Genomic DNA, 44,470 nt, shown 5'->3' on the forward strand with positions numbered 1-44,470 from the left:
ACCGGGACTGCCAGCAATGCTAAGGCCACAATATGGTCATACCAACGCAGCGCGCCCTCACGCCGCTGGTAATACCATGCCAGCATTAATGGCATCGCAATTTTCATGATTTCGGAAGGCTGAATCACCAACCCAAGATTGATCCACCGTTGCGCGCCTTTGCGTATCAGGCCAAAGAGTGCAACGGCAATCAGTAAACTAATACCGAACGTATATAAAGGAACCGCCAAACGGCTTAACACTTGGGGCGATAAATTGGCAATTCCCCACATTAGGACGAAGGTCAGTAAAATGTTGCGCAATTGGTCTTGCACACGACCTGGCATATTAAAGCTAGCGCTATATAAGGTCAGCATGCCGACCGCAATTAAGGCTAAAACAAACAGGAAAAAAGGCCGGTCAAAACCGACGAAAAGCGGTTTAATGCGTTTTAAATAAATTTTAATCGACATTCTAGTCCTCAAGCCAAGAGCGCTAGCTGTGGCTCATTATTGTTTGATGGCACGTTTTTCAATGGCGGTGACAGACGTGGCTGGTATTGCAGCAGCGCTGGTTTTGGGCTTGAGACGATCCACCAAATAGTAATCAAGCAGTTTGCGTACAATCGGCGCCGCAGCTTTCCCACCCCAACCACCATTTTCGACAACTAAAGCAAGCGCAATAGATGGCTTATCAGCAGGTGCGTAAGCAATAAATAATGCGTGATCGCGCCGATTCTCGGCCAGCGTATGCGCACGATATTTTGCGCCTTGCAGCGAGAACACCTGAGCTGTACCGGTTTTACCGGCGGCTTGATAGCCGGCCCCTCTAAAAGCATTCGCCGCAGTACCTTGGGCGATAACTCCGACCATCGCGCGCTTAATAAAATTAATATCCTGCTGGTTCACATTGACCTGATAACTGGCGCTTGGCACAGTCAGACGGGTTTCATGCGTGAGCGGATGCTCGATTTCTTTTACCAGATGAGGCTTCATCACCACGCCATTATTAGCCAGTATCGCGGTTGCATGCGCCATTTGCAAAGTAGTAAATGAGTTATAACCTTGCCCGATCCCCAAATTAATGGTGTCGCCGTCGTACCATCTTTGCAAATCAGAGCGCCGGTAGGCCTTCTTTTTCCAGCCGGTCGAAGGCAATACGCCTCTCGTCTCACCGTCAATATCAATGCCGGTTAACTGACCAAAGCCCCATGGCGCCATAAACTCAGCCATTGCATTCACGCCCAGGTCACGCGCCAACATATAGTAATAAGTGTCGCACGACAGCACAATGGAGCGATACATATCAATCCAGCCATGCCCCCCGGGCACATCATCGCGGAAAGTGTGCCCCCCTAGGGTATAAGACCCAGGATCCTGAAAACCCCATTGCTGGGTACGCTTACCCAATGCTAACGCGGCCAGCGCAACAAAGGGCTTATAGGTTGAGCCTGGCGGATAAGCGCCTTGCAATGGACGATTCAAAAGCGGCCGATCGGTTGACGTATTGAGTTCATCCCAGGTTTGCTGATCAATCCCATCAACGAAAGCGTTGGGATCAAAACTAGGGGCGGAAACGAAAGCCAAAACATCGCCACTCGCAGGCTCGATCGCCACCAGCGCCCCACGCCGGCCGGCAAAGGCTTGCTCGGCAATTTGCTGCAGATTAATATCCAGTGAGAGCACCAGGTTATTGCCCGCGACTGCCCGGCTATGCGACAAAGTGCGTACTCGGCGTCCACCCGCGGTCACTTCGACCTCTTCAAAGCCCGTCTGGCCGTGTAGCTCAGTCTCGTAGCTTTGTTCAACACCAATTTTGCCGAGATGGTCAGTGCCTTTATAATTATTTGCATCAAGCCGCGGATCATAAGGTTTAAGCCCGCTATTATTGAGCTCGCTTGCGTTCCGAATGCGCTCCTGGTCACGCTGCGAGAGCCGGCCAATATAACCAATCACGTGCGCCGCAGTCGTGCCAAGTGGATATTGGCGAAACCAACGAATCCGCACTTCAACGCCAGGAAACCGAAAGCGCTGCGCTGTGAACCTTGCCACCTCGGTATCGGAAAGGCGGATACGCAATGGCAAGCTTTCAAAATTTTTTGAATCTTCTAACAGCTTTTTAAAGCGGCGCCGATCCCGTGCATCAACCACTACAATTTGCGACAGGCTATCGACCACTTCGTCTAGTGTGCCATTAATTTTTGAGGGCGTAATTTCAAGCGTGTAAGCGGAGTAATTTTTGGCCAACACAATACCGTTGCGATCGGTAATAATGCCGCGGTTTGGCATAATTGGCGCAACCGCAATACGGTTTTCATCCGCCTGTAATGAATATTGTCCGTAGCGCCAGATTTGCAAATATAGAAAACGTCCCGCCAATAGCGCAAAACACAAAAACACAAATATCGCGGCCGCTGCCACGCGCAAGCGGAATTGCTGTAGCTGCTGCTCGGTATCTTTGAATTCAGGCATGAATTTAGGCCCAAGCGGCTAATGAGCCCAACTTAAAGGCGCGTAAAAGCCCTAACCCGCCAACCGATATCCGCTTTATGATAAAACTAAATCGCTTTATCATATTGGACGCGTATCATCAGTATTGGCTGAGCGCTTTTGCGGGGCGAGCAGGAGGACACTGGCCACTGGCCATAGCGCCGCTTCGACCAAACCGTCTACCAAATATCCCCACCCCGGAAAAGCAGCGCCGGTCATCAAGCGAATCGTAAAGGGTACGATTTGTGCCAGCAGAAGTAACGGCAAGACATGCAGCGCTTGCCCTAGCAGGGGAGACCACAAGACGCGGCGATGAATCATAATGGCGCCATATGAAAGCAAGGTATAGGCAAGCGCATGCTCACCCAACAAGCTGGCATCATGTACGTCCATCAATAGGCCCAAGCCAAACGCAATCCCCATGCCAACTTTGCGCGGCTGATGGATATTCCAAAATAGTACAACCAACGCGACAAAATCCGGCATTCCCATCAGCCGCCCCCAAGGCAGCAGATTTAATACAAAAGCAACGATCAGGCTAAACGCAATAAATAACGGATTCACCGGCAATAAGATGTGATGCAAGCGGTTCATTGCGGGCCCTGGTTTGTCGTATCTGGCGCTGGAGCACTCTGGCTTTTGGCGCTAGTTTTCGGTTTTATATTTTTACGCTGAACAGAATTCGTGGGCGTCGCGCTCGCGGTTGCTTTAGCTTTAGCACCGGCATTGTTGCCAGCTGCATTCAAGGTATTTTTTGCCGCGTCATTTAACTCAAGTGGCGGCGGGTTTTCATAATGCAGCACCAACAACTGGCGTGTCCCTCGGACCGGAGTGTAAGGTACGCAAATGACCCGGACGAATTCAGCGCCCTCTTGACGCTCAACCCGCAGCACCTTTGCTACCGGCAAACCTGGTGGAAAGACCCCATCTAGACCACTGGTGACTAATTGATCATCCACTTGGATATCCGCACTGACTGGGATATAGCGCAACTCAAGCAAATCGCCGCGAGGCGTACCAGAAATAATACTTCTAACCCCCGTGCGCACCAATTGTACAGGCACCGCCTGATCTTTATCCGTCAATAGAGTCACTTCTGCTTGCAGTGGATAAACCCGGGTTACTTGACCAATCACGCCCTCTTCATTGACCACTGGCGCGCCGGCTTGCACGCCCTGCCGCAGGCCACGGTCAATGACCACTTTTTGCGTAAAGGGATCATGAGCATCATATTGAATTTCAGCGAGCACCGTACCCACTGTTTCGCGTGGTTCAAATTGTAGCAATGCGCGCAGATGGGCATTTTCAGAGCCAAGTTGAACCGCTTGTAACGCTTGCAGTGCGAGTTTTAAGTTGCGTGTTTTGAGCTCCTGGTTTTCAGCCCGCAAGGTGGTCAGCGTGACAAAGAACCCTGAAATACCACGCACCAGATCACGCGGCGCAAGCGCTACGCGTTGTAACGGATAAAGCCCAGTGCCAATAACTTGGCGTAGCGTTTCAAGCGTACGATAGCGAGCATCGGAAATCAGCAAGCCGAGCGCTAGCGCAACGAAAACAATCAATCGCGCAAATGCAGACGGCCCCTGCTTGAAAAGTGGCGGCGGACTGTATTCCATGGTCGGCGCCAATCATTAGTTATTCGTGTCGTGCCGTCGCGGCACCGACACGCTCTGGTTTATCAATCATGCGAAAAAATGCTGCCCAATTTATCCATCCGCTCTAGCGCCATGCCTGAACCGCGCACCACGCAGGTGAGCGGATCTTCGCCAATTAGAACGGGTAACCCTGTTTCTTCAGCAAGCAGACGATCGATATCATGCAACAATGCCCCGCCACCCGTCAGCATCATGCCACGTTCGGCCACATCCGCGCCGAGTTCAGGTGGCGTTTGCTCCAGGGCGATTTTGACTTGCGAGACAATTTGATTCAAGGGCTCAGTCAGCGCCTCAAGAATTTCATTGCTAGAGACCGTAAAGCTGCGCGGAATGCCCTCTGATAAATTGCGCCCTTTGACTTCCATTTCTTTAACTTCAGAACCCGGAAAAGCCGAACCAATTTTCTTTTTAATCGTTTCTGCGGTTTGCTCGCCAATTAACATACCGTAATTGCGACGGATATAATTGACAATAGCCTCATCGAACTTATCGCCGCCAACGCGTACCGATCCTTTATAGACAATACCGCCGAGCGAAATGACGCCGACCTCAGTCGTGCCACCGCCAATATCTACCACCATCGAACCGGTGGCCTCAGAAACCGGCAGGCCTGCGCCAATGGCGGCGGCCATGGGCTCCTCGATCAAATAAACTTGAGAGGCGCCAGCGCCGTGCGCAGCTTCTTTGATGGCCCGGCGTTCAACCTGAGTTGAGCCACACGGCACGCAGATAATGATCCGCGGCGAAGGCGACAACATGCGCGACTCATGGGCCATTTTGATAAACTGCTTAATCATCTGCTCGGTGACCGTAAAATCCGCGATCACCCCGTCCTTCATTGGGCGAATGGCCTCAATATTGCCCGGCACCTTGCCAAGCATTTGTTTGGCCTCCTTACCGACGGCTTGGATGGTTTTTTTGCCATTTGGCCCGCCTTCTTGGCGAATTGCCACTACCGACGGCTCATCTAAGACAATGCCTTTGCCGCGCATATAAATTAGCGTATTCGCGGTACCCAGATCAATCGCCAGGTCATTAGAGAAATAACTACGCAGAAAACCAAACATTCAAGGATCCTAACTGACTCAATAAAATAGCTAATCATACCTTATAATTTGCCTTTACTTGCAGGAAAACTCTTTTTGTGCTGCAAATTGATTTTCCACAAAACTTCGCTTTTCTATTTAGTTTTTCTGGTTAATCCACTTCTTTTTCGTTATTTTTATGGCTTTGACCTTAACTGATGTAAAAAAAATCGCTCAGCTTGCCCGGCTGGAGCTAGCTGCTGGCGAAGATGAGCACACGCTGACTGAGCTTAACCATTTTTTTGATCTGGTCGCTCAAATGCAGTTGGTCGACACAACCGGGGTCGAACCCCTGGCTCATCCAATTGAACAAATTCAAGAAGCGCGCTTGCGCTTGCGTGATGATGCGGTGACTGAAACTCCGGCCCGCGATGAATATCAGCGCAATGCGCCCGCCATACAAGACGGCCTTTACCTAGTACCCAAAGTGATCGAATAGCCGCCACCCAGCCTAAAAACGATGACGTTATTTCATCTCTTTATTCACTGCGTTTGCTTTTTTCGGAAAACCGCACGATGCATCAAAAGAATTTAACTGAGCTGCGCCTAGCGCTTGATACCAAAGCCGTGTCAGCGGTCGAACTCGCGCAGCACTTTCTAGCACGCATTAAAGCTGCTAGTGCGCTGAATGCCTTTCTTGACATTAACCCGGAGTGCACGCTCGCATCTGCAGCGCAAGCCGATATAACGATTGCCAACGGACACGCGGGACCTTTAACCGGCATTCCGATCGCCCATAAAGATGTTTTTGTGACCCGCCACTGGAAATCTACCGCTGGCTCAAAAATGCTCGCTCACTATAAGAGCCCGTTTGAGGCCACCGTAGTTGAGCGGTTGGCCAATGCCGGTATGGTTTGCGTTGGCAAAACCAATATGGATGAATTCGGCATGGGGTCTTCCACTGAAAACTCCTTTTTTGGTTCGACCCAAAATCCATGGGATCTTAGCGCGGTGCCAGGCGGCTCATCAGGCGGCTCGGCCGCCGCCGTCGCGGCTCGGTTAGTGAGTGCGGCCACCGGCAGCGATACCGGCGGTTCGATTCGCCAGCCCGCCGCGTTCACTGGCGTGACGGGCATTAAACCAACCTATGGCCGCGTTTCACGACACGGCATGATTGCGTTTGCCTCGTCACTTGATCAAGCGGGTCCAATCGCGGTCAGCGCAGCAGATTGCGCGCTCCTTCTCAATGCCTTGGCAGGCTTTGATCCACGCGACTCAACCAGCCTTGAGCGTGAGACCGAAGATTTCAGCCGCTACCTCGGACACTCATGGAGCGCTCAGGTCCATGCCAGTCAGCCAACGCCAACTCGACAAGAGCAGCCTAATTTAAAAGGTCTACGCATCGGTTTACCCAAAGAATATTTTGGCGCCGGTTTAGCCGCTGATGTACGCACGGCGATTGAAGCTGCGCTTAAAGTATATGAATCATTAGGGGCGACGCTGATTGAAATTTCATTGCCTAAGACCGAGCTCTCCATTCCGGTGTACTACGTACTGGCCTCAGCTGAAGCGTCCTCTAATTTGTCGCGCTTTGATGGCGTGCGCTACGGACACCGTGCGGCACATTATCGCGACCTTGCCGATTTGTACCAAAAAACGCGTACTGAAGGGTTCGGGGCAGAAGTTAAACGGCGCATTCTGATGGGTAGTTACGTGCTATCGCATGGCTATTACGATGCATATTATGTTCAAGCACAGAAAATTCGCCGTATCATCGCCCAGGATTTCCAGCAAAGCTTTGCTCAATGCGACGTTATGATGGGGCCTGTGGCACCGACTGTCGCCTGGAACCTAGGTGAAAAAACCGATGATCCTCTGCGCATGTACCTAGCAGATATTTACACTCTATCTATCAGTTTAGCGGGCCTACCTGGGATGAGCGTACCCTGTGGTTTTGGCAGTGGGGATACCCCTTTAAGGCCGGTTGGCCTACAAATCGTTGGCAACTATTTTAGTGAAGCGCGCATGCTGCAAATTGCGCACGCTTTTCAACAAGTGACAGATTGGCATACCCGTATGCCAGCGGGAGTTTAATTATGCAATGGGAAGCCACTATCGGCCTTGAAACACACGCACAACTCACTTGTGTTTCGAAAATTTTCTCTGGCGCCTCAACGCAATTTGGGACGCCCCCTAATACGCAGGCCAGTCTGGTAGATCTTGCGCTACCAGGCGTTTTACCCGTCATGAATCGGACCGCAGCTGAGCTCGCGATTCGTTTTGGTCTGACGATTGGCGCCACCATCACGCCGCGCAGTGTTTTTGAGCGCAAGCATTATTTTTATCCAGATCTACCCAAAGGCTATCAAATCAGCCAATACAAACTTCCTGTCGTACAGGGCGGCACCTTGGCAATCCATGTCCCAGCGCACGAAAAAACCAAACAAGCCGCCTACCAAAAAACCATCCACCTCACCCGCGCGCATCTTGAAGAAGATGCCGGCAAATCATTGCATGAAGATTTTTCTGAGATGACCGGCATTGATTTAAATCGCGCTGGCACACCCTTACTCGAAATTGTGACCGAGCCCGATATGCACAGCGCCGCCGAAGCGCTGGCCTATGCCAAAACCTTGCATACGCTGGTGGTATGGCTTGGTATTTGCGATGGCAATATGCAAGAAGGGTCATTCCGCTGCGATGCCAATGTATCCGTGCGTCCAATCAACCAAGCCGAGCTTGGCACCCGCACTGAAATCAAAAATCTCAATTCTTTCCGCTTTTTGGAAGAGGCGATTAATTACGAGATACAACGCCAAATTGAGTTGCTTGAAGATGGCGGGGTGGTTAAACAGGAAACACGTTTATATGATCCCGAACGGCGCGAGACACGCCCGATGCGCAGTAAAGAAGATGCGCATGATTACCGCTATTTTCCTGACCCAGATTTGATGCCGTTGGTGATTGATTCCGCGTGGATCGAACGCGTGCGCAGCACCTTGCCAGAACTACCTGCCGCCATGCAAATACGCTTAATTGAGCAATATGGGCTTAGCCCCTATGATGCCGCTGTGTTGACTTCGTCAAAAGCGCTGGCAGCCTATTACGAGGGCGTCGTTACGCAAATCAGCGCACTGCAAAAAAACCAAGCAATTGATCCAAATTTAGCCAAAGCCGCGGCCAACTGGGTGATGGGTGAACTCAGTTCACAACTCAACCGTGACAGCATTGAAATCAGCGCGTGCCCGGTCTCCGCTAAGCAACTCGCGCGGCTACTCGTGCGCATTGCCGATGGCACACTCTCAAACAAACTTGCCAAAGAAGTATTCCAAGCGATCTGGGATGAGAAATCTAATGATGAGCAGGCAGCGGACCGCATCATCGAAGCCAAAGGATTGCAACAAATCTCCGATACCAGCGAGCTCGACGCAATCATAGAGGCGGTGCTCACCGCCCATCCAAAATCCGTCGAGGAGTTCCGTGCGGGTAAAGAAAAGGCGTTTAACGCGCTGATCGGCCAAGCGATGAAAGCCACCCGCGGCAAAGCCAACCCGCAACAAGTCAATGAGATTTTAAAGCGAAAACTAGCTTGATCATTTCCCGATAGGACGCATCGGCTAGTTTATGGATATTCTAAACAATAGGATCGTGATTTAACTCAAATGTTACGCATCATTAGTGCCAACCTGAACGGCATCCGTTCAGCGGCAAAAAAAGGCTTTTTTGACTGGTTCGGCAAACAACAAGCCGATATTGTCTGCGTGCAAGAGTTAAAAGCGCAACCAGACGATATGACACCTGATTTTCTAGCACCGCATGGTTATCACAGCTGTTTTCAGCATGCCATTAAAAAAGGCTACAGCGGAGCGGGTCTCTATATGCGACACGAACCCGATGACTGCATTATCGGCTTTGGCAACCCTGAATTCGATGCTGAAGGGCGTTACGTTGAGATTCGTTACGGCACGCTATCGGTCGTGTCCGTCTATGTGCCCTCTGGCTCCAGTTCGGATGAGCGGCAACAAGCAAAATTCCGCTTCATGGACGCTTTTATGCCGCATTTGATTGAATTAAAGCAGCAACGCGAAGTTATTTTATGCGGCGATATCAATATTGCGCATACGGAAATGGATATTAAGAACTGGAAGGGCAATCTAAAAAATTCCGGTTTTTTGCCAGAAGAGCGCACTTGGCTTACCAAGCTTTTTGATGAAGTAGGATATGTGGATGTTTTTCGTAAACTTGATCCACGTGCTGATCAATACACTTGGTGGAGCAACCGCGGACAAGCCTATGCAAAAAATGTCGGGTGGCGCATTGATTATCAGCTTGCAACGCCGGCGATTGCCGCACAGGCCATCAACACTTCAATCTTTAAAGAGATCAAGTTCAGCGATCATGCGCCGCTGACCATCGATTATGCGTATACATTGAAATAGGATCGCATTTTTTAGGTCTGCCGAGTTTTCCAAGGCGCAATCCAAGGCAACAATAACATGCCTGGCAGGGCCAGCGCGGTACATACAAAGAAGAATTCAAACCAGCCGACCTGCTCAACGATATAGCCAGCACCTGCATTAGCAAAGGTGCGCGGCACAGCGGACAAGCTGGTAAAGAGGGCAAATTGAGTCGCCGTGTAACGTGGATTCGTAGTCTGCGCGATATAGGCAATAAATGCGGCTGTACCAAGCCCGGTAGCAAACATCTCACAAGCAATCACCACCGCCAGCCAAAACTCCACCGGCCCCATATGCGCAAGCCAAGCAAAGCTTAAAATGGCCACCATTTGCGCCACACCAAACAACCATAAGCCACGTGCGATGCCCAGTTTCAGCAGCGACACGCCACCAACAATGCCACCGCTAATACTCGCCCAAAGTCCAACCGTTTTGGCGATCATCCCGATCTCGGTTTTAGTGAACCCCAGATCCAGATAAAAAGCCGTGGCCAGCGAAGTCGCCATACTATCGCCCAGCTTGTACAAAAACATAAAAGCCAGAACCAGTACAGCATGCCGCCAACCATTACGCATCATGAATTCTTGCAAGGGTAGTACGACCGCATCTCGCAATGTTTTGGGGGGCATGATGTGCACATTGGGTTCGCGCACGATACAGGTCAAGATAATGCCTGGCAACATAAAAGCCGCCGTAATCACAAAAACTTCCGACCATTGAAGGAGGTCTGCCAAAATCAATGCTAATGCGCCGGGTACCAAACTGGAAATTTTATACGCATTGACATAAATCGCTGTGCCAAGCCCTTGTTCCTGATCATTTAATAGTTCCCGGCGATAAGCATCCAGCACAATATCTAGGCTCGCACTAAAAAATGCGAGTGCTGCAGCCAGTGCAGCAACCGCCCACAAGGTATCATGAGGCGAAACAAAACCGAGCGCAGCGATGGTGCCGGCCACCAATAATTGCGTACAGAGCATCCACGCACGCCTTCGCCCTAACTGCACGCCGGGCAGCTTGGGGATAAAGCGATCCATCATCGGCGCCCAGATAAATTTCCAGGTGTACGGAAATTGGATCAATGCAAACAGCCCAATTGACTCCAGATCGATTTTTTCAGAACGCAGCCATGCTTGCACCAAATTAAGCAAAACGAAGAGCGGCAAACCCGACGTGAAGCCTAAAAAAAAGCAAATCAGCATGCGCGTGTTGAAATATACGCCCCAGCCGTGCTTAATCATATAAAAAGCCTATAATCAGTTTGCGATTCCTAGTGTGCTAGATGAGCCGGCATGCGGCCACCCAACACAGCCTCTGACAAAATTTTCGCTGTACGGTGAATGGTTTGGCTGTGACAATACCAACCGATGATTTCAGGCTAACTGAGATAGGCCGCCTAATGTAGTGAGGTTACACCAACCCCGTGCGCTTGAGCAGCTTAGCTTGCAGCAATTCAATGCGAGCGAATCACTGTGCCAAGCGATTGCTCAGTCAATATTTCAAGCAGTAACGAATGTTCGATGCGGCCATCCATAATATGCACCGACGGCACACCGCTTTTGGCCGCATCAAGGGCAGCATTGATTTTAGGCAGCATCCCGCCAGAGATGGTGCCATCTGCAAATAGCGCATCAATTTGGGAGGTGCTTAAATCGGTCAGCAGCGTGCCTTCTTTATCCATCACTCCAGCAATATTTGTCATGATCACTAATTTTTCCGCATTGAGTATGGTGGCCAGTTTGCCCGCGACCCAATCTGCATTTAAATTATAAGAAACACCATCACCGTCAAAGCCGATCGGCGAAATTACTGGAATGAAAGAACTCCGTTGCAAAGCCTTGACGACGGCCGGATTAATTGCCTCAACCTCGCCCACTTGGCCAATATCCAGGAATTCGCCCACACGTTCCCGATCCGGCACCCGCATCCGGTGCGCCCGAATCAAACCACCGTCTTTGCCGGTCAAGCCGACCGCCTGGCCGCCATAATGGTTGATTAATGAGACAATTTCTTGCTGAATTTCGCCGGCCAAGACCCATTCGACGACACTCATCGTTTCTGCATCGGTGACACGCATGCCTTGTAGAAAGACGCGTTGCTTACCGACTTTTTGCAAAGCCCGATCGATTTGCGGCCCACCGCCATGGACCAAGACTAAATTAACCCCGAGCAGCTTGAGCAATACCGCATCGCGCGCAAAACCTTGCTTGAGATGCTGTTCAGTCATCGCGTTACCACCATATTTGATGACCACAGTTTTACTGTGATAGCGTTGAATATGGGGCAGCGCTTCCGCGAGAATATGAGCCTTTAATTCACTCGATATTAACGATAAATCAAGTTGTTTGGACATAGCAGCAATAACTCAGCAGTAAGGGTTGTAAGGTGCATAAACTCCAATCAATACGCTTACAAAATATAACGCGATAAATCTTCGTTTTTAGCAACATCGTTGAGTGCCGCATCCACATAAGCCGCATCAATTTTTACTTGTTGCTTGCCTTGGCTGCCCGCCACGAAGGCAATTTCTTCCAGCAATTTTTCAATCACGGTATAAAGCCGGCGCGCACCAATATTCTCGGTTTTTTCATTCACTAAAAAGGCAATTTCTGCCAAGCGACGAATGCCATCTTTAACAAAATCCAGCTTTACGCCATCCGTCCCTAAAAGCGCTTCATATTGCTTCACTAAACTTGCGTCAGTGCCACTCAAAATAGCTTCAAAATCTTCAACGGAGAGTGAATCGAGCTCAACCCGAATTGGAAAGCGTCCTTGTAATTCAGGAATTAAATCACTCGGTTTAGATAGATGGAAAGCACCACATGCGATAAACAAAATGTGATCCGTTTTAACCATGCCATATTTAGTGCTCACGGCGGTACCTTCAACCAGTGGCAATAAATCACGCTGCACCCCCTGGCGCGATACTTCGGCTCCGCTGGCTTCACTGCGCGAAGCGATTTTGTCGATTTCATCGAGAAATACAATGCCGTTTTGCTCAACGCTCTGCACGGCTTTTGATTTGACCTCGTCGTCATTCAGCATCTTCGCCGCTTCTTCATCGGTCAAAAGCCTCATCGCTTCTTTAATGCTAACCTTGCGTCGCGTTTTACGCCCACTCCCCATACTCGAGAGCATACTGCGAATTTGCTCCGTCATTTCTTCCATCCCGGCCGGCCCCATAATATCCATCGTGGCCGCCGCCGACTCTAAATCGAGTTCAATCTCTTTATCATCGAGTTTGCCTTCGCGCAAACGCTTACGAAAGGTTAGGCGCGTTGCATTATTTTTTTTATCATTGTCAGCTTTGTCGTCCGCCTCTTGATGCTCTGGCTCTAGCGCGTCAGGCGATGCGTTGGCCGCTAACGAACGTGGCGTCGGCAATAAGATATCGAGGACCCGCTCCTCAGCAAAATCCTCTGCTTTAGTAAGCACCTTACGCATTTCAGATTCGCGCGTTTGCTTAACCGCAATCTCGATCAAATCACGCACAATGCTATCAACATCGCGGCCGACATAGCCCACTTCAGTGAATTTAGTGACTTCAATTTTGATAAAAGGCGCCTCCGCTAACTTCGCCAGACGGCGAGCGATTTCGGTCTTGCCTACGCCAGTTGGGCCAATCATCAAAATGTTTTTAGGGGTAATTTCCTGGCGCAATGGCTCTGCCACTTGCTGCCGGCGCCAACGGTTGCGTAGCGCAACGGCTACCGCGCGCTTGGCTTTATCCTGGCCAATAATATGCTTGTTCAGTTCCGAGACGATTTCGGCGGGGGTCATATTGCTCATATCAGAGTGCTCAGTCGAGGGTCTCGATAACAAAATTGTGGTTAGTATAAATGCAGAGATCGCCAGCAATGCCAAGTGACTTTTCAACGATCTCGCGCGGCGCTAGCTCGGTATTTTGCACCAGCGCGCGAGCTGCTGCCTGCGCGTAAGTCCCCCCCGAACCAATCGCACAGATACCGCTTTCAGGATCAAGCACATCACCGTTACCGGTTAAGACCAGCGTTGTTTCCGCATCAGCTGCGATCATCATCGCTTCTAAGCGACGCAACATCCGATCGGTACGCCAATCTTTAGCAAGCTCAACGGCGGCGCGCATTAAATTGCCTTGATACTTCTCAAGTTTCCCCTCAAAGCGGTCCAGCAAGGAGAATGCGTCAGCCGTGCCGCCCGCAAAGCCGACCAGTACTTTATTGTCATGAATGCGGCGAATTTTTCTTGCACTGCCTTTCATAACGACATTGCCCAAGGTAACCTGACCATCTCCGCCGACAGCTACGTGCTTGCCGCGCCGCACCGAAACAATGGTGGTGCCGTGATACTGTTCCATATAGATTCCTTCTGAAAACGCTACGCCCTCAACTGACTGCATCTCATGGCTGAGAACAGACACATAGCAAAACAACAACGGGGGCCGAGCGAGCTAACCTTAAGCGTGAATGCCATTATTTTAGGGCGCCGCCCTGATTATCAAGGGCAACGCAAAACACTTTTCGATACGTTATGGGTATTTAATTAATGCTTGGACCTAACAGCAAAACACGGCGTATTCTGGCTCTAATCAATCGCCAAAGAGCTTTTGACGCAGCTCCCGACGCTCTTGCGCCTCGAGCGACAATGTAGCAGTAGGCCGAGCAAGTAAGCGCGCAAGACCAATCGGTTCGCCCGTTTCCTCACACCAACCATATTCGCCCGACTCAATCCGTGCAAGTGATTGCAGAATTTTTTTGAGTAATTTTCTTTCTCGATCGCGAGTACGCAATTCCAGTGCATGCTCCTCTTCAATGGTAGCGCGATCAGCCGGATCGGGTACAACCACCGTTTCACGCAAATGCTCGGTAGTTTGACCGGCGTTATGCAAAAGCTCTGCTTGCAACTGCTCGAGCTTACGCTTGAAAAAATCGCGCTGCTCGTCGTTCATATAATCCTTTTCGCCCATCTTTAGGATTTCAGCTTCAGTCAAAGATTTTTTCGTGCTCATTTAGCGGATGCTTTCGATAGTAATACGGTGTGGATCATAGCCCGCCTGCCCGGCGCCATGTACAAAACAGGTAGACTGCGGCAGTCTTTTGGCAGAGTAACACGCGTTGCGCAGCAGGCCTTGCGATAAGGCGGTTGTCATTTTACCTCAACTTTTCCCAAACTGACGCCCAAATTCAAACCGCCTTTGACCTAGAAAATTTAGCTATACAGATTGACAAAGCTTTCTCGCCTCGCCGATTTATTCGGACGGCGCGCCCGCCAGCACCCACACCACAATCGTTTGTGCATCAACTTCGCTTAAACGAGGATGTGATGGCATTGGAACGGCCCCCCATGCCCCCGCGCCCCCTTTTTTTATTTTTTCGACTAGTTTTGCCAAGGCATCAGGCTTATCCCTGTACCTCGCCGCGACATCCCGATAAGCAGGACCGATTCGTTTCTGGTCAGCCGTATGGCAGCTGATGCATGCATTGCGCCGAGATAATAACTGCGCATGAACTGCATCGACTGCATGCGCCGCGAGACTATTCACAACGCATGCAGCAATACCTAGAAAAATAACCGACTTGCGTATGATTTGGCGCAGAATTTTATCCAAATTGTCGGTAAACACTTCGTTTGAAATGAGCGCAGCTTACGGTTAATGCGACGACGTAGGCAATTGTTTATTTACCGTGGCAGGTGCGTGACCAGGCTGCGGTGGCGTGCCAAGCGACAGTTTTTTAGCCTCTGGTTCAGAAATATATTGGAACGCTTTGACGACTTGCAATACACCAGGTACACGGCCGGCGAGCTCAGCTGCACGATCGCCCTCGCTTTTTGTCACTAAGCCCATCAGATACACGATGCCGCGCTCGGTTACCACTTTTATAAAAGCCGCGGAGATGTCAGACGCATGGACATGCGATGCTTTGACTTTGGCCGTCAGGTACGAATCATTTGAACGCGAGCCAAAGGAACTTGCGCCCTGAATGACAAGCTCGTTGACAACCTCTTGCACATTGGCAACAGTGCGCACGATAGTTTCAGCTTTCAGCTTGACCACTAGATTTGGCACCTCACCGGTTAACAACACACGCCGGTTAAATACCGTGGTACTAACATGCGCCTCATCAGCTAGATCACGTTTGAGAAGGGTCGCCGCTTTGACTTGAATTTCTCGATCTTCGGTCTGTGCGCCGAGTGTACGGCGGTCCGCCGCAACTAACGCACCACCGCCGGTGGCGCCCGCTACCAATAGCGGACATCCCTGCAATGAAGAGAGTAAACCAACAGCTAATATAGCGCGGCCAACTGTTTTGCTTATTTGCATTGAAATCATGCCAAACTCCTTTGGTTAACGTGATGAAGATACGACTATCTATCGCCGAGTAGCATTGCATCAATGCCATCACATAGACAATGCACCGTCAGCGAATGGACTTCTTGTATCCGTGCTGTACGCTCGCTAGGCGCGCAGATATGTAAATCTGTCTCGTGCAAGGCACCCTTTATACGCCCGCCCCCTTTCCCCGTTAATGCAATCACCAGCATTTCTCGTTCATGTGCACTTTCAATCGCAGCCAATACGTTCTCTGAGTTACCAGAAGTAGAAATTGCAATCAATATATCACCTGGCTGACCCAGCCCGGAGACTTGCCTGGCAAAGATTTGCGCAAAGCTATAATCATTGCCAATCGCGGTTAACACGGATGAGTCGGTGGTCAAAGCAATCGCTGGCAGAGCTGGCCGCTCTTGTTCAAAACGACCGATCAACTCAGCCGCCAGATGTTGCGCATCCGCAGCTGAACCGCCATTACCACATATCAGCACTTTACCACCATTGGCAAACGCCGCAAAGATCGTATCAATGGCAGCAGCAATTGGCGCCGCAAGCACTTCAAGCGCGGCGAGCTTAGTAGACGCGCTATCTTGAAAGTGCTGCTCAATTCTCTCAATCAACATCGAATTTTCCGTTGGCAATGGGGCCATAATTAAAACATTACAATCGATTCTATCGTATTTGCTCACAGCCTTGGCAAACAATAGCAGACAATTTCTTTAAACTAAGTCCTAAATCTTTAGCAAAGATCTTTATAGCACGCGCTCACCTCAATCACGATCGGCACCCAATATATTCGTCAACCAAGTAATCTGCTCACCGTCAAATATGACGGCATCGAAACGGCACACAGGCAATTCACCGTGCCATTTAGCAAGATAGTAACGCGCGGCTAATCGCAGGCGCGCACATTTAGTTGCGTCAATACTGGCTAATGCCCCACCAAAACGCATACTGGCGCGGGCGCGGACTTCAATAAATACAAGCACACTCTCTGCATCGCGCATAATCAGGTCAATTTCACCTCTGCGATAAGTCACATTGCGCGCCACCAGCGTCATGCCACGTTGCTGCAAATAGTCTAATGCACGCGTTTCAAACGCAGCGCCAAACATTCTTGTGGTTTTAAACATAGCTGTGACACCGCCCTTTACTCACAGTCAATAGGTGATTGCATGGCACAATGGCTAGCATCGCAATACCCCGCTTTATACTCAGGACATGAATTGATTGATTTACTTTCACTCGCCCAGCATCAGACTTATCCGGCCGCAGCGTTATATGTCGTTGCCACCCCCATCGGCAATACCGCTGACATTACATTACGTGCGCTCCATGTGCTCAAGCTGGTTGATCGCATAGCCGCAGAAGATACGCGTAACAGCACGCAATTGCTTGCTCGTTATGGCATCAGCAAACCTCTGTTTGCCGCGCACCAGCATAATGAGCATGAATCCGCTGCACGGATTGTGGAGCACCTGCGCGCAGGTGAGCGAGTTGCTTATATGTCCGATGCCGGCACCCCCGGCATTAGCGACCCAGGCGCAAAAATAGTGGATGCGGTTCGCGCAGCGGGCTTTGCCACGATACCCATTCCTGGCTGCAATGCCCTCGCTACGGCCCTTAGTGTTACGGGTGAAGGCTTCAGCCACGGCGCTTCTAATGCAGCCGGAACCTTCACTTTTATTGGCTTTCTTCCTGCTAAGCCAAAACAACGTGCAGCACAACTCCGCTCACTTGTGCAACATCCTTATGCGATGGTCTTTTACGAAACACCGCATCGCATCTTAGAAACAGTCAGTGCGCTTTCGACGGTACTTGGTAGCGAACGAGCGCTATTCATTGCCCGCGAAATAACAAAGTTACACGAAAATTTGTACCGCGGCACTCTAGCCGAAGGGCTAATCTGGCTACAGGAAGACAGCAACCGGCAGCGCGGAGAATTTGTATTAGTCGTAGAAGGCGCAGACTTCGTTCAGGAAAGCGATGCTAGCCAACATGATGAACTGTTACAGCTGCTGTTAACACATCTGCCGGTTAGCACCGCAGCAAGGCTTGCAGCTACGCTCACGCACGTCTCGCGTGACTCCCTTTACGCACGAGCACTCGATTTACAAGCGGAAAGCCGAGACGAAAACAGTTAAGCATATGAGCCGCTTAATTTCTGCATTGGATTTTGGCTATGACTGATATCCGCCAGAGTGGGGCTCACATACTCACCTGAGTCGGAGGTTGTTGCGCAACTCGCCAGCAAAATAGCGACAAAAAGCGCTTGGCCGTATCGAGTCAATCGGAATTTCTTTATCTCTGCACACATAGGTCGCCCCGCTCTAGTAGCTTCTGCCATTGATTTTAGCGAATTTGAAAACGCAACGCTACCCGAGCTTATACGAATACCTGGCGTAAGTCATATCCAAACACATTAGACGAAATCAGCAAGCAGCATCAATCCATCACGCCCGCGCTATGCGCCTGCTCATCCGCATGGTAACTTGAACGCACCATCGCTCCCACCGCAGCATGCGTAAAGCCCATTTTGTACGCCTCTTCCTCATACATCTTGAACGTGTCAGGATGAATATAATCACGTACCGGCAGATGATGCTCCGAAGGCTGCAAATACTGACCAAGCGTCAACATATCTACATTATGTGCACGCAAATCCCGCATAACCTGCAAGATCTCTTCTTCACGCTCCCCAAGCCCAACCATCAGCCCAGATTTAGTCGGAGTATTGGGATGCACAGTTTTAAATTCTTTTAGCAGATTCAGCGAATGTTGATAATCAGAGCCAGGCCGAGCCTCTTTATACAGACGTGGCACGGTTTCAAGATTGTGATTCATCACATCAGGCGGCGCTGCATTTAGGATGGAAAGCGCACGATCCAGCCGGCCTCTAAAATCTGGCGTCAAAATTTCGATGCGCGTTTGCGGAGAGAGCGCTCGTACCCGCTCAATACATGCAACAAAATGGGCCGCTCCACCATCACGCAAATCATCACGATCAACGCTCGTAATCACGACGTATTTAAGTTTTAATGCAGCAATCGTCTTTGCCAGATTCTCTGGTTCATTTTGATCAAGCGGATCGGGGCGGCCATGACCCACATCGCAAAATGGACAACGCCGCGTGCATTTATCGCCCATGATCATAAAGGTCGCCGTACCCTTGCCAAAGCATTCGCCAATATTTGGGCAGCTCGCCTCTTCGCAAACCGTGTGCAACTGGTGCTCGCGCAGAATTTGCTTAATCTCGTAAAAGCGCGTGTTTGAACTGCCGGTGGCGGCTTTCACACGAATCCAGTCCGGTTTTTTTAATTTCTCGGCAGGCACGATTTTAATCGGGATACGCGCCGTTTTAGCTTGGGATTTTTGCTTAATAGCAGGATTATAAAATGGCGGTGCGTTTTCGATCATGGGCGAAGCCGTCAATCGGCTCACCGGTGTTTCTGTTGTCATACGACTGTCCTATCAAGCAGCACAATTGGCATTGGCGGAGGGTCTCGCCGGGTTGTGCGCGGCAATATGGTGGGTTAGCTGGTTAGCAAGCGTCTGTGCAACTTCGCGCCAGTCGGCAACGACGCCTAAGCTAGCCATATCGACAATTTTTAAACCTGCGTAACCGCAAGGATTAATGTCATTAAAGGGTTGTAAATCCATCTTTACGTTTAAACTCACGCCGTGGTAACTACACCCTCGGCGGATTTTGAGTCCGAGCGCGGCAATTTTTGCGCCCTGCAGTGAGTCAGCGTACTGTTCGGAAGATCCTGCGTAGTAAATACCCGGCGCGCCGGATTTACGCTCACCGACGATATTATACGCTGCCAGCGTATCAATCACCGCTTGCTCGATATAGGTGACCAATTCGCGCACCATTAACTGGCGACGGCGCAGATCGCACAACAGATACGCTATCACCTGACCGGGGCCGTGATACGTAATTTGCCCGCCCCGGTCAACCTGCACCAGTTCAATCTCTGGATTAGCCACCAATAAATGGCTGGACTTGCCGGCTTGCCCTAAAGTATAAACGGGGGGGTGCTCAACCAACCAAAGCTCATCTGGCGTGTCGCTCGTGCGCGTTTCAGTAAAGGCGCGCATTGCCTCAAAACTTATTTGGTATGGTTCAACGCCGCGCCATTGAAGGCAGATCTTTAACGCATCGGTAGGTGTCGACATTTGTTTGGCCTCGCATTCGGCCCGCTGAAACTAAAGAACAACTGATACCATCGGGTGCGAACTCAACGCGCGATAGATCTCGTCCAGCTGGTTACGATCACGCGCATGCACAATACACGTCAGGCCAATGTAGTTGCCATTACGCGAAGGACGCATTTCAATAGACGCGCCATCAAAATCAGCGTCAAACTGTTTGAGCAATCGCAGTATCTCTTCAGCAAAGCCGGGCTGGGTTTTGCCTAGCACTTTAATCGGGAAATCGCACGGAAAATCGATCAATGACTCATTCGCCGGGTTCATTCACGCATCCTTGGTTCATAAGCGATTACTGCGCGGCCAAACGTTTGGCATCAATCTTGATGCCTTCATCGGCCGAGAGCGGTCTTTCTTTCATGCGCTGATAACCTGCATAAAGCGCTGCAAAAACAGGGCCAGGCCGACCATTGCCCACTGGACAGTCATCAAGCCGAGTGATCGGTAGAATTTCTCTGCTGGCCGAACTCATCATAATCTCATCGGCTGCACGCAACTCCGCCTCAGTAATGATCCGCGCTTCAAATGTAATGCCCGCCTCAGCAGCCAGCTCTTCGAGCAGTCGATAACGGATCCCTTCCAAAATCAAATGATTAGACGGAGGAGCAAAAAGTCGGCCCGCTTTTACCACCCAAATATTAGATGATGAACCTTCGGTCAATTCTCCATTACGTAACTGGACAGTTTCAACCGCATTGTGTTCGGCCGCATATTGCGCCATTAACACATTGCCCAGTAGCGAGGTGGATTTAATATCGCAATGCAGCCAACGTGCATCTGGCGCCGTCACCGCTACTACGCCCTGCTCACGCGTTAGCGCACTAGGCGGTGTAAATGAGTTGGCCATCATCAATACGGTTGGCGTACTGTGCGCTGGGAACACCTGCGCTCGAGCTGCAATGCCACGTGTTACCTGGATATAAATCAAACAACTCGTGTCATTGGCGTGGCTACTCACATGAAGGGTAACCGCCTTTTCAATCAGTGTGCACCAGCCGGCCTCATTAAACGGGTCGGTAATACGGACTTTTGCAAGGCTGCGGACAAGCCGCGCCAGATGCTGCTCTATCCGAAACGGCCGCCAAACGTTAAGGGCTGGATCAGAGACTCGATAGACGGGTATGACTTCATATACGCCATCACCAAAAATAAAGCCTCGGTCCAGCACCGAAATACGCGCTTCTGACAAAGGTAACCATTCGCCATTTAGATAAACTGTTGAATCGTTCATGCAATGCAACCTTATTTTTTATTTCTGCCACATTTTTAGCAACATTAACCAAGCGGTATCCCACCAGCGGCCAAAGAAGCCGGCTTCTTTGATCTCTTCCAGCGCTACCAGTGGAAAGGCCGCGATTTCTTTGTCGTCCGCCATGACTTTCACTATGCCAACCGGTTGCCCATTCGCGATCGGCGCAATCAAAGGTGCATTTAAATGCGCAATCGGCTTAATCTTATCTCCCATACCGCGAGGTACAGTAATGAATTTATCAGACTTTACACCAACTTTGAGCGTATTAGCCGCGCCTTTAAAAAGCCGCGGCGTATCAACCGGCTGCGCCCCAGGGTAAAGCCGGACCATATCATAGGCCTGATAGCCGTAATTAAGCATCTTAAGGCTATCCTGCACCCGGTCTTGTTCTTTGCGCTCACCCATCATCACCGTGACTAAGCGCCGGCTTATCTCTGGCGTTTGCGGTAGCGGACGCTTGGCCGATGCCGCTAGACAAAAACCCGCGGAGGTGGTGTGTCCGGTCTTCACGCCGTCAACCGTAGAATCAAGCCATAACAATCGGTTCCGGTTAAATTGACGAATCTTATTGTAGGTAAATTCCTTCAGGGCAAACAGCGGGTAATACTCTGGAAAATCTTGAATCAAGCGGACCGATAACAACGCCACATCACTTGCGGAGGTATAGTGCTGTGGATTAGGCAAACCATTCACATCAGCATAGTGCGTATGTTTCATTCCTAAGCGTTGAGCTGCCTGGTTCATCAAGGTCAAAAAATTGGCTTCGCTACCGCCAATTAACTCAGCCAAGGCAATTACGGCATCATTGCCTGATTGCACCACCATCCCATGCACCAAATCGGAAACGGTGACCGGTTTATTCGCTTGGATAAACATCCGCGATTCATCCGGTTTAACGCGTCGCACCGCGTCACTCGGGACGATACTTTGCTCCATGCCAATCTTTTTATCTTTAAGCGCCTCGAAAACCAGGTAAGCCGTCATTAACTTGGTTAACGACGCAGGCTCAACTTGCTCATCCGGATTGCTAGCAGCTAAAACCTGATTACTGGTTGCGTCCATTAATATCCATGAGCGCGCCAACACCGTAGGCGGCGGCACTTGCGCCTGCGCCAAAACAGAGGTTAAGGCCAAGCAAGCACTTAACAGGGATAGAACCAAGTAGGAGAACGAAATCGGAAATCGCATAGTGTGCATAAAAATAAGGCTGAAAAGGGCTAGGAGAATACGCAACAACCGTGGGCTACAGCACTTTACTATACGCGCCAGTTCTCCACAATAATTCGCTTAAGGAGATGAAGCTTGCGATGAAAGAAATGATCCGCACCTGGAATAACGGTCACCGGCAATTCCTGCGGACGCGCCCAATCAAAGACCTCCGTCAATGGAATCGTCTCATCTTGTTCGCCATGAATGACGATCGTATCTTCCGGCACGGGTGCTACCGCCCAACGGCCGGCTGCTGTGCCAACAAAAACCAGCCGCTGCACGCTGATATTATTTTGCGCTAAACGTTGTGCAAGATGCGACAACACAAAGGTGCCAAACGAAAACCCCGCCAGCACCAGTGGGCTATCAGCACAAAGTGGCTGCGCCCGAAGATGCTCAAGCACCGCCAATAAATCATCTTGCTCGCCGTTACCCTGGTCATGTTCGCCTGCCGTTTGACCCACCCCACGAAAATTTGAGCGAACCGCAACGTAGCCAAGCTGCATAAACGTGCGCGCGAGCGTATGAGCGACCTTATTATCCATCGTGCCACCCAGTAATGGGTGCGGATGCGCAATCAGGGCGATACCACGCGCCGGGACATTCTGTTCAATCGCCTCTGTTGGCCAATCGACAGCTATTTCGATTTTGCCAATTGGCCCATCGATTAAATATTTTTTTGGGTCCGCCATTTTTTAATTTAAATACCTCAATTAATCACTACTTAAAACTATCCCGCTCTCTTTTGTAAGCTCCCAGAGAATTCCCGGGCTAAATCAACAAACGTTCAACGATCTTGCCGCCGACCAGATGCGAATCAATAATTTCATCGATATCAGCTTCATCCACATAGGTATACCAAATGCCTTGCGGATACACAACCATCACCGGACCTTGTTCGCAGCGATCAAGGCAACCCGCTTTATTAATGCGAATCTGCGCCGGCCCACTTAAGCCTAGGTCGCGCACTCTTTTTTTTGCGTATTCCTGCATCCGCTGCGCATCGCAATTTGCGCAAGAAGCGCGGGTATCGTTAGCGCGCTGATTTAGGCAGAAAAAAACATGGTGTTGATAAAAATGTTTCATTATTCAGCTCGATTTTTACATAACTCTATGCCCAATTGTTTCAGTTTCCGGTAAAGATGGGTCCGTTCAAGTCCAGCCCGCTCGGCAATCCGCGTCATGCTGCCATTGGCTTGCCTTAGGTGGTATTCAAAATAGGCACGCTCAAAGGCATCGCGCGCGTCGCGCAGTGGCAGTTTAAGAGAAATGGTCACGCACTCGCTTGATGACGCGATGGTAGGGTCTGCCGCGCAATGGCTGGCCATTGACAACGCTACTGTCCCCATTGACGACGAGGCCATTAACTCTGACTCGGGCTGGACGATTGGCCTTAGGGTGAGTTGGGCATTCGCTTGCGCATTCATCTCCGTGCCTCGCATCAGCCCCTGCCTCACTGCCTGTAATAACTTTTGCAAAGCGATCGGCTTTTCAAGAAAATCAAGCGCGCCAATTCGAGTGGCCTCAACCGCTGTATCAATTGTTGCATGCCCAGACATCATGATCACCGGCATCGTTAGGCGGCCCTGTGCCGCCCATTCTTTTAACAATGTAATACCATCGGTATCTGGCATCCAAATATCCAGCAAAACCAAGTCCGGCACTTGACGCATGCAATAAGCACGCGCCTCTTGCGCATTCTCAGCTACATCCACCACATGACCTTCATCGTTCAGAATTTCCGAGAGAAGCTCTCGGATACCCATTTCATCATCTACCACTAAAATGGTTGTCATTTACACTACCTTTGTCCGCTGTCTCGCTATCTGCTCGATTTTGCTTGAAATTAACTTCCCTGTATGCAGCCCTAACTCGCTATCTGCCAATTGAAGAAAAAGAATCGAAACTTGCGCACCGCTGACTCCTGTACTCGTCCCATCCACCGGCGGACGGTTACGAATATCAATGCTAGCAGCATGCTCATCAATAATTTTTTTAACCGTGGCAAGACCTAAGCCTGTACCTTTGGCCTTGCTCGTCACGTAAGGTTCAAAAGCGCGCGTGAGAATCCGTGCCGAAAAGCCGGGGCCATTATCCGTTACGGTTAACCTCACCGCTAAGCCGCTCTTACCAGGCATATCTGGATGCTCGTATTCTACTGCTTTTGCCTCAATCAGCACACTTGGCGAAGAGACTTCAGCCACGGCATCTTGCGCATTTTGCAGCAAATTATGAATCACTTGGCGCAATTGGGTTGGATCGCCACGAATCATCGGCAGCGCAGCCAAATCGACTTGGATCGGGCTTTTATCTTCGCCAACGCCATACAGTGCCAGGACCTCGGTGATCAAATCATTTAATTGCAGATCATGCAAAACCGTCGGCGGCATGCGCGCATATTCTCGAAAATCATCAACCATCTGCTTCATCGCAGCAACCTGGTTAACAATCGTCACAGAGCCTCGCCGCAAGACCTCTGCGTCAGCGGGCGCAAGCTTGTCGGCTAACTTCATTTGCAGCCGCTCGGCCGAGAGTTGAATCGGCGTTAGCGGGTTTTTGATCTCATGCGCCAAGCGGCGCGCAACCTCACCCCAAGCAACCGAACGCTGCGCAGAAATAATATCTGAAATATCATCAAAGACAACCACATAACCCGCTATCACAGTATTTTTAGGATGCATGGCTTCACCCGCCTCAATTGCCGGCAACAACAAACGCGTCCCCCGCACAAGCAAGGTGAGAGGGTCCCCTTCGCCTTGGACATGCACTTCAAATTGTTGCTGCCAATGCCCCGTGTCCCCACTCTCAGCTGTCGCCAGGGCAACATCTCGTACCGCAAAAGCCTTGCGTACCATCGAAGCAAAACCGGCCAACACAGTAATGTCTTCAAGCAGACAATTTAAGTGCCCCTGAAACGGTTGATGGAAAATCCGCTCAGCCCCAACATTAGCAATCGTGAGCCGAAATTTTCGATCAAATACGAAGACCCCCGCCGTTAAATTCGCCAAGACACTTTCAAGATATGCTTTGGAATTTTCCAGGGCAATCCGATTCCGCTCAACGGCTACGCGCGCTTCCGATAGCTGTCGGGTCATCACATTAAATGACTGCATCAAAAAACCAAGCTCGTCATTCGTGTTGATTTCATGCTTTTGCGTATAATCGCCTCGCGCTACTTCACGCGTGCCTTGAGCCAACAAGAAAAGGGGGCGCGCCAGTTGATTGCCCAACCCCAGAGCGAGCATCATGGCAATAAAAGTTGCCAAAAAGAGGGCCAACGTTAGAGTACCGATGTACATTTTACGCAAGCCGGTGCGGCCCAATGCTTTTTCTTGGTAATCACGCCAAGCGCGTTGAATATCTGCCGCGTGACGCGCCAATTGCGGTTGCACTGAGCGGGTTAATTGCAAAAAGCGCTCGTCTTGACGTGCTAAAGTTTTGTAACCCGCGGGTATGCGCACCACTACGCGCAAACGTAAGGCCCCTTTCTCGCTCTCAATAGGCTTACTCGTATGTTCCGCTTCAAGCTCGCCCTCGAGCCCAGCATAACCGGTGGTGCGCGCTTGGCGCAACATCATAGGGGTGGGCAGATCATCTGGTACCAGGGCCGTAAAGCTGGGGGAAGCTTGCGCCACCACACGGCCGGCCGAAGATACGACAGTTGCTTCGTGCACCCCAAATTGCTCACGCAAGCGCAATAAGGTCAGCGTCAAATTCGCTTCATCGGCGGTGGCGAGTTGGTTCGCGATCAAGCGGCCACTATTTTGCAGATCCGCTAGTGAGTTATCGAGTAAGCCCCGACCAAGGTCAAGCCCAGAAGCCAGGGCTTTTTCAACATTTAAGTCAAACCATGATTCAATACTGCGTGAAACAAATTGCAGCGAGACCAAATAGATAATGCCACCCGGCAGGACCCCAACCAAGGCAAAAAATACGGCTAATTTTGCTAACAGCCGGGTACCAAATTTACCCTGGCGTAAACGAGCGATAATAATCCATATTAAGCCGCCAACAATCAACATGAAAATTAACGCAATCGCAACGTTGGCCGCATATAACCACGAATAATAACGATCAAAAAATTCCGTATTGGCGCTGGCTAGCGCCAGCAATACAAGCAGCAATAATGCTAGAGCGGCGATCGTTGTGAGCAACGAGCGAACAATAAAACGCGTGAAAGCCGTCTTATTTGGCATGTTGATTCACCACAAAAACAAAGCGCTTCCAATCGGAAGAAAGTTTCCAGTCACGATTGTTCACTGCATCAATTTGAAATGGCTTAGGCATAAGGGCAGTATCGAGCTGCATGCGCACCGCTGCTGTGTAAACATATCCCGGCGTGACTGCCGCACGGTCGATGGTATGCCATACACTGACATGTTTAATGACTTTAAGGGCATCCGAAAGCGTTGGGAAACCGAGTTGCAAACCACCGCTTGAGAGTCGATATTGGCGGGTGAGGGGTTGGTAGGAAAGCCGTATACTTTGTGAAGTACTCACAGCTTGTTCGTCAAACCAATACCAGCGCGCCCGCGTTAATTCAAAACCAGTGGTGAAATAAAGCGGTATTCCCCGGTTGATCGCATCTTCAAGGCTGCGGCTTAAAACAAAATCAAAACGTGCATCAAGCGCCCAGCCGGCGCTATCGGCCTCCAGCGAGGCACGCTGCACATAGATCGTATTCGCTTGTGCGAAAGCGACTGTAAGGCCAGGCCAGATAAGCCAGATAACAACTATCCGCTTGCATAGAAAAAGGCGTAAATCAATCACTGTTTACGAAAACGTGCATAAAAAAATCCGTCATGGTCATCCGTATTTGAGTCGCTGCCCGGCAGGGTAGTTGATGGCAGAAGCTGGCCTGGAGCACTTAATCGTACCGCATCTTGGTGCTTACTTTCAAACCATTGCGCTTGGAGCTCGCCTTCTGTCGGAAAAATAGAACAGGTAGCATAGAGTAATTCACCGCCGGTTTTCAGCAATGGCCAGAGTGCCGCTAAAATGCGGCGCTGTTCGTTGGCCAGCGCCGTCAAATCAGTTAAACGCCTAAGCCAACGGATGTCCGGATGGCGACGCACAATGCCCGAGGCAGAACAAGGGGCATCAATTAGCACTCGATCAAATAATTGCCCATGCCACCATTCATTGGGAGTGCCTGCATCACCGATGCACACCGTTGCAGTTAATCGCAAACGATTCAGGTTTTCATGAATACGCTGTGCACGCGCATGATCCGCCTCAAGTGCCACTAAATCTATATCCGCTAATTCAAGCAAATGCCCCGTCTTACCGCCAGGAGCTGCGCACGCATCGAGTACACGCATACCATTATGCACCTCAAGGAGCGCAGCTGCCCGCTGTGCGCTAGCATCTTGCACCGAAACCACGCCTTGCATAAAGCCAGGCACCCGCTCAACGGGTAATGCGCGCAATAGTCGCACCGCGCTGGGACCGGCCGCTACCGCTGGGATATTTGCCGCATGCAAGACCTCAAGGTACGCCGCAACTGTCGAACGGCGCTGATTGACGCGTAAAGTCATGGGCGCATGCGTATTGCCAGTTAACAAAATATTTTGCCAAGCAGCCGGCCAGGCGGCACGCACTTGATCAATCCACCAGAGCGGATAATTCCAGCGGGCGACCGGGTTACTCATGATTTGCGCAAGTAGGGTATCGCGTGAGCGCAGAAAATTACGTAATACCGCATTCACCAGCCCCTTCATTGAACGCGCGTCGCGTTGCGCGCTCACTGCGTGAACGGCCTGATCCACCACAATGAAAGGCGCATAAACGGCATCTTCAGGCTCATCGCTTAGCAAAGCCAAGGCACAAGTCAGCAGATTTGCCACCGGCGCCGCAGGCGGCTTACGCACCAGCGTAGCCACCAATGCATCCGCCCGACCTAAGGCGCGTAACGTGCGGTAGGCAATATCCTGAATTGCCCCGCGGGCCGCAGGCACCTCAATCGTTGCAAATAACGCCGCAAACGCTGCCGGCAATGCCGTCCCAGCGCGCACAGCAGCAAGCGCGCGGGCCGCATGATTGAGGGCAAAAGCAAGGGAATCTGGAGCAAGCTGCATAAAAAATAAGGATAGACCGTATTGTGGGTATTAAATGGGGGTAAATAGGTGTGTTATTGGTTCAAATTAGGGGTCGCGGCGTTTGATATGAGTTACAGTGATGCCCCCTCAAACCACAAAACACTGCCCTTCTCGCAACGTAAAACCCTTTAGAAATTCACCTACCGGAAGCCTTTTCCCACCTGGCTTTTGCCACTGCGTTACACGCAGCGCATCAGCGCCACACGCAATCGTCACCGCATTGGCTGTAATTTCAATGATTTCTCCCGGCATAGCCACTTTGTGTGCGGCAACAGGCGCTGCTTCCCATATTTTAAGTGGTTCGTCATCAAGCATGGCAAACGTGCCTGGGAACGGGTCAAAAGCACGCACCTGACAAGCAAGCCTCTTAGCTGGCAGCTGCCAATTAAGCCTCGCCTCGTGTTTGCTGATCTTTTGCGCATAAGTTACGCCCTCAACAGGTTGCGGTGTTGCGAGTAACTTACCTTGCTCGGCCAGTAGGCGTAACTCTTCAACGATAAGTTGCGCACCTAATGACGCCAATTTGTCATGCAAGGTTGCTGCCGTATCTGCGGGTGAAATGGGTATTTGCGCACGGCTTAACATAGGCCCCGTATCAAGCCCCGCATCCATTTGCATTAGTGTAATGCCGGTTTGCGTGTCACCCGCGGCAAGTGCGCGTTGGATTGGCGCCGCCCCACGCCAGCGCGGGAGCAAAGAAGCATGAACATTGAGACAACCGTGCCGAGCAATATCGAGCACTGTTTGCGGCAGCAGCAAGCCATATGCCGCAACCACCATGACCTCATGCGGGATTGAATGCAAACGATCCAATGCAGCCGCCGCTTCAAGCGGAAATTTACCATCCGTGCGTAGTGATGCCGGTTGGATAACGGCCAAGCCTTGTTCAAGGGCAAACTGCTTAACCGGGCTGGCCGTGAGCTTCATGCCACGGCCCGCTGGCCGATCAGGCTGCGTCAGTACAAGCGGTACCGCAAAACCTGCCGCATGAATAGCCGCGAGGATCGTCGCAGCAAATGCCGGCGTACCGGCAAAAATCACTTTTAAATTCTGAGACATGAAAACAGCGCCTTTAGAGGTTCACACGATGATAAGCGCTGATCGCTACGAATACCGCTTAAATTGGATAATGCCCGACGCGCGCCATTTCCATTAAACGCGCCACCCGCTCTTCAACCTCGGGGTGAGTCGAAAAAAGGCGCGCAAGCGAAGCGCCTGAGAGAGGGTTCATAATCATCATCTGCGCTGTCGCCGGATGAGATTCAGCTGCCGCAAAGGGCACGCCCTTTGCATAGTGATGAATTTTTTCAAGCGCTAAGGCCAATGCTTGCGGCTCACCCGAAATAAGGGCGCCGCCCCGGTCGGCTTCAAATTCACGCGCGCGAGAAATAGCCATTTGAATCAGCGCTGCAGCCAAAGGCGCAAAAATAGCCACAGCAATGCTGGCTAACGGATTGGTCGGACGGCCATGCTCATCACGCCCGCCAAAGAACATGGCGAAATTGGCCAAGGCCGAAATCGCCCCCGCCATCGTGGCAGAAAGCGTTGATAATAAGATATCGCGATGCTTCACATGGGCTAGCTCATGTGCCATCACGCCGCGGATTTCGCGCTCAGATAAAATTCGCAACAGCCCTGTAGTCGCGGCGACCGCTGCATGTTGCGGATTACGCCCAGTCGCAAAAGCATTCGGCGCAGCTTCATCAATCAAATAGACACGTGGCATCGGCAGCTCAGCGCGTATTGCCAGTTCACGCACCATTCGGTAGAACTGTGGCGCACTGAGTTCATCGACTTCCTGCGCGTGGTACATGCGCAGGACCATTTTGTCAGAGAACCAATAGGAAAAAAAGTTCATGATGAGCGCAAATGAGAACGCAATCACCATCCCTTGCTGGCCACCAATCATCGCGCCAACAGCAATAAATAGGCCCGTGATAGCGGCCATTAATAGGGTTGTTTTGATCCAATTGAACATAACGATATCCTCTTATGCAAATGCCACAATACGCGCGTTGCGTGCAGTACTCAAATCATCACCTTCTTTCACAGCACAAGATATGGGTCCCCAATGAGCGCTTTGCAAGATCACCGCCATTTTCTACCTTTGATTCTTATCAACGCTTAATTCGCGCCGCAAATAGGCGCGAAAGCGTTCATTGTCATCACCCAGCCGACCACCACGCCAGATTTCTTGCCACTCGGCGGGCGAGAAACCGGCCAAGCGATGGTCTGCTTTATCCACTATAAGTGCCGCCTGGCAAGGCGTTGCCCTCAAAGTTGCGGTTTGTAGCGGCTTAACGCCAATAAAATAATGCAGCATAGCCCGCTCCGATTCGCCGACATTAAACACCGCCAGACAATCATACTGCTTAGGCAATGCCATCTGTAATGCCTTAAACGCACTCCGATAGCTACGGGCCTCATTAAACCAGGGCAGCAACACCGTATGCAGCAGCCCCCAAACTAGCGTTATGCCAGCAAAGCTAGTGGCAATTGCACCAAGGCGCACACGCCAAACAATTGCACAGACCCATAGTCCACTTAAACTGAGACCCGCCAATAGCCAGCCTAGATTGAACGGCAGAACATAGTCCAGCGGCAACCAACGCGCGAATAAAGCTGGGATTAACTGACCGCGGCCAGCCAACAACGCTCCCCAACAGAGCCAAATCCAAATCCCACAGGCAGAAAAGAAAATTACGGCGACAGCACGCCAAATACGATCTAGACGTGTAGGCAGGGTGATGCTAGCCCCCAGTAACGCCAGTGCAGGGTATACCGGCAAAAGATACACCTCGCGCAGCGAGGCAGACATCAGCAACAAGACCGTATAAAAAGTTATTGCATAAATCCAGAGAACCGCACGGGCTAATTTAACTTCACTCCTAACACCACCAACGACCAGTGCTTTTTGCGCGTCTCCTGTCGCCGAGTACACGCGCCAGCGCTTGAACATTTCTGCGACGGCTAACCAGCCAGCAGGAAAGGCTAAGGCAATGGCCAAACCAATGTCTTGCAAATAATTGGAGCGCGATCCTGGAATTTCAGAAAAGCCGAAAAACCGGCCAAAATTATTATCCCAAAACCACTCAATAAATAAAGGTTCTGCAGTACGCCAGAATAGATAGGGCCAAACGATCAGCCAGGGCAACGCCGCCAAAGCCGCCCACAATAACAATACAGCCGCACGGCGCGTGCGAAACACGGGTAGCGCAATCACCGAGACTAAATAAGTCAATGCCAACACACCAGGCACCAACACGCCTTTACTCATAAATGCGATGCCTGCGCCAGTACCTAACATCAGCCCAGCCTTCCAAGAGGGCGCTTGCTGTGCAATCACAAAATGCACCAACCCAGCTAGCGCCAATACCGTCCCAGCCAATTGCGGCACGTCTGCAATCAACTTGTGCACATGTACGACAACGCCTAGCGTTCCAAGTAAGAGCATACAAGCCGGTAAACGATAGCGGCTGCCATACAGCCAGCGAGCCATTATCGATAACGTAATAAGCGTCATCGCCATCCAGGCGATAACCGCCAACTGCGCGCCTTCTTGCAACGGCAAAAAAGCCGAGGTTAAGTAGGCAAATAGGGCCGCGGTCCAATACATTAATGGCGGCTTTTCAACGAAAGGATCGGCGCCCACATAAGGCACGATCCAATCCACGCTCCAGGGTAACCCCTGCAGAAAATTTAAGGCCATGCCAAATGAATAAGGTTCATCCGCTTTCCATGGATCGCGCCCAAATACGCCCGTAAGCATATAAGCAATAACCAGCCATAGAGAAAGCCAGTAAATCGACTGAAACTGAAGCTGCGAATCGCTGGCTGAAAGAGGCGCTAAATTTTTCGTTTTAGGTACTTGCTTGCTTGACATTGAGTTTGGGGAAAAATGTTAGAACCATATCCAATTGCACACTACATTGCTTTCATGAGCTTTTTCATTTTTGTTTTGATGCGCGTTTGTTTAAGTGGCGATAAATATTCAACGAATATTTTACCCAGTAAATGATCCATCTCGTGTTGAATACAGACCGCCAGCAGGCCCTCTGCATTCAGTTCAAAACTTTCTCCGCGCTCATTGAGTGCTCGCATTTTTACGCGGTCTGGCCGCTCTACTTTGTCATAGATGCCGGGTACGGATAAACAGCCCTCCTCGAAGACCTTTTTATCTTCGCTTGACCAAAGCAACTCGGGATTAATCAATACTTGCAGTTGGTCTCGGGTATCAGAAACATCAATCACAACCACGCGCTCATGCACATCCACTTGAGTGGCAGCCAGGCCAATGCCCGGCGCAGCATACATCGTTTCAGCCAGATCCCGCACAAGCTGACGGATACGTTCATCGACGACTGCAACCGGTTTCGCTTTCTTATAAAGCCGGGAATCAGGATAATTTAATATATTTAATAAAGCCATGATAAATCAATTTGAAATAGCCAAACGGCCAACTTGCGATAACCCCAGAGTCCATGCACAATCTAGAAAAACTGCATACTTACCTCTGGGAAGCATACCTTAAGCACCGCAAATTACTTAACGAATGACGTAATATTAACTTAAAACATGGCTTATTGACCTAGGCTAGCGCCTCGGACCGTATATCTGAAATGCAAACCCTCACCCTCACTGACGATGAAATCGCTGCATGGCTACGCCTTGTCAGTACGCGTGGCGTGGGTCCAGTTGCGGTGCGCCATTTACTCAGCATTTATGGATTACCGCACGCTATTTTCGAGCAATCGCCGGCAGCATTAGCGCAAGTCGTTGGCGCCAAACTTGCTGGGGCAATCAAACGCGCCGACCCTGATGGTCTGGCTGAACGCGTTGCACGCGTGCTCAAATGGGCTGCCATCGCCGGCAATCATTTTGTCACCCTAGCTGATCCAGCCTATCCACGCACGCTATTAGAGATCACTGATCCCCCTGTCCTACTCTACGTAAAAGGACGGCTCGAGTTACTGCATGCGCCCGCACTGGCGATTGTCGGCAGCCGGAATGGCACGGCTCAAGGACTGGCCAATACCCAGCAATTTGCACACGCACTCGCTCATGCAGGCTTAACGATTGTATCTGGGCTAGCGCTAGGTATCGATGGCGCCGCGCATCGTGGCGCACTGGCTAGCCCTAGCAGCACAATTGCCGTCATGGGTACTGGCGCCGATCTAGTGTATCCAGCACGCCATTACGCGCTAGCACATGAAATCGCTGCGCATGGGGCGATTGTCTCTGAGTGGCCGCTCGGCACCACGGCTCGCGCTCAGCATTTTCCGCAACGCAACCGGTTGATTGCTGGCTTAACTCAAGGCGTACTCGTGGCTGAGGCGGCCACGCAATCTGGCTCTTTGATTACCGCTCGCTTAGCGGGTGAAATGGGGCGTGAAGTGTTCGCCATACCAGGTTCAATTCATTCGCCGCTTGCTAAGGGCTGTCACCAGCTCATCAAAGAAGGCGCTAAGCTCGTCGAATGCGTGCAAGATATACTTGATGAGATACCCTACAAAGGTTTACCCGGATCCATTGTCAACTCAGAAAATCACACAAATTCAGCCCAGCCAGAACAAAACTCTGAGTTAGCTAAACCCACGCCAAAGACCCGCCAGCCGCAGCAAGTCCATCATGCCCCAACTGCGCACGCTATGATAGATACGCTCGATAGCCACGCGCGCTGCGTGCTTGCCGCGCTGGATTATGACCCAACCCCACTTGACTCGCTGGCCACGCGCACCCAATTAAACAGTGCGATACTGCAAGCAGCCCTATTGCAGCTAGAACTGGACGGTTGGATTGCTGCCTTGCCTGGCGGCCGTGTAGAACGCATCAAGCACGACGCTGTCAGCCCATAGAACTGTCCCGCCTCAAAGCTAGGAGAAATACGCCCATGCCCGCGTTTAACCTCGATACAGATGCTCACGCCATTGCCACCCGGCTGACCAAGCCAGATATTCTGCTGGTTGCCTGTCTTTGCGCTCAATGGTGCGATGCTTGCCGAGCTTATCAAACACTTTTTAACTCACTGGCCGATATACATCAATCTATCTGCTTTGTCTGGATCGATATCGAGACACACGCCGATCAACTTGATGAAATCGAAGTTGAAGATTTTCCAACCCTTTTGATCGAAGACGCGCACAATACCTACTTTTTCGGTACAGTACTCCCTTATGCGGCCGTAGTTGAGCGGTTATTAGCCAGCTTACCGTCAGTCAACAAGGCGGTTGTCGCCCCTAAGCTACATCCACTACTTACCGCGTATTTGCCGAAAACTGTGCTATAAAACAGCCGTTTGCGAGATCCACTCTATATTTTTTTCATGCCTAAAGCTCTAATCATTGCCGAAAAGCCTTCCGTTGCAGCCGATATCGCGCGCGCCTTAGGTGGCTTTACCAAACATGACGAATGCTTCGAAAGCGAGCAGTACGTGCTATCGTCAGCTGTTGGTCACCTGCTAGAAATTGCTGCTCCCGAAGAATACGAAGTCAAGCGCGGCAAATGGAGTTTTGCGCATTTGCCGGTGATTCCGCCACGTTTCGATCTGCTGCCAATCGCCAAAAGCGCAACACGCCTCAAGCTTCTGAGCAAACTGATTAAACGCAAAGATATCAATACGCTGATTAATGCGTGCGATGCGGGGCGTGAGGGCGAACTGATTTTCCGTTACATCGCACAACATGCCAAGGCCAAGCAAACGGTGCAGCGGCTATGGCTACAATCCATGACGCCACAGGCCATTCAAGACGGTTTTGCACGCTTACGCAGCGATAGTGAGATGCAGCCGCTGGCCGATGCTGCACGTTGCCGTTCAGAAGCTGATTGGCTAGTAGGCATCAATGGCACTCGCGCCATGACCGCCTTTAATAGTAAAGGCGGAGGGTTTTTCCTAACAACCGTTGGACGCGTGCAAACTCCCACCTTATCTGTTGTGGTTGAGCGTGAAGAAAAAATTCGCCGTTTTGTGCCACGTGACTACTGGGAAGTTAAAGCTGAATTTGTGAGCGCGGCCGGCTTTTATGACGGCCGTTGGTTCGATCCCAAATTTAAGAAAAATGAATTTGACCCAGAGCAACGCGACTCGCGTCTGTGGAGCGAAGCCGCAGCTGATTCTATCGTAGCGGCGTGCCGAGGTAAACCCGGCATGGTTAGTGAAGAAACCAAAGCCTCAACTCAACTCTCTCCATTATTATTTGATCTCACTAGTTTGCAACGTGAAGCAAATGGACGCTTTGGTTTCTCGGCAAAAAATACTTTGGGGTTAGCACAAGCCCTATACGAAAGGCATAAAGTTTTAACTTATCCGCGTACGGATTCGCGTGCCTTGCCCGAGGATTATCTCGACACCGTCAAAAGCACACTCGGAATATTAAAAGAAAGCAATAACTACCTACCTTTTGCTAAACAGATTCTTGATAAAAATTGGGTCAAACCGAATCGTCGCATTTTCAATAATGCCAAGATCAGCGATCACTTTGCGATCATTCCAACCCTACAAGCGCCTAAAAATTTATCGGAAGCAGAGCAAAAATTATATGACCTGGTGGTTAAGCGCTTTTTAGCAATATTTTTTCCGGCAGCTGAGTATCAACTGACCACACGCATCACTGAAGTCATTGGCCATCACTTCAAAACGGAAGGTAAAGTATTGGTTACACCGGGTTGGCGGCAAGTATATGGACACGAGGCACAGGATGAAAGTGCCAATTTAGTACCCGTAGCCAAGGGCGAAACCGTTAAAACCGATAAAATTGCAGTGCATTTGCTCACCACTAAACCGCCTGCGCGTTATAACGAAGCCACCTTACTATCGGCCATGGAAGGCGCAGGTAAATTAGTTGAAGATGATGAGCTACGCGCTGCAATGGAAACCAAGGGCTTAGGAACACCAGCCACGCGCGCAGCGATTATCGAAGGTTTACTGACAGAAAAATATTTGATTCGCGAGGGACGCGAGCTGCTTCCGACCGCTAAGGCATTTCAATTAATGACCCTACTGCGTGGGCTTAATGTAAAAGAACTCACCGCAGCTGAGCTGACCGGAGAATGGGAGTCTAAGCTAACGCAGATGGAACATGGCCAGCTCACGCGCGACACGTTCATGCGCGAGATCGCACAAATGACACAATTGATCGTCAAGCGTGCCAAAGAATACGACTCAGATACCATCCCGGGCGACTATGCCACGCTGTCCACACCCTGCCCACATTGCGGCAACCAAGTAAAAGAAAATTACCGGCGTTTTGCGTGCACTCACTGCGAGTTTTCAATCACCAAAATTCCAGGCAGCCGGCAATTTGAAATCGAAGAAGTTGAAAGCTTGCTTAGCAACAAATCAATTGGACCGCTTTCCGGTTTTCGCAGCAAAATGGGGCGGCCTTTTGCAGCGATTTTAAAGCTGGTAGAAGATAAAGAAATAAACAACTACAAACTCGAATTTGATTTTGGTCAAGATCAAAACGAAGAGGGTGGTGAAGCGCCTGACTTTTCCTCTCAGACACCCGTTGGCCCCTGTCCAAAATGTAACAGCCCAGTTTTTGAGCACGGCTTAAGCTATGTATGTGAAAAATCTGTCGCCCATCCAAAGAGCTGCACTTTTCGCTCAGGCCAAATCATTCTGCAGCAAGAAATTTCACGCGAGCAGATGGAAAAGCTACTGGACGCTGGCCGTACAGATTTGCTGACCAATTTTAAGTCGACTCGTACGGGCCGTCTGTTTAAAGCTTACCTTGTTAAGCAAAATGACGGCAAGATTGGGTTTGAGTTTGAAAAGAAAGAACCTGCAGCCAAAAAAACGGCTACGGCTGCCAAGAAAACCGCTACTATCACCAAAAAAGCTGCTCCGGCCACCAAGAAAACGGCCAAAAAGAAAGGAGAAAAAGTTAGCTGAGATTATCTTATGCTTAAGTGATATCTTACATTTTCGTAGGCGCCACAGCTTGTGTGGTTAGAAATGCGTGGCGCAATAGCGCAGACTAATTCACAATCGAGTGCGGCGGTCGTCCGACGTGCCTTATTCCATCACTTTATGTAATGAGCGGCATACTTGGTTGAGGTGTAGGAACTCCCGGCTTGCGCCGAGAGCCTATACAGCACACAGTACTCTATACGTACCTATCTGCTAGTCTGACCATATTTATCCAGTAACTTCTGAGCTGCTTTAATCAATGGCGTACCAATCAAAGTACCGTCTAATAAATAAGCATTGCCCTCATTTTCCTGAGCGGTGGCAACGATCCTTCTTGCCCTATCAAGCGCCGCCTCATCCGGTTGAAACACTTCATTAATATGTCGAATTTGTAATGGATGAATGGCGGATTTCCCGGTATAGCCAAGCGCTTTAACTCGGAGTGAGTCGGCAATCAAGCCATCGAAATCATGAGCATCAAAATAAGGCGTATCGATGATCTCGATACCGGATATCTTAGCGGCATTCAAAACCTGTGTCCGGGCAAAATAAAGGCTTTCCCAGGTAATCGCGCCGCCCGTGCTACTTGCGTAGTCAGCTGCGCCAAAAATAAGCCCTTTCAGCCTTAAAGAAGCCGTAGCGATTTCTTTAGCATTAGCGACCCCTCCAGGCGTTTCAACCGCAACCAGAAATTGAATATCATGCTCTTTATAGCCCAAGATTTTTTCAGTGATAATGATTTCCTGTGCACTCTCCACCTTTGGCAAGAGAATATAATCAGGTAATATGGTTTGCCGGAAGATTTCAAGCAAATCTTTAAGCCCATCCTGGGTACGCAACGAATTGACTCTGACCGCAAATTTGACTTGCTTAGAGTGCGGAGTGGCCAAGCATTGAGCAAGCTTTCCCCTTGCGTCTTCCTTCAGATTAGGTGCAACGGGATCTTCTAAATCAATCACACAAACGTCCGCGCCACTTTGAGCCGCCTTAGCAATTCGCTCGGGTCGCAGTGCTGGTGTAAATAATACAGATCTGCAGTAGGTGTTGGAAGTCATAGCAGCACTCCTAAGTTAAGTTGAAAATAAGCTGATTCGTAAAGCAGTCACAATGGGGTGACTGCGTACTAGGCAGATGGGATGAAATCAGATGAGTTTGATGCCGGGTTAACTTAAGCAGCCAATCGCTAACAAAGCGATGATGACCACAATAACGCCCCCAATACGCGTAGAAATTTGCGCGAATGGCATTAAAGATAGGCGATGAGCAGCAGATAAAATAGCGATATCGCCACTGCCCCCCATGCCGCTATGGCAGCCAGTGACAATGGCGGCTTCAATTGGGAATAAACCGACTTTGCGGCCAACTAAAAATCCCGTCGCCATCAATGAAATGACGGTTGAGAAAACCGTCACGATAAACGGCAAGTTGAATGCGGCGGCGAGCTTTTCCCATGGAATAATTGTCATCCCAGCAGCAAATAGCAAAGGATAAATCGTGACCTTCACAAAAAAGTGATATAAACCGATCGCACCTTCATGCATAGCCGGCGAAACTAGATTCAGCAGCTTAACTAAGACCGCAATCAAAAGCATGGCGATCGGAGCAGGCCAGCCAAACAATTGATGTGTGAGCACCCCAATCAAATAAAAAGAAATTGCGATCATTCCGGTCGCGGCTACATCAGTCAGCAAAGGCCTGACGTCCTCATGCGGACCTTCTGCTTTGACGGCACCGCCTTTTTCTTTATCCACTCTTAACAACTGCCCATCACCCGAAAAGCGAGGGTAATGGCGCCCCAAAAGATTCAGTGCGGCCGCCGTCACGATCACGAAAAGGTTGGCAAATATAATTGCCGGTAGAATTTGGGCCAATAAATCGCCCTGTGGCTGGCCGAGTATTTTTGCATAGCCAATCGATAGTGGAATCGCACCTTCGCCAAGCCCTCCGGCCATGATGGGTACAACAATAAAGAAAATAATATGAAATAAATCGAAACCAACCGCCAAGCCAACTAAAGTGCCCGTGATTGCGGCCACAATTGAGCCCATCAGTAACGGCACGAAAATCTTTATAAATCCTTTGATCAATATCTGGCGATCCATGCTAAGCACGCTACCGACAATGACGGCAACAATAAATAGATAAATCGGATGGTTGTTTTCCCAAAATGCGTGAATAGGATCGACAAAATCCGCTGGCAGCAACTGGTGAGCAACCAGATAAGCGGGGACAAAAGTCACAATAATGACCGAGCCCCCAATACGACGGAAAAATGGAATTGATTGGCCAATCGTAGAGCAGGTATAACCACACACCGCCAATAAGGCAATCATTGTGCAAATATTGTTACCCATCAACTGATGGTTCCACACCATCGTCGCTAAACATGCCACTAGAATTAGATAAACCGGCAACGGAATAATGCCGATTGATTTATGTGACAGTGTTTTCAGGGTTTTAATAGAAAAATAGTCAATACAGCGCTTAAATGCTGATTTTCTATCGGGCGTATATTGATGCTTGCTCATTGGTCAGTCTCCCTACTTTTGAGGCTGCAAAAAATATTGCGTAGACGTCAGCCTCTTCGGTTTGTGCTTTCAAAGGAACCTTTACTTGTGGCCAGGTAGCGTTGTAGCCACTCTTTTTCATGCCGCGTAGAAGAAAAATAACCCAATTGAGAGATAATGTAAACTATTTTAGTTAAATATCGCGCAAAAAGTTTAGCCCGGAGGAAATATGATGCGGCAGAATCGCTTTATGCCATCCGACCAAGAAAGAAATGCCTTCTCAGAACGTTTGCGGCTTGCGTTAAAGCGAGGCCATAAACCTGTTAAAGGGGCAACAGATTTAGCCCGCCTGTTCAATTTGCAACATGACGGTACCGGTGTTTCGGTGCAGACTACGCATAAATGGTTAAGCGGCCGCGCAATTCCAACTACGGAAAAGATCAAGACACTAGCTGAATGGCTCGGTGTGAGTGAGCATTGGCTACATTATGGACCACCTCCCGATCCGGGCCTATCAAAAACCAAAGAGAACAAATTCCAGCAAGCTAAGTATCCAGCCTCTCCTGAAACAATTGAGCTGGCGAAAAAGATTGAGGCATTGCCCGAACATCAAAAATATTTGGTAGAGGAACTGATCACTCAGTTTTATGGACAAGGGCCAGACTGACCTGGTGAGCGGCGCAGTCATACTTCCTCAAAACTGCACCGCACACAGGCAAACCTGGTTTGCCTCTGCCGACGGTCTTTCGGAAGGCTTTGCATGCATTCAGGACAGCCTTTTAGAAATCCCTCCTACAAGCAAATTAACTCAATAGGATGCGCTGGATCATATGTTTTTAGCTCAATAAGGGACTAATTCTAAAAAAATAGCTCAATAAAGCAAAACTCTAAACTAATCTGGGTATATATAGCATTAAGGGTTGAACCATGGGGAAATATGATACGGCAGAATTCCCCCATGCCATCTAATCAAGAAAGATCAGCCTTCTCAGAGCGTTTGCGGCTTGCATTAAAGCGCGGCCCCAAACCCGTTAAGGGCGCAACAGACCTAGCGCGCCTTTTTAACCTACAACATCGTGACGGTGCCGGCGTTTCGGTGCAGACTACGCATAAATGGTTAACTGGCCGCGCAATTCCAACCGCGGATAAAATCAAAACCCTCGCCGAATGGCTTGGTGTTGGAGAGCATTGGCTGCATTACGGACCGCCACCTGATCCAGCACTGCTAAAAGCTAAAGAGGTCAAGCTTAAACAAGCTAAGTATCCGCCTTCACCGGAAACCGTTACGCTTGCCAAGAAGATTGAAGCTCTGCCAGAGCATCAGAGATATTTGGTGGAAGAGCTCATTACGCAGTTCTACGGGAAAGTACCCGAATAATCCCCCCTCTTAGCAAAAAAATGCCCTTCAGACTGAAGGGCATTTTTTTGTGGTCAGAAGAGCCCCTAAGTTGGGGCTCAATCGTTTTCTAACTAATTACGTACAATCCGTCTCGTGATATACCATTGCTGCAGTATAGACAGCAGATTATTCACTACATAATAGAGAACTAAGCCGGCGGGAAAGAAGAAGAACATAACCGAAAATGCAAGCGGCATAAACATCATCATCTTGGCCTGAAGCGGATCCGGCGGCGTTGGGTTTAAACGCGTTTGCACAAACATGGAAAGCGCCATCAGAATTGGCAAGATGAAATAAGGATCTTGCTGTGACAAGTCATGAATCCAGCCGATCCAGGGCGCACCACGCATTTCTACTGACGACAGCAATACCCAATACAGCGAAATAAACACGGGAATTTGGATGACTACTGGCAAACACCCACCCAATGGATTTATTTTCTCTGTTTTATAAAGCTCCATTAACGCAGCATTCATCTTCTGCGGATCGCCTTTATAACGCTCTCGTAACGCCTGCATACGTGGCGTAATCTCTTTCATGCGGGCCATTGAGCGATAGCTGGCGGCCGACAATGGAAAGAATACGGCCTTAATCAGTAAGGTTAAGGCAACAATTGACCAGCCCCAATTGCCCAACCAGCTATGTATTTTGTCGAGCAGCCAGAACAATGGCTTGGCAATAATCGTCACCCAACCATAATCTTTCACCAACTCAAGACCCGGTGCAATCGTTTCAAGCATGCGCTCTTCTTCAGGGCCCGCAAAAAGACGTGCCTGCACTTGGACCGCTTGTCCCGGCAGCAGGGTTTGCACAGCTTGTTTCGCCCCTACGCGATACAGTGACGAATCCAGTTTATTGACATAAATATCTCGCGTCACGCCTTGCTGCAACAGCCATGCCGATGCAAAATGATGCTGCACCATGGCGATCCAGCCATTATCAGCTTGTCTGGCATAGTCCGCTTTATTTTTATCAATATCGCTAAAGCCGACTTTTTGGAAATTTTGCTGCGAGGTATACACCACCGGCCCGATATAGGTATGCGAGAAGCGTGGGGTTTCAACAGGCGTGCTATCACGCACCAACTCCATATAGAGTGCTGGCTGCACCGGCGCTGAACTGGCGTTGATGATGTCGTGCTGGACATCGATCACGTAACTGCCACGTGTAAAAGTGTAACGCTTTACAAGCTTGACACCATTTTTCACGGGAGATTCAAATTGTACCTCAAGCGTATTTGCATTACCCGCTAATTCACGAGGACCAGATTGGACGCTAAAGAGATCATTATGGTTGGGAAAATCGCCGCCAATCAGGCCCGTACGAGCTAAATAAACATGAGTGGGCGTCTCATCAAAAAGCGCAACGTACTGGTTAGCTTGTTGACTATCTGTTTGCTGAGTCAGCGATAATTTAGATAGCGTGCCGCCCTGTGTACTGATGTCCGCTTCATACACATCCGTTTTAATATGGATCTTTTGGCTATTTGCTACCCCTTGGGCAGCCGGCACATTTGCGGCGCTAAGCGATGAGGAAGCCGTAGGCGGTGCATTAGAAGAAGTCAGCTTATCCACTGTATGGGCAGGCACCGGGTCAGGGAAAAACCTCGCGGGGCGTCCATTGTAACGCTGCCAGTTATCAAACAGCATCACCAGCGAAATCACTAAAACAATCCACAAAATGTTGCGTTTAATATCCATTTGATTTTGTCTCATCTTGATACGGGGTGGCGGCATCAGCGCCTGAAAGATTAAGCAGGGGCAGCGGATCTACACCGCCGGCGGCAAACGGATGGCAGCGACACACTCTTTTGCAGGCAAGATAACTGCCGCGCGCCGCACCATAATACTGGATGGCCTCACGGGCATACTCTGAGCAAGACGGCATAAAACGGCAACGATTGCCAAGGTACGGGCTAAGCACAAATTTATAGCCGCGTAGCAACGCCAGCAGCACTCTTTGCATAGAAGGCGCAAACATCATGGCGAGCGCTTAATATGGTGGCGCATAGCATCGATTAATAACGCTTCAAGCTCGTTATTGCAAACGGCCTTAAAAGCCGTGGATGAAGCGCTTGGCCACGTTTTTCGGTCCACCTTAGTACGCAATCTAAGCAAAATATCCCAACCGCAAAACTCAGAACGCTTGAGGCGGAATATTTCGCGGGCAACGCGTCTAATTACATTGCGACTGACCGCACGCGGCGCATACTTGCGCCCAATCACCAAGCCAAGCCGTGCTGCTTCGCCCGTGTGCCGTCCATACAATACAAAATGCACGCTGCGCCCCCAAGGACGCACGCGAAAAACCAATGAAAATTCATCTGGCTTTAAAAGCTTGGCGGCTTTTGGAAAGCCAGTGTCGGCGGCCTGCAATGAAATAACGGAAGGCGTATTAAACGCTCACGCGTTAAACTGCTAGACGCTTGCGGCCTTTTGCACGGCGTGCGTTAAGGACTTTACGCCCGCCTACAGTTTTCATACGGACGCGAAAACCGTGAGTCCTTTTACGACGTGTAACAGAAGGCTGATAAGTACGTTTCATGATTAATGCTCTCACAAGCTCCGTCCGTTAAGACGAAGTGTTGGTAATTTTCTTGCTTATTTGGACAAGCCGTTAGTTGCTTCAAGGAGCATCGACTTAATCCACCAGAATTTTTCGCCAAATTTTTGCGCGAACCCTCTATTTAATCGTTTTTTCTATTGATAGTCAATAGCTTAGCCCGCGCATGACGCATCACGAGCCCGCCACCAAGTGCAGCCTAGTCCTGTGGATAAGTGACCCGCCCGACGGTTTTTGGCGGTAAAATCTCACTTCCTTTGGCATTCCATATTTATTTAAATGGGGTTGCCTCCACACGCCAAGCCGCTTGTCTCGGCTCTTTTTTGTTGTTTTTGTTACGCGCTGTTATACGTCTTTTTCGCTATATTGTGCCGCGACGACCCTATTTAGCCTGCGCCTCGATTGAAT

Annotated in this window: 46 protein-coding genes (1 of these 46 cut by a window edge); 11 read left to right on the forward strand and 35 right to left on the reverse strand. The window is 50.1% G+C overall.

Annotated features, from left to right (window positions below):
* From rodA to NQD60_RS08915, 5 genes are all read right to left on the reverse strand, one after another.
* Positions 1-452 carry the start of a rod shape-determining protein RodA gene (gene rodA / locus NQD60_RS08895; protein ID WP_257100528.1) on the reverse strand. It extends 691 nt beyond the left edge of the window, so the window shows 452 of its 1,143 coding nt (coding positions 1-452); the start codon lies at positions 450-452; its stop codon lies off the left edge, out of view.
* 36 nt (positions 453-488) lie between these two features.
* Entirely contained in the window at positions 489-2,450 is a 1,962-nt protein-coding gene (gene mrdA / locus NQD60_RS08900; protein WP_257100529.1) for a penicillin-binding protein 2, read from the reverse strand.
* A gap of 99 nt (positions 2,451-2,549) precedes the next feature.
* Positions 2,550-3,062, reverse strand: a complete 513-nt coding sequence (gene mreD / locus NQD60_RS08905) for a rod shape-determining protein MreD (RefSeq protein ID WP_257100530.1) — start codon at positions 3,060-3,062, stop codon at positions 2,550-2,552.
* Positions 3,059-4,084 carry a rod shape-determining protein MreC gene (gene mreC / locus NQD60_RS08910; protein WP_257100531.1) on the reverse strand — a complete coding sequence of 342 codons (1,026 nt, stop codon included), beginning with the start codon at positions 4,082-4,084 and terminating at the stop codon, positions 3,059-3,061. Before mreC ends, mreD begins: the two co-directional genes overlap by 4 nt.
* A 62-nt stretch (positions 4,085-4,146) precedes the next feature.
* On the reverse strand, positions 4,147-5,190 hold the full coding sequence (locus tag NQD60_RS08915) for a rod shape-determining protein (protein ID WP_223692755.1): 1,044 nt from the start codon (positions 5,188-5,190) through the stop codon (positions 4,147-4,149).
* A 157-nt stretch (positions 5,191-5,347) separates the two neighbouring features.
* Between NQD60_RS08915 and gatC the strand changes: the two genes are divergently transcribed.
* The 4 genes from gatC (at position 5,348) to NQD60_RS08935 (ending at position 9,587) form a co-directional block, all read left to right on the forward strand.
* Positions 5,348-5,647, forward strand: a complete 300-nt coding sequence (gene gatC / locus NQD60_RS08920; protein WP_223692757.1) for an Asp-tRNA(Asn)/Glu-tRNA(Gln) amidotransferase subunit GatC — start codon at positions 5,348-5,350, stop codon at positions 5,645-5,647.
* A 77-nt stretch (positions 5,648-5,724) separates the two neighbouring features.
* Positions 5,725-7,242 carry an Asp-tRNA(Asn)/Glu-tRNA(Gln) amidotransferase subunit GatA gene (gene gatA, locus NQD60_RS08925; RefSeq protein WP_257100532.1) on the forward strand — a complete coding sequence of 506 codons (1,518 nt, stop codon included), beginning with the start codon at positions 5,725-5,727 and terminating at the stop codon, positions 7,240-7,242.
* Between the two features lie 2 nt (positions 7,243-7,244).
* Positions 7,245-8,741: an Asp-tRNA(Asn)/Glu-tRNA(Gln) amidotransferase subunit GatB gene (gatB, locus tag NQD60_RS08930; RefSeq protein ID WP_257100533.1), complete on the forward strand. Its 1,497-nt coding sequence runs from the start codon at positions 7,245-7,247 to the stop codon at positions 8,739-8,741.
* 69 nt (positions 8,742-8,810) lie between these two features.
* Entirely contained in the window at positions 8,811-9,587 is a 777-nt protein-coding gene (locus NQD60_RS08935; protein ID WP_257100534.1) for an exodeoxyribonuclease III, read from the forward strand.
* 11 nt (positions 9,588-9,598) lie between these two features.
* Here the strand turns inward: NQD60_RS08935 and NQD60_RS08940 are convergent, their stop codons facing one another.
* The 4 genes from NQD60_RS08940 to hslV all read right to left on the reverse strand — a co-directional run bounded on the left by NQD60_RS08940 (position 9,599) and on the right by hslV (position 13,941).
* Positions 9,599-10,846: an AmpG family muropeptide MFS transporter gene (locus tag NQD60_RS08940; RefSeq protein WP_257100535.1), complete on the reverse strand. Its 1,248-nt coding sequence runs from the start codon at positions 10,844-10,846 to the stop codon at positions 9,599-9,601.
* 212 nt (positions 10,847-11,058) lie between these two features.
* Positions 11,059-11,958, reverse strand: coding sequence for an acetylglutamate kinase (gene argB / locus NQD60_RS08945; RefSeq protein WP_257100536.1), 900 nt, complete (start codon positions 11,956-11,958; stop codon positions 11,059-11,061).
* A 56-nt stretch (positions 11,959-12,014) separates the two neighbouring features.
* A complete protein-coding gene (gene hslU, locus NQD60_RS08950) occupies positions 12,015-13,394 on the reverse strand; it encodes an ATP-dependent protease ATPase subunit HslU (RefSeq protein ID WP_257100537.1) in 1,380 nt (459 codons plus the stop codon).
* Positions 13,395-13,404: 10 nt separating this feature from the next.
* Positions 13,405-13,941 carry an ATP-dependent protease subunit HslV gene (gene hslV, locus NQD60_RS08955; RefSeq protein WP_223692780.1) on the reverse strand — a complete coding sequence of 179 codons (537 nt, stop codon included), beginning with the start codon at positions 13,939-13,941 and terminating at the stop codon, positions 13,405-13,407.
* A 45-nt stretch (positions 13,942-13,986) separates the two neighbouring features.
* Between hslV and NQD60_RS08960 the strand changes: the two genes are divergently transcribed.
* A complete protein-coding gene (locus NQD60_RS08960) occupies positions 13,987-14,130 on the forward strand; it encodes a hypothetical protein (protein ID WP_223692783.1) in 144 nt (47 codons plus the stop codon).
* A gap of 42 nt (positions 14,131-14,172) precedes the next feature.
* Here NQD60_RS08960 and dksA read toward each other — a convergent pair whose 3' ends face one another.
* From dksA to NQD60_RS08985, 5 genes are all read right to left on the reverse strand, one after another.
* Positions 14,173-14,592 (reverse strand): RNA polymerase-binding protein DksA, encoded by a 420-nt coding sequence (gene dksA, locus NQD60_RS08965; RefSeq protein ID WP_223692786.1) that lies wholly within the window; start codon positions 14,590-14,592, stop codon positions 14,173-14,175.
* 240 nt (positions 14,593-14,832) lie between these two features.
* Complete coding sequence (locus tag NQD60_RS08970; RefSeq protein WP_257100538.1) at positions 14,833-15,207, reverse strand: c-type cytochrome; 375 nt, start codon at positions 15,205-15,207, stop codon at positions 14,833-14,835.
* Positions 15,208-15,234: 27 nt separating this feature from the next.
* Entirely contained in the window at positions 15,235-15,915 is a 681-nt protein-coding gene (locus NQD60_RS08975) for a BON domain-containing protein (RefSeq protein WP_257100539.1), read from the reverse strand.
* Positions 15,916-15,950: 35 nt separating this feature from the next.
* The gene (locus NQD60_RS08980; protein ID WP_257100540.1) at positions 15,951-16,538 is read right to left on the reverse strand and encodes a phosphoheptose isomerase; all 588 of its coding nucleotides are present in this window, start codon (positions 16,536-16,538) and stop codon (positions 15,951-15,953) included.
* Between the two features lie 147 nt (positions 16,539-16,685).
* Positions 16,686-17,048, reverse strand: coding sequence for a YraN family protein (locus tag NQD60_RS08985; RefSeq protein WP_257100541.1), 363 nt, complete (start codon positions 17,046-17,048; stop codon positions 16,686-16,688).
* A 93-nt stretch (positions 17,049-17,141) separates the two neighbouring features.
* Here NQD60_RS08985 and rsmI point away from each other — a divergent pair, with 93 nt between their 5' ends.
* Positions 17,142-18,059, forward strand: coding sequence for a 16S rRNA (cytidine(1402)-2'-O)-methyltransferase (rsmI, locus tag NQD60_RS08990; RefSeq protein ID WP_257101308.1), 918 nt, complete (start codon positions 17,142-17,144; stop codon positions 18,057-18,059).
* A 301-nt stretch (positions 18,060-18,360) separates the two neighbouring features.
* Here the strand turns inward: rsmI and lipA are convergent, their stop codons facing one another.
* From lipA to def, 15 genes are all read right to left on the reverse strand, one after another.
* A complete protein-coding gene (gene lipA / locus NQD60_RS08995) occupies positions 18,361-19,332 on the reverse strand; it encodes a lipoyl synthase (RefSeq protein WP_306438087.1) in 972 nt (323 codons plus the stop codon).
* A gap of 54 nt (positions 19,333-19,386) precedes the next feature.
* The gene (gene lipB, locus NQD60_RS09000) at positions 19,387-20,094 is read right to left on the reverse strand and encodes a lipoyl(octanoyl) transferase LipB (protein ID WP_257100542.1); all 708 of its coding nucleotides are present in this window, start codon (positions 20,092-20,094) and stop codon (positions 19,387-19,389) included.
* Positions 20,095-20,124: 30 nt separating this feature from the next.
* On the reverse strand, positions 20,125-20,394 hold the full coding sequence (locus NQD60_RS09005) for a DUF493 family protein (protein ID WP_257100543.1): 270 nt from the start codon (positions 20,392-20,394) through the stop codon (positions 20,125-20,127).
* 25 nt (positions 20,395-20,419) lie between these two features.
* The gene (locus tag NQD60_RS09010; RefSeq protein WP_257100544.1) at positions 20,420-21,358 is read right to left on the reverse strand and encodes a D-amino acid aminotransferase; all 939 of its coding nucleotides are present in this window, start codon (positions 21,356-21,358) and stop codon (positions 20,420-20,422) included.
* 18 nt (positions 21,359-21,376) lie between these two features.
* A complete protein-coding gene (locus NQD60_RS09015; protein ID WP_306438073.1) occupies positions 21,377-22,567 on the reverse strand; it encodes a D-alanyl-D-alanine carboxypeptidase family protein in 1,191 nt (396 codons plus the stop codon).
* Between the two features lie 68 nt (positions 22,568-22,635).
* The gene (locus tag NQD60_RS09020; RefSeq protein ID WP_257100546.1) at positions 22,636-23,280 is read right to left on the reverse strand and encodes an alpha/beta hydrolase; all 645 of its coding nucleotides are present in this window, start codon (positions 23,278-23,280) and stop codon (positions 22,636-22,638) included.
* Positions 23,281-23,359: 79 nt separating this feature from the next.
* Complete coding sequence (locus NQD60_RS09025) at positions 23,360-23,674, reverse strand: ferredoxin (RefSeq protein ID WP_257100547.1); 315 nt, start codon at positions 23,672-23,674, stop codon at positions 23,360-23,362.
* Positions 23,674-24,384, reverse strand: coding sequence for a response regulator (locus tag NQD60_RS09030; RefSeq protein ID WP_223692810.1), 711 nt, complete (start codon positions 24,382-24,384; stop codon positions 23,674-23,676). The genes NQD60_RS09025 and NQD60_RS09030 overlap by 1 nt, the downstream gene beginning before the upstream one ends.
* Complete coding sequence (locus NQD60_RS09035; RefSeq protein WP_257100548.1) at positions 24,385-26,784, reverse strand: PAS domain-containing sensor histidine kinase; 2,400 nt, start codon at positions 26,782-26,784, stop codon at positions 24,385-24,387.
* The gene (locus NQD60_RS09040) at positions 26,774-27,325 is read right to left on the reverse strand and encodes a DUF4390 domain-containing protein (protein WP_257101310.1); all 552 of its coding nucleotides are present in this window, start codon (positions 27,323-27,325) and stop codon (positions 26,774-26,776) included. The genes NQD60_RS09035 and NQD60_RS09040 overlap by 11 nt, the downstream gene beginning before the upstream one ends.
* A 29-nt stretch (positions 27,326-27,354) precedes the next feature.
* Positions 27,355-28,665 carry a 16S rRNA (cytosine(967)-C(5))-methyltransferase RsmB gene (gene rsmB / locus NQD60_RS09045; protein ID WP_257100549.1) on the reverse strand — a complete coding sequence of 437 codons (1,311 nt, stop codon included), beginning with the start codon at positions 28,663-28,665 and terminating at the stop codon, positions 27,355-27,357.
* A gap of 108 nt (positions 28,666-28,773) precedes the next feature.
* Positions 28,774-29,745, reverse strand: a complete 972-nt coding sequence (gene fmt, locus NQD60_RS09050) for a methionyl-tRNA formyltransferase (protein ID WP_257100550.1) — start codon at positions 29,743-29,745, stop codon at positions 28,774-28,776.
* Positions 29,746-29,803: 58 nt separating this feature from the next.
* Entirely contained in the window at positions 29,804-30,664 is an 861-nt protein-coding gene (gene htpX / locus NQD60_RS09055; protein WP_257100551.1) for a zinc metalloprotease HtpX, read from the reverse strand.
* Between the two features lie 123 nt (positions 30,665-30,787).
* Complete coding sequence (locus NQD60_RS09060; protein ID WP_257100552.1) at positions 30,788-32,569, reverse strand: glycosyltransferase family 39 protein; 1,782 nt, start codon at positions 32,567-32,569, stop codon at positions 30,788-30,790.
* Positions 32,570-32,610: 41 nt separating this feature from the next.
* Positions 32,611-33,114: a peptide deformylase gene (gene def / locus NQD60_RS09065; protein WP_257100553.1), complete on the reverse strand. Its 504-nt coding sequence runs from the start codon at positions 33,112-33,114 to the stop codon at positions 32,611-32,613.
* A gap of 191 nt (positions 33,115-33,305) precedes the next feature.
* On the opposite strand from def, the gene dprA reads away from it, so the two are divergent.
* Genes dprA through NQD60_RS09080 form a run of 3 tightly spaced genes read left to right on the forward strand, consistent with a single transcriptional unit; the run spans position 33,306 to position 37,576 of the window.
* Complete coding sequence (gene dprA / locus NQD60_RS09070) at positions 33,306-34,541, forward strand: DNA-processing protein DprA (protein WP_257100554.1); 1,236 nt, start codon at positions 33,306-33,308, stop codon at positions 34,539-34,541.
* 35 nt (positions 34,542-34,576) lie between these two features.
* A complete protein-coding gene (locus NQD60_RS09075; protein ID WP_223692827.1) occupies positions 34,577-34,972 on the forward strand; it encodes a thioredoxin family protein in 396 nt (131 codons plus the stop codon).
* 36 nt (positions 34,973-35,008) lie between these two features.
* A complete protein-coding gene (locus tag NQD60_RS09080; RefSeq protein ID WP_257100555.1) occupies positions 35,009-37,576 on the forward strand; it encodes a DNA topoisomerase III in 2,568 nt (855 codons plus the stop codon).
* Between the two features lie 224 nt (positions 37,577-37,800).
* Here NQD60_RS09080 and NQD60_RS09085 read toward each other — a convergent pair whose 3' ends face one another.
* Together NQD60_RS09085 and NQD60_RS09090 are read right to left on the reverse strand one after the other, a co-directional pair.
* Positions 37,801-38,649, reverse strand: coding sequence for a CoA ester lyase (locus NQD60_RS09085; RefSeq protein ID WP_257100556.1), 849 nt, complete (start codon positions 38,647-38,649; stop codon positions 37,801-37,803).
* 108 nt (positions 38,650-38,757) lie between these two features.
* Positions 38,758-40,122 carry a 2-hydroxycarboxylate transporter family protein gene (locus NQD60_RS09090; RefSeq protein WP_257100557.1) on the reverse strand — a complete coding sequence of 455 codons (1,365 nt, stop codon included), beginning with the start codon at positions 40,120-40,122 and terminating at the stop codon, positions 38,758-38,760.
* A 229-nt stretch (positions 40,123-40,351) separates the two neighbouring features.
* Here NQD60_RS09090 and NQD60_RS09095 point away from each other — a divergent pair, with 229 nt between their 5' ends.
* Both NQD60_RS09095 and NQD60_RS09100 read left to right on the forward strand, forming a co-directional pair.
* The gene (locus NQD60_RS09095; RefSeq protein WP_257101311.1) at positions 40,352-40,768 is read left to right on the forward strand and encodes a transcriptional regulator; all 417 of its coding nucleotides are present in this window, start codon (positions 40,352-40,354) and stop codon (positions 40,766-40,768) included.
* A gap of 291 nt (positions 40,769-41,059) precedes the next feature.
* Positions 41,060-41,479, forward strand: a complete 420-nt coding sequence (locus NQD60_RS09100; RefSeq protein ID WP_223692834.1) for a transcriptional regulator — start codon at positions 41,060-41,062, stop codon at positions 41,477-41,479.
* A 92-nt stretch (positions 41,480-41,571) separates the two neighbouring features.
* Here NQD60_RS09100 and yidC read toward each other — a convergent pair whose 3' ends face one another.
* From yidC to rpmH, 4 genes are read right to left on the reverse strand one after another with little or no spacing between them, the layout of a single operon-like run.
* A complete protein-coding gene (yidC, locus tag NQD60_RS09105; protein WP_257100558.1) occupies positions 41,572-43,200 on the reverse strand; it encodes a membrane protein insertase YidC in 1,629 nt (542 codons plus the stop codon).
* A complete protein-coding gene (yidD, locus tag NQD60_RS09110; RefSeq protein WP_257101312.1) occupies positions 43,190-43,465 on the reverse strand; it encodes a membrane protein insertion efficiency factor YidD in 276 nt (91 codons plus the stop codon). Before yidD ends, yidC begins: the two co-directional genes overlap by 11 nt.
* A gap of 14 nt (positions 43,466-43,479) precedes the next feature.
* Entirely contained in the window at positions 43,480-43,875 is a 396-nt protein-coding gene (locus NQD60_RS09115; RefSeq protein WP_257100559.1) for a ribonuclease P protein component, read from the reverse strand.
* A gap of 34 nt (positions 43,876-43,909) precedes the next feature.
* Positions 43,910-44,044: a 50S ribosomal protein L34 gene (rpmH, locus tag NQD60_RS09120; RefSeq protein WP_223692840.1), complete on the reverse strand. Its 135-nt coding sequence runs from the start codon at positions 44,042-44,044 to the stop codon at positions 43,910-43,912.
* Between the last annotated feature and the right edge of the window lie 426 nt (positions 44,045-44,470).

Origin of the sequence: Mycoavidus sp. SF9855, assembly GCF_024582735.1 — a bacterium.
Classification (GTDB): domain Bacteria; phylum Pseudomonadota; class Gammaproteobacteria; order Burkholderiales; family Burkholderiaceae; genus Mycoavidus.

What these genes read in the sequence shown, in the direction of transcription:
- mrdA (WP_257100529.1), bottom strand. Translation starts at nt 2,450, where the DNA reads ATGCCTGAATTCAAAGATACCGAGCAGCAGCTACAGCAATTCCGCTTG.
- mreD (WP_257100530.1), bottom strand. Translation starts at nt 3,062, where the DNA reads ATGAACCGCTTGCATCACATCTTATTGCCGGTGAATCCGTTATTTATT.
- mreC (WP_257100531.1), bottom strand. Translation starts at nt 4,084, where the DNA reads ATGGAATACAGTCCGCCGCCACTTTTCAAGCAGGGGCCGTCTGCATTT.
- NQD60_RS08915 (WP_223692755.1), bottom strand. Translation starts at nt 5,190, where the DNA reads ATGTTTGGTTTTCTGCGTAGTTATTTCTCTAATGACCTGGCGATTGAT.
- gatC (WP_223692757.1), top strand. Translation starts at nt 5,348, where the DNA reads ATGGCTTTGACCTTAACTGATGTAAAAAAAATCGCTCAGCTTGCCCGG.
- gatA (WP_257100532.1), top strand. Translation starts at nt 5,725, where the DNA reads ATGCATCAAAAGAATTTAACTGAGCTGCGCCTAGCGCTTGATACCAAA.
- gatB (WP_257100533.1), top strand. Translation starts at nt 7,245, where the DNA reads ATGCAATGGGAAGCCACTATCGGCCTTGAAACACACGCACAACTCACT.
- NQD60_RS08935 (WP_257100534.1), top strand. Translation starts at nt 8,811, where the DNA reads ATGTTACGCATCATTAGTGCCAACCTGAACGGCATCCGTTCAGCGGCA.
- NQD60_RS08940 (WP_257100535.1), bottom strand. Translation starts at nt 10,846, where the DNA reads ATGATTAAGCACGGCTGGGGCGTATATTTCAACACGCGCATGCTGATT.
- argB (WP_257100536.1), bottom strand. Translation starts at nt 11,958, where the DNA reads ATGTCCAAACAACTTGATTTATCGTTAATATCGAGTGAATTAAAGGCT.
- hslU (WP_257100537.1), bottom strand. Translation starts at nt 13,394, where the DNA reads ATGAGCAATATGACCCCCGCCGAAATCGTCTCGGAACTGAACAAGCAT.
- hslV (WP_223692780.1), bottom strand. Translation starts at nt 13,941, where the DNA reads ATGGAACAGTATCACGGCACCACCATTGTTTCGGTGCGGCGCGGCAAG.
- NQD60_RS08960 (WP_223692783.1), top strand. Translation starts at nt 13,987, where the DNA reads ATGGCTGAGAACAGACACATAGCAAAACAACAACGGGGGCCGAGCGAG.
- dksA (WP_223692786.1), bottom strand. Translation starts at nt 14,592, where the DNA reads ATGAGCACGAAAAAATCTTTGACTGAAGCTGAAATCCTAAAGATGGGC.
- NQD60_RS08975 (WP_257100539.1), bottom strand. Translation starts at nt 15,915, where the DNA reads ATGATTTCAATGCAAATAAGCAAAACAGTTGGCCGCGCTATATTAGCT.
- NQD60_RS08980 (WP_257100540.1), bottom strand. Translation starts at nt 16,538, where the DNA reads ATGTTGATTGAGAGAATTGAGCAGCACTTTCAAGATAGCGCGTCTACT.
- NQD60_RS08985 (WP_257100541.1), bottom strand. Translation starts at nt 17,048, where the DNA reads ATGTTTAAAACCACAAGAATGTTTGGCGCTGCGTTTGAAACGCGTGCA.
- lipA (WP_306438087.1), bottom strand. Translation starts at nt 19,332, where the DNA reads ATGATCGAAAACGCACCGCCATTTTATAATCCTGCTATTAAGCAAAAA.
- lipB (WP_257100542.1), bottom strand. Translation starts at nt 20,094, where the DNA reads ATGTCGACACCTACCGATGCGTTAAAGATCTGCCTTCAATGGCGCGGC.
- NQD60_RS09005 (WP_257100543.1), bottom strand. Translation starts at nt 20,394, where the DNA reads ATGAACCCGGCGAATGAGTCATTGATCGATTTTCCGTGCGATTTCCCG.
- NQD60_RS09010 (WP_257100544.1), bottom strand. Translation starts at nt 21,358, where the DNA reads ATGAACGATTCAACAGTTTATCTAAATGGCGAATGGTTACCTTTGTCA.
- NQD60_RS09015 (WP_306438073.1), bottom strand. Translation starts at nt 22,567, where the DNA reads ATGCGATTTCCGATTTCGTTCTCCTACTTGGTTCTATCCCTGTTAAGT.
- NQD60_RS09020 (WP_257100546.1), bottom strand. Translation starts at nt 23,280, where the DNA reads ATGGCGGACCCAAAAAAATATTTAATCGATGGGCCAATTGGCAAAATC.
- NQD60_RS09025 (WP_257100547.1), bottom strand. Translation starts at nt 23,674, where the DNA reads ATGAAACATTTTTATCAACACCATGTTTTTTTCTGCCTAAATCAGCGC.
- NQD60_RS09030 (WP_223692810.1), bottom strand. Translation starts at nt 24,384, where the DNA reads ATGACAACCATTTTAGTGGTAGATGATGAAATGGGTATCCGAGAGCTT.
- NQD60_RS09035 (WP_257100548.1), bottom strand. Translation starts at nt 26,784, where the DNA reads ATGCCAAATAAGACGGCTTTCACGCGTTTTATTGTTCGCTCGTTGCTC.
- rsmB (WP_257100549.1), bottom strand. Translation starts at nt 28,665, where the DNA reads ATGCAGCTTGCTCCAGATTCCCTTGCTTTTGCCCTCAATCATGCGGCC.
- fmt (WP_257100550.1), bottom strand. Translation starts at nt 29,745, where the DNA reads ATGTCTCAGAATTTAAAAGTGATTTTTGCCGGTACGCCGGCATTTGCT.
- htpX (WP_257100551.1), bottom strand. Translation starts at nt 30,664, where the DNA reads ATGTTCAATTGGATCAAAACAACCCTATTAATGGCCGCTATCACGGGC.
- NQD60_RS09060 (WP_257100552.1), bottom strand. Translation starts at nt 32,569, where the DNA reads ATGTCAAGCAAGCAAGTACCTAAAACGAAAAATTTAGCGCCTCTTTCA.
- def (WP_257100553.1), bottom strand. Translation starts at nt 33,114, where the DNA reads ATGGCTTTATTAAATATATTAAATTATCCTGATTCCCGGCTTTATAAG.
- dprA (WP_257100554.1), top strand. Translation starts at nt 33,306, where the DNA reads ATGCAAACCCTCACCCTCACTGACGATGAAATCGCTGCATGGCTACGC.
- NQD60_RS09075 (WP_223692827.1), top strand. Translation starts at nt 34,577, where the DNA reads ATGCCCGCGTTTAACCTCGATACAGATGCTCACGCCATTGCCACCCGG.
- NQD60_RS09080 (WP_257100555.1), top strand. Translation starts at nt 35,009, where the DNA reads ATGCCTAAAGCTCTAATCATTGCCGAAAAGCCTTCCGTTGCAGCCGAT.
- NQD60_RS09085 (WP_257100556.1), bottom strand. Translation starts at nt 38,649, where the DNA reads ATGACTTCCAACACCTACTGCAGATCTGTATTATTTACACCAGCACTG.
- NQD60_RS09090 (WP_257100557.1), bottom strand. Translation starts at nt 40,122, where the DNA reads ATGAGCAAGCATCAATATACGCCCGATAGAAAATCAGCATTTAAGCGC.
- NQD60_RS09095 (WP_257101311.1), top strand. Translation starts at nt 40,352, where the DNA reads ATGCCATCCGACCAAGAAAGAAATGCCTTCTCAGAACGTTTGCGGCTT.
- NQD60_RS09100 (WP_223692834.1), top strand. Translation starts at nt 41,060, where the DNA reads ATGCCATCTAATCAAGAAAGATCAGCCTTCTCAGAGCGTTTGCGGCTT.
- yidC (WP_257100558.1), bottom strand. Translation starts at nt 43,200, where the DNA reads ATGGATATTAAACGCAACATTTTGTGGATTGTTTTAGTGATTTCGCTG.
- yidD (WP_257101312.1), bottom strand. Translation starts at nt 43,465, where the DNA reads ATGCAAAGAGTGCTGCTGGCGTTGCTACGCGGCTATAAATTTGTGCTT.
- rpmH (WP_223692840.1), bottom strand. Translation starts at nt 44,044, where the DNA reads ATGAAACGTACTTATCAGCCTTCTGTTACACGTCGTAAAAGGACTCAC.